Below are 56,667 nucleotides of genomic sequence, written 5' to 3'. Positions count from 1 at the left end.
TCGGCCGTACCGGGCCCGGACCGGCGCGAACGGCCGAGGGCCGCTACGCCACCAGGGGTGTTTCCGGGGCGGCGTCGGATAAAGACGTCATGGGCTGAGCCATATTCACTCCGAGTAGTTGATCGACACCGACGACCACGAGGAGTCACGAGATGCGCCTGCGCACCTCCGTCGCCGCCGCCTTCGGAGCGGCCGTACTCGCCCTGACCACCCCCACCTCCGCCTACGGCGCCGACGGCGTCTTCTCCTACGGCTTCAACACCGGCGACAAGCTCGACCAGCGCGCGGCCATCTTCAACCCGCCGGGCAAGGAGTGCATCACCCTCAAGCTGCCGGACGAGGCCGACTTCGGCTACGCCGCGCGCAACCGGACCAACGCGACCGTGACGCTCTTCGCCGACGACGACTGCAGCAGCGACGTCTACTTCGTCGTACCGCCCGGCAAGGCCGCCCCCAAGCGGGTCCTGGTCCGCTCGGTGATGTTCTCCCGCTGAGCCCGGCTCCCACCGCGCACAACCGCGCCCGCACACCCCGGCCGGCCTTCCTCGCACGTTGCTTCCGGCCGCGCCGGTCCCCCTTCGTACGCTGAGACGCGCCACGGCCGCCGCCCGGCACCCCGCAAGGGCACCGGACGGCGGCCGTGGGCGCGGGCCGTCCGGGGACGGCCACCGCTCAGCGCACGAACACCCCCGCCTGGCCCGCCAGGTCCAGGAAGTACTGCGGCGCCAGACCCAGGACGAGGGTGACCGCGACACCGACCCCGATGGCCGTCATCGTCAGCGGGCTGGGCACCGCCACCGTCGGCCCGTCCGCCTTCGGCTCGTTGAAGAACATCAGCACGATGACGCGGATGTAGAAGAACGCGGCGATCGCGGAGGAGATCACACCGATCACCACCAGCCAGCCCGCGCCGCTCTGTGCCGCCGCCTTGAACACCGCGAACTTCCCGGCGAACCCCGAGGTCAGCGGGATGCCCGCGAAGGCCAGGAGGAAGACCGCGAAGACCGCCGCGGTCAGCGGCGAGCGCCGGCCCAGCCCCGCCCACTTCGACAGCTGGGTGGCCTCGCCGCCCGCGTCCCGGACGAGCGTGACCACCGCGAACGCGCCGAGCGTCACGAAGGAGTACGCCGCCAGGTAGAACAGGACGGAGGAGATGCCGTCCTTGCTGGTGGCGATGACACCGGCGAGGATGAACCCGGCGTGCGCGATGGAGCTGTACGCCAGCAGGCGCTTGATGTCGGTCTGGGTGATCGCGACGACCGCGCCGCCCAGCATCGTGACGATCGCGACCCCCCACATGACCGGCCGCCAGTCCCAGCGCAGGCCCGGCAGGACCACGTACAGCAGGCGCAGCAGCGCGCCGAACGCGGCGACCTTGGTGGCCGCCGCCATGAACCCGGTGACCGGGGTCGGCGCTCCCTGGTAGACGTCCGGTGTCCACATGTGGAACGGCACCGCGCCGACCTTGAAGAGCAGACCCATCAGCACCAGCGCCGCGCCGATCAGCAGCAGCGCGTCATTGCCCATGGTGTCGGCCAGCGCCGGGGTGATCTGCTTGGTGCCGTCGCTGACGACCTCCGCGATACCGGCGTACGTGACCGTGCCCGCGTAGCCGTACAGCAGCGCGATGCCGAACAGCAGGAACGCCGAGGAGAACGCGCCGAGCAGGAAGTACTTCACCGCCGCTTCCTGGGAGAGCAGCCGCTGGCGGCGGGCCAGGGCACACAGGATGTACAGCGGGAGGGAGAAGACCTCCAGCGCGACGAAGAGCGTCAGCAGGTCGTTGGCCGCGGGGAAGACCAGCATCCCGCCGACCGCGAACAGCGCCAGCGGGAACACCTCGGTCGTGGTGAATCCGGCCTTGACCGCGGCCCGCTCGGCGTCGCCGCCGGGCACCGCGGCGGCCTGCGCCGCGAAGGAGTCCACCCGCTTGCCGTGCGCCGCCGGATCGAGTCGGCGCTCGGCGAAGGTGAACGTGGCGACCAGCGCCACCAGCAGGATCGTGCCCTGGAGGAAGAGCGCCGGGCCGTCCACGGCGATGGCCCCCATGGCCGCGATTTTGGCCTTGGTGGTGCCGAAGCCGCCCGCCGCCAGCCCCACGACGGCCGCGAACCCGGCGGCCAGCGCGAGCACGGACAGCAGCAGCTGCGCGTGGTAGCGGCCGCGGCGCGGCACGAACCCTTCCAGTACGACACCGACGACCGCGGCGCCCAGCACGATCAGGGCCGGTGCCAGCTGGGCATACTCGATCTTCGGCGCCGGGATCTTGGCCGGTGCCTCGGCCGCCATGGTCCACAGGCTGTGGACGCTCGCCACGGAACTCACTTCGCGGCCTCCGCATCTGCCTTCACGGGTACGTCGGGGCGGGGATCGTGCTGGTCGACGACGGACAGGGTGTGGTCCACCGCCGGGTTGACGAGGTCCGTCAGCGGCTTCGGGTAGACACCGAGGAACAGCAGCAGCGCGATCAGCGGGGCGACGACGGCCAGCTCCCGCGCCTTGAGGTCGGGCATCGCCCGCACCTCCGCCTTCACCGGGCCGGTCATCGTCCGCTGGTAGAGGACGAGGACGTACAGCGCGGCGAGCACGATGCCGGCGGTGGCCACGATGCCCACCACCGGATAGCGGCTGAACGTGCCGACCAGCACCAGGAACTCGCTGACGAACGGTGCCAGGCCGGGCAGCGACAGTGTCGCCAGACCGCCGACCAGGAACGTCCCGGCCAGCACCGGCGCGGCCTTCTGCACCCCGCCGTAGTCGGCGATCAGCCGGGAGCCGCGCCGCGAGATCAGGAACCCGGCGACCAGCATCAGCGCCGCCGTCGAGATGCCGTGGTTGACCATGTAGAGCGTCGCGCCGCCCTGGCCCTGGCTCGTCATGGCGAAGATGCCCATGATGATGAAGCCGAAGTGCGAGATGGAGGCGTACGCGATCAGGCGCTTGATGTCGCGCTGGCCGACCGCCAGCAGCGCGCCGTACAGGATGCTGATCAGCGCGAGGACGAGGATGACCGGGGTGGCCCAGCTGCTGGCCTCCGGGAAGAGCTGGAGGCAGAAGCGCAGCATCGCGAACGTGCCGACCTTGTCGACCACCGCGGTGATCAGTACGGCGACCGGCGCGGTGGACTCGCCCATCGCGCCCGGCAGCCAGGTGTGCAGCGGCCACAGCGGCGCCTTCACCGCGAAGGCGAAGAAGAAGCCGAGGAACAGCAGCCGTTCGGTGCCGGTGCCCAGCGCCAGCTTGCCGTCGGCCCGCGCCTGGACGATCTCCGTCAGGGAGAAGGTGCCGCTGCCGAGCTGGTCGGCGGTGGCCGCGTACAGCCCGATCACCGCGGCGAGCATGATCAGGCCGCCGGCCAGGTTGTAGAGCAGGAACTTCACGGCGGCCTGCGAGCGCAGCGCCGCGCTGTGCTCCTCGCCGCCGGACCCCGCGCGGTCCCCGAAGCCGCCGATGAGGAAGTACATCGGGATGAGCATGGCTTCGAAGAAGATGTAGAAGAGGAAGACGTCGGTGGCCTCGAAGGAGATGACCACCATCGCCTCGACGGCGAGGATCAGCGCGAAGAAGCCCTGCGTGGGGCGCCAGCGCCGGTTGGGCTCCCGGTCCTCCATGGGGTCGGCGTCGCGCCAGCCCGCCAGGATGACGAACGGGACCAGCAGCGCGGTCAGCGCGATCAGCGCCACCGCGATGCCGTCCACACCCAGCTCGTAGCGGACGCCGAAGTCCTTGATCCAGGCGTGCGATTCGGTGAGCTGGAACGGGCCCTCGGCACCCGGTGTGAAGCGCACCGCGACCACCGCGGCGAGCACCAGGGTGGCCAGCGAGAACAGCAGCGCCAGCCACTTGGCGGCGGTGCGCTTGGCCGCGGGCACCGCGGCGGTGGCGATCGCGCCGAGCGCCGGGACCGCCGCGGTGGCCGTCAGAAGGGGAAACGACATGGCTCAGACACCCCTCATCAGCAGGGTCGCGGCGATCAGCACGGCCGCACCGCCCAACATCTGTACGGCGTAGGAGCGGGCGAAGCCGTTCTGCACCTGGCGCAGCCGGCCGGAGAGGCCGCCCATCGACGCCGCCGTGCCGCGGACCGCGCCGTCCACCACGGAGTGGTCCAGCCGGACCAGGGCGCGGGTCAGTTCGCCGCCGCCGCGCACCAGGACGACGTGGTTGAAGTCGTCCTGGAGGAGGTCGCGGCGGGCCGCCCGGGTGAGCAGCGAGCCGCGCGGGGCGACGGCCGGGACCGGCTTGCGCCCGTACTGGAGGTAGGCGAGCGCGACACCGAGGACCATCACCACGATCGTGGCGGTGGTGATCGCCGAGGCGCCGATCGGCGGGTGCCCGTGGTCGAAGGAGGTGACCGGCTCCAGCCACTTCACGAACGCCTCGTTGATGCTGAACAGACCGCCCGCCGCCACCGATCCGACGGCCAGCAGGATCATCGGGATCGTCATGGACTTCGGCGACTCGTGCGGGTGCGGCGGGGTGTACTCGCCCCGGGTCTCGGCCGCGGGCTCCACGGACGGCTCGGCGGGCGACGGGGTCGGTGCCTTGCGCCAGCGCTCCTCGCCGAAGAACGTCATCAGCATCACCCGCGTCATGTAGAACGCGGTGATCGCGGCGCCCAGGAGGGCCGCGCCGCCGAGGATCCAGCCCTCCGTGCCGCCCTTGGCGAACGCCGCCTCGATGATCTTGTCCTTGGAGAAGAAGCCGGACAGTCCGGGGAAGCCGATGATGGCCAGATAGCCGAGGCCGAAGGTGATGAACGTGACGGGCATGTACTTGCGCAGGCCGCCGTAGCGGCGCATGTCCACCTCGTCGTTCATCCCGTGCATCACCGAACCGGCACCGAGGAAGAGACCGGCCTTGAAGAAGCCGTGGGTGACCAGGTGCATGATCGCGAAGGCGTAGCCGACCGGGCCGAGGCCGGCGGCCAGGATCATGTAGCCGATCTGCGACATCGTCGAGCCCGCCAGGGCCTTCTTGATGTCGTCCTTCGCGCAACCGACGATCGCACCGAACAGCAGGGTCACCGCGCCGACCACCACGACGGCGGTCTGCGCGTCCGGCGCGCCGTTGAAGATCGCGCCGGAGCGGGTGATCAGGTAGACGCCGGCGGTCACCATCGTCGCCGCGTGGATCAGGGCCGAGACCGGGGTCGGGCCCTCCATCGCGTCACCGAGCCAGGACTGGAGCGGGACCTGCGCCGACTTGCCGCAGGCGGCGAGCAGCAGCATCAGGCCGACGGCGGTGAGCTTGCCCTCGGAGGTCTCCCCCACCGCGCCCAGCACCGGCCCGAACGCGAAGGTCCCGAACGTCGTGAACATCAGCATGATCGCGATGGACAGGCCCAGGTCGCCGACGCGGTTGACCAGGAACGCCTTCTTCGCGGCCGTGGCCGCGCTGGGCTTGTGCTGCCAGAAGCCGATGAGGAGGTACGAGGCCAGGCCGACGCCCTCCCAGCCGACGTACAGCAGCAGGTAGTTGTCGGCGAGGACGAGCAGCAGCATGGCCGCGAGGAACAGGTTGAGGTAGCCGAAGAAGCGGCGGCGCCGCTCGTCGTGCTCCATGTAGCCGACCGAGTAGATGTGGATCAGCGATCCGACACCGGTGATCAGCAGGACGAACGTCATGGACAGCTGGTCGAGCTGGAAGGCCACGTCGGCCCGGAAGCCGCCCACCGGGATCCAGCTGAACAGGTGCTGGTGCAGCGTGCGCTGCTCGGGGTCGCGGCCCAGCAGCTCCGTGAACAGCGGGACGGCCAGGGCGAAGGACGCCAGCGCGAGCAGCGTGCCGATCCAGTGGCCCGCCCGGTCCAGTCTCCGGCCGCCGCACAGCAGCAGGGCCGCGCCGGCCAGGGGGGCCGCGACGAGCAGGGCGATCAGGTTCTCCACGTTTACGACCCCTTACAGCTTCATCAGGCTGGCGTCGTCGACCGAGGCCGTGTGGCGGGTGCGGAAGATGGACACGATGATCGCCAGGCCCACCACGACCTCGGCCGCGGCGACGACCATCGTGAAGAACGCAATGATCTGTCCGTCCAGGTTTCCGTGCATCCGCGAGAAGGCCACGAAGGCGAGGTTGCAGGCGTTCAGCATCAGCTCGATGCACATGAACACCACGATGGCGTTCCGCCTGATCAGCACCCCGGCCGCGCCGATGGTGAACAACAGGGCGGCGAGGTAGAGGTAGTTGACCGGGTTCATCGCTTCGCCTCCTCGCTGCGGCCCAGCCACTCTTCGGACCGCTGCTCCAGCGCCTTCAGCTCGGCCAGCGACTCACCGGAGACGTCCCTGATCTGGCCGCGCCCGCGCAGCGTCGGGTTGACGGTCAGCTCGGACGGGGTGCCGTCGGGGAGCAGGCCGGGGACGTCCACGGCGTTGTGGCGGGCGTAGACACCCGGGGCGGGAGCCGGAGTGGGAAGGGGCCAGGCGGAGCCTGCCGCTGAGGGGTGGTGGTCGGGCGACGGGTGGGCCTGCTCGCCGTCCTTGATGCGCTGTTCGGACAGCTCGCGCTGCGTCCTGGCGCGCTCCGTGCGCTCCCGGTGCGTCAGGACCATCGCGCCGACCGCCGCCGTGATCAGCAGCGCGCCGGTGACCTCGAAGGCGAAGACGTACTTGGTGAAGATCAGCGCCGCCAGGCCCTGGACGTTGCCTCCGGCGTTGGCCTCGCCGAGGCCGTTGAAGTGCCGCAGCGAGGCGTGGCCGATGCCGGCGATGAGCAGGATGCCGAAGCCGAGGCCGCAGGCGGCGGCCAGCCAGCGCTGGCCCTTGAGCGTCTCCTTGAGGGAGTCCGCCGCGGTGACGCCGACCAGCATGACGACGAAGAGGAACAGCATCATGATCGCGCCCGTGTAGACGACGATCTGCACGATGCCCAGGAAGTAGGCGCCGTTGGCGAGGTAGAACACCGCCAGGATGATCATGGTGCCGGCCAGTGCCAGGGCACTGTGCACGGCGCGCTTCAGCAGGATCGTGCTCAGCGCGCCGAGCACGGCGACCGTGCCGAGGATCCAGAACTGCACCGCCTCGCCGGTGGACGCGTCGGCGGCCAGGGAGGTCGTCGTCACTGGGTCACCTCCCGCGCGGCGGGCTCGTCGGGCCCGAAGGTGGCCGCGGCCTCCTGCGGCGCCGCGGTGTCCGCGCCGCCCTCGCCCTCGGCCGTCTCGCCCTTGGACACGGCCACCTGCCGCACCGTCCCGGGCGCGGCCTCGGTCACCAGGCCGCGGTAGTAGTCCTTCTCCGTCATCCCCGGATAGATCGCGTGCGGGGTGTCGACCATGGTGTCCTCCAGCCCCGCGAGCAGCTCCTCCTTGGTGTAGATGAGCGATTCGCGGGACCGGTCGGCGAGTTCGTACTCGTTGGTCATGGTCAGCGCGCGGGTGGGGCAGGCCTCGACGCACAGGCCGCACAGGATGCAGCGCAGGTAGTTGATCTGGTAGACGCGGCCGTAGCGCTCGCCGGGGCTGTAGCGCTCCTCGTCGGTGTTGTCGGCGCCCTCGACGTAGATCGCGTCGGCCGGGCAGGCCCAGGCGCACAGCTCGCAGCCGACGCACTTCTCCAGCCCGTCCGGATGCCGGTTGAGCTGGTGGCGGCCGTGGAAGCGCGGCGCCGTCGGTTTCTTCTCCTCCGGATACTGCTCGGTCAGCCGCTTCTTGAACATGGCCTTGAAGGTCACGCCGAAGCCGGCCACCGGGTTCTGGAAGTCAGGCACCGTCGCCCCCCTTTCCGTCCGTATCAGTTCGGTCACCGACAGTGTCCACCCCGCCACTGACAATCAGCTCGCGCTCCCGGCGCGGCCGCCGCCGTGGCACCGGTGGCAGGGTCTGTCCGGGCAGCGGTGGTACGGGGAAGCCGCCCGCCATCGGGTCGAAGGCCGGCTCCTCGGCCGGCTCCTCCTTCTCGCCCCGCCGGAAGAAGTCCGCGACGAGCGAGATCAGCAGCACGGCGATGGCCGCGCCGGCCACGTACATCACGATCCGCTGGAAGTCGTAGCCCTCGTTCCGCAGGGCCCGTACGGTCGCGACCAGCATCAGCCACACCAGTGAGACCGGGATGAGGACCTTCCAGCCCAGCTTCATGAACTGGTCGTAGCGCACGCGCGGCAGCGTGCCGCGCAGCCAGATGAAGAAGAACAGCAGCAGCTGCACCTTGATGACGAACCACAGCAGCGGCCACCAGCCGTGGTTGGCGCCTTCCCAGAAGCTGCTGACCGGGTACGGAGCCTTCCAGCCGCCCAGGAAGAGCGTCACCGCGACCGACGAGACGGTCACCATGTTGATGTACTCGGCGAGCATGAACATCGCGAACTTGATGGACGAGTACTCGGTGTTGAAGCCGCCGACCAGGTCGCCCTCGGACTCCGGCATGTCGAACGGCGCGCGGTTGGTCTCGCCCACCATGGCGACGATGTAGATGATGAAGGAGACCGGGAGCAGCAGGACGTACCACTTGTCCTGCTGGGACTCCACGATCGTGGACGTCGACATCGACCCGGAGTACAGGAAGACCGACGCGAAGGACAGGCCCATCGCGATCTCGTAGGAGACCATCTGCGCGCACGAGCGCAGGCCGCCGAGCAGCGGGTACGTCGAGCCGGAGGACCAGCCCGCCAGCACGATGCCGTAGATGCCGACGGAGGCGGTGGCGAGGATGTACAGCACGCCGATCGGCAGGTCGGTCAGCTGCATCGCCGTACGGTGCCCGAAGACCGAGATCTCGTTGCCGGCCGGGCCGAAGGGGATCACCGCGACGGCCATGAAGGCCGGTACGGCCGCCACGACCGGCGCGAGCACGTACACCGCCTTGTCGGCCCGCTTGACGACCAGGTCCTCCTTGAGCATCAGCTTGATGCCGTCCGCGAGGGACTGGAGCATGCCCCAGGGGCCGTGCCGGTTGGGCCCGATGCGCAGCTGCATCCAGGCGACGACCTTGCGCTCCCAGACGATGGAGAACAGCACGGTCAGCATCAGGAACGCGAAGCAGAAGACCGCCTTGATCACGATCAGCCACCACGGGTCGCGGCCGAACATCGACAGGTCTTCCTGGGCCAGCGGCAGGCCGGTCAGGGCCAGTTCCCGCGTCATGCGTCCACCTCCTCGACCGGGCCGGACGTGCCGGAAGCCGCCCCGGCCACGGCCGCGACCTTGACCAACTCCCCGGGCCGTGCGCCCGTGTCGGCGACGGCCCCGCCGCCCACCGAGTTCAGCGGTAGCCACACCACCCGGTCGGGCATCTGCGTGACCGCCAGCGGCAGCCGTACGGACCCGCGGGGCCCGGTGACCGCCAGCAGGTCACCGTCCTTGACGCCGGTCTCCTCGGCGGTGGCCTGCGACATCCGGGCCACGGCCGCGTGCCGCGTGCCGGCCAGCGCCTCGTCGCCCTCCTGCATCCGCCCCTTGTCGAGGAGCAGTTTGTGGCCGGCCAGCACGGCCTCGCCGGGCTCCGGGCGGGGCAGCGCACGCCCTGGCTCCAGGGGATCGGACGCGTACGTGCCGTCCCATGTCCCCAGCGCGGTCAGCTCCCTGCGCACGGCCCGTACGTCGGGCAGCGCCAGGTGGACGTCCATGGCGTCGGCGAGCATGTGCAGCACCCGGGCGTCCGGCAGCAGGTGCCGGCGCGTCATCTGGTCGGGCTTGAGAGCGGCCTCGAACGGCCGGGCGCGGCCCTCCCAGTTGAGGAACGTGCCGGACTTCTCCACGACCGCCGCGACCGGAAGGACCACGTCCGCCCGCTCCGTGACGGCCGAGGACCGCTGCTCCAGACTCACCAGGAAGCCCACCGAGTCCAGCGCCTCCAGGGCCCGCGCCGGGTCCGGCAGGTCCGCCGGATCGACGCCCGCCACCAGCAGGGCGCTCAGCTCCCCGGCGGCCGCCGCCGCGACGATCTGGCCGGTGTCCCGGCCGTGCCGCTGCGGCAGGTCGGCGACGCCCCAGGCGGCGGCGACCTCCTCGCGGGCCCGCGGGTCGGTGGCCGGGCGCCCGCCCGGCAGCAGCCCCGGCAGCGCGCCCGCCTCCAGGGCGCCCCGCTCACCGGCCCGCCGCGGAATCCATACGAGCCGGGCGCCGGTGGCGGTGGCGGCCCGGATCGCCGCCGTCAGCGCGCCCGGCACCACCGCCAGCCGCTCGCCCACCACGATCACCGAGCCGTCGGCGCGCAGCGCCTCGGCGGCAGTCCGCCCCGCGCCCTCCAGTCCGACGCCACCGGCCAGCGCGTCCAGCCACTCCGTCTCCGTGCCGGGCGCGGCGGGCAGCAGCGTGCCGCCCGCCTTGACCAGCCCGCGCGTCGCGTGGGAGGCGAGCCCGAAGGTGCGCTGCCCGTGCTTGCGGTACGCCTTGCGCAGCCGCAGGAAGACGCCGGGCGCCTCCTCCTCCGCCTCGATCCCGGCGAGCAGGACGGCCGGTGCCTTCTCCAGGTCCGCGTACGTGAGGGACGCGCCGCCCAGGTCCCGCCCCCGCCCGGCGACCCGCGCCGCCAGGAAGTCGGCCTCCTCCGCGCTGTGCGCGCGCGCCCGGAAGTCGATGTCGTTCGTGTCCAGGGCGACCCGCGCGAACTTGGCGTAGGCGTACGCGTCCTCGACGGTCAGCCGGCCGCCGGTCAGCACGCCCGTACGGCCCTTGGCGGCGCCCAGCCCGCGCGCCGCCGCCTCCAGGGCCTCCGGCCAGCTCGCCCTGATCAGTTCGCCGGTCTCGGCGTCCCGCACCAACGGGTGCTCCAGCCGGTCGCGCTGCTGCGCGTACCGGAAGGCGAAGCGCCCCTTGTCGCAGATCCACTCCTCGTTGACCTCGGGGTCCTCCGCGGCCAGCCGCCGCATGACCTTGCCGCGCCGGTGGTCCGTACGGATCGCGCAGCCGCCCGCGCAGTGCTCGCAGGTGCCCGGCGAGGAGACCAGGTCGAAGGGGCGCGACCGGAAGCGGTAGGCGGCCGAGGTGAGCGCGCCGACCGGGCAGATCTGGATGGTGTTGCCGGAGAAGTACGACTCGAACGGGTCGCCCTCGCCCGTACCGACCTGCTGGAGCGCGCCCCGCTCGATCAGTTCGATCATCGGGTCGCCGGCGATCTGGTGGGAGAAGCGGGTGCAGCGGGCGCACAGCACGCACCGCTCGCGGTCCAGCAGCACCTGCTTCGAGATCGGCACCGGCTTGGCGAAGGTGCGCTTCTTCCCCTCGAAGCGGGTGTCGGCCTGCCCGGCGGACATGGCCTGGTTCTGCAGCGGGCACTCGCCGCCCTTGTCGCAGACCGGGCAGTCCAGCGGGTGGTTGATCAGCAGCAGCTCCATCACGCCGCGCTGCGCCTTCTCCGCGACCGGGGAGGTGAGCTGCGACTTGACCACCATGCCGTCGGTGCAGGTGATGGTGCAGGAGGCCATCGGCTTGCGCTGGCCCTCCACCTCCACGATGCACTGGCGGCAGGCGCCGGCCGGGTCCAGCAGCGGGTGGTCGCAAAAGCGCGGGATCTCGATGCCGAGGAGTTCGGCGGCCCGGATGACCAGCGTCCCCTTGGGGACGGAGATCTCGATGCCGTCGATCGTCAGCGTGACCAGGTCTTCGGGCGGGATGGCCGCCTCGCCGCCCCCGGCGGGGGCGTCGCTGGTGACCGTCATGCGTTCACCCCCAGGTGAGCGTCGGTGTCGGCCCAGGCGGTCGACTTGGCGGGGTCGAAGGGGCAGCCCTTGCCGGTGATGTGCTGCTCGTACTCCGCGCGGAAGTACTTCAGCGAGGAGAAGATCGGGGACGCGGCGCCGTCACCGAGCGCGCAGAAGGACTTGCCGTTGATGTTGTCGGCGATGTCGCCCAGCTTGTCCAGGTCGCTCATGCGGCCCTGGCCGGCCTCGATGTCGCGCAGCAACTGGACGAGCCAGTAGGTGCCCTCACGGCAGGGCGTGCACTTGCCGCAGGACTCGTGCGCGTAGAACTCGGTCCAGCGGGTCACGGCCCGTACGACGCAGGTGGTCTCGTCGAAGCACTGGAGCGCCTTGGTGCCGAGCATCGAGCCCGCGGCGCCGACGTTCTCGTAGTCCAGCGGCACGTCCAGGTGCTCGTCGGTGAACATCGGCGTGGAGGAGCCGCCGGGCGTCCAGAACTTCAGCCGGTGGCCGGGGCGCATACCGCCGCTCATGTCGAGCAGCTGGCGCAGCGTGATGCCCAGCGGGCCCTCGTACTGGCCGGGGTTGGCGACGTGGCCGCTGAGCGAGTACAGCGTGAAGCCCGGGGACTTCTCGCTGCCCATCGAGCGGAACCACTCCTTGCCCTTGTTCATGATGGCGGGAACCGAGGCGATGGACTCGACGTTGTTCACGACGGTGGGGCAGGCGTACAGGCCCGCCACCGCCGGGAAGGGAGGACGCAGCCGGGGCTGTCCGCGACGGCCCTCCAGGGAGTCCAGCAGCGCGGTCTCCTCGCCGCAGATGTACGCGCCCGCGCCCGCGTGCACGACGACGTCCAGGTCCAGGCCCGAGCCGAGGATGTCGCGGCCGAGGTAGCCCGCGTCGTATGCCTCCCGGACGGCCTCGTGCAACCGCCGCAGGACGGGCACGACTTCACCGCGCAGGTAGATGAAGGCCTGGTTCGACCGGATCGCGTGACACGCGATGACGATGCCCTCGATCAGGGAGTGCGGATTGGCGAAGAGCAGCGGGATGTCCTTGCAGGTGCCCGGCTCGGACTCGTCGGCGTTGACGACGAGGTAGTGCGGCTTGCCGTCGCCCTGCGGGATGAACTGCCACTTCATCCCGGTGGGGAAGCCGGCCCCGCCGCGCCCGCGCAGGCCCGCGTCCTTGACGTAGGCGATCACGTCGTCCGGCGGCATCGCGAGGGCCTTGCGCATGCCCTCGTAGCCCTCGTGCCGCAGATAGGTCTCCAGCGTCCAGGACCCGGGCTGGTCCCAGAAGGCGGACAGCACGGGCGCCAGCAGCTTCTCCGGGTTGGCCTTGCTGACCTCGGCGGCCACGGTCATCACTCCCCCTCCTCGGCGGTCGGGCCTGATGCACTGTCACCGCGGGGCGAAGCCCCTCCGTCCGGGGCGGCGGGAGACGGGTGGGCAGGATCGCTGGCCGAGGTCTCGCGGGGCGCGTCGTGCGAGCTGGGGTGGGTGGCCGGTGCCTCGCCCGGCGCCCGCCCGGCGGCCTCGCCCTCGCCCTCGGCCGGCACCGCGCCCCGCTGCGGTACGACATGGTCGGCGGACCCCGCGCCCGGTACGGCCTCGCCCTTGGCCAGCCGCAGCCCCACCAGCGACGCGGGCCCGGCCCCGCCGGTGGCCTCGACCGCGCCGGGGCGCGGATCAGGGAACCCGGCGAGGATGCGGGCCGTTTCCTTGTACGTGCACAGCGGCGCGCCCCGGGTCGGCTCGACGGTCCGCCCCGCCCGCAGGTCGTCCACCAGCCGCTTCGCGCTCTCCGGCGTCTGGTTGTCGAAGAACTCCCAGTTGACCATCACGACCGGCGCGAAGTCGCAGGCCGCGTTGCACTCGATGTGCTCCAGCGTGACCTTGCCGTCCTCGGTGGTCCCGCCGTTGCCCACGCCCAGGTGCTTCTGGAGCGTCTCGAAGATCGCGTCGCCGCCCATGACCGCGCACAGGGTGTTGGTGCACACCCCCACCTGGTAGTCCCCGCTCGGCCCGCGCCGGTACATGGAGTAGAAGGTGGCGACCGCGGTGACCTCGGCCGTGGTCAGGTCCAGCAGCTCCGCGCAGAAGCGGATGCCCGTACGGGTGACGTGCCCCTCCTCGGCCTGGACGAGGTGCAGCAGCGGCAGCAGCGCGGACCGCGAGCCGGGGTAGCGGGCGATCACCTCCTTGGCGTCCGCTTCGAGCCGGGCCCTGACCTCGGCCGGATAGTCGGGGGCGGGGAGCTGCGGCATCCCCAAGCTGACGTCTGTCACCGGTCGACGCCTCCCATCACGGGGTCGATGGACGCGACGGCGACGATGACGTCGGCCACCTGGCCGCCCTCGCACATCGCCGCCATGGCCTGGAGGTTGGTGAAGGACGGGTCGCGGAAGTGCACCCGGTACGGGCGGGTCCCGCCGTCGCTGACGGCGTGCACGCCCAGCTCGCCCTTGGCGGACTCCACGGCCGCGTACGCCTGGCCCGGCGGCACCCGGAAACCCTCCGTCACCAGCTTGAAGTGGTGGATCAGGGCCTCCATCGAGGTTCCCATGATCTTCTTGATGTGGTCGAGCGAGTTGCCCAGCCCGTCGGGACCGAGCGCCAGCTGGGCGGGCCAGGCGATCTTCTTGTCGGCGACCATCACCGGCCCCGGCGCGAGCCGGTCCAGGCACTGTTCGACGATGCGCAGCGACTGGCGCATCTCCTCCAGGCGGATCAGGAAGCGCCCGTAGGCGTCGCAGGTGTCGGCGGTCGGCACCTCGAAGTCGTAGTGCTCGTATCCGCAGTACGGCTGGGTCTTGCGCAGGTCGTGCGGGAGCCCGGCGGAGCGCAGCACCGGTCCGGTGGCGCCGGTGGCCAGACAGCCGGCCAGGTCCAGGTAGCCGATGTCCTGCATCCGGCCCTTGAAGACCGGGTTGCCGGTGGCGAGCTTGTCGTATTCGGGCAGGTTCTTGCGCATCTTCTTCACGAATTCGCGCACCTGGTCGACCGCTCCCGGCGGCAGGTCCTGGGCGAGCCCGCCGGGCCGGATGTACGCGTGGTTCATCCGCAGCCCGGTGATCAGCTCGTAGATGTCCAGGATCAGCTCCCGGTCCCGGAACCCGTAGATCATGATCGTGGTGGCGCCCAGCTCCATGCCGCCGGTGGCGATGGCCACCAGGTGGGAGGAGAGCCGGTTCAGCTCCATCAGCATCACGCGGATGACGGACGCCCGGTCCGGCACCTCGTCGGTGATGCCGAGCAGCTTCTCCACGGCCAGGCAGTACGCCGTCTCGTTGAAGAACGGCGTCAGGTAATCCATCCGGGTGACGAAGGTGGTGCCCTGCGTCCACGTGCGGAATTCGAGGTTCTTCTCGATGCCCGTGTGCAGGTAGCCGATGCCGCAGCGGGCCTCGGTGACGGTCTCCCCGTCGATCTCCAGGATCAGCCGCAGCACGCCGTGGGTGGAGGGGTGCTGGGGGCCCATGTTGACGACGATCCGCTCGTCGTCCGTACGGGCCGCGGCGGCCGCGATCTCGTCCCAGTCGCCGCCGGTGACCGTGTAGACGGTGCCCTCGGTGGTCTCCCGAGGGGTCGCATGGCTGGTGGACATCAGGTGTACGACCTCCGCTGGTCGGGAGCCGGGATCTGGGCGCCCTTGTACTCGACGGGAATGCCGCCGAGCGGGTAGTCCTTGCGCTGCGGGAAGCCCTGCCAGTCGTCCGGCATCATGATCCGGGTGAGCGCCGGGTGGCCGTCGAAGACCAGGCCGAAGAAGTCGTACGCCTCGCGCTCGTGCCAGTCGTTGGTCGGGTAGACCGCGACGATGGACGGCACGTGCGGGTCGGCGTCCGGGGCCGACACCTCCAGGCGGATCAGCCGGTTGTGGGTGATCGAGCGCAGGTGGTAGACGGCGTGCAGCTCGCGGCCCTTGTCGCCGGGGAAGTGCACGCCGCTGACGCCGGTGCACAGCTCGAAGCGCAGCGCCGGGTCGTCGCGCAGGGTCCTGGCGACCACCGGCAGGTACTCCCGCTCGATGTGGAAGGTCAGCTCGCCGCGGTCCACGACCGTCTTCTCGATGACGTTCTCGGGGACCAGTCCCTGTTCCTCCAGCGCGCCTTCGAGTTCGTCCGCGACCTCGTCGAACCAGCCGCCGTACGGGCGGGACGTGGCGCCCGGCATCCGTACGGACCGTACGAGCCCGCCGTAGCCGGAGGTGTCGCCGCCGTCGCCGGCGCCGAACATGCCGCGGCGGGTGTCGATGACCTCGCCGTGGTCGCCGCGCTGGCCGGGGAGGTTCTGCGCGTTCAGGTCCTGGTCCGGGTTGACCCCGTTGGGCCCCTTGGTTCCGCCGGGCGCGTTGACACCGCCAGTGCCGTTGGTGCCACCGCTGCCGCCGGTTCCCTCGGGGCCGCCGGTGCCCTTGGTGCCGTCGCTCACCGCAGCAGCCCCTTCATCTCGATCGTCGGGAGCGCCTTGAGCGCCGCTTCCTCCGCCTCGCGGGCCGCCTGCCGCTGGTTGACGCCGAGCTTGGAGCTCTGGATCTTCTGGTGCAGCTTGAGGATGGCGTCCATCAGCATTTCGGGACGCGGCGGGCAGCCGGGCAGGTAGATGTCCACCGGGACGATGTGGTCGACGCCCTGGACGATCGCGTAGTTGTTGAACATGCCGCCCGACGAGGCGCACACGCCCATCGAGATGACCCATTTCGGGTTCGGCATCTGGTCGTAGACCTGCCGCAGCACGGGCGCCATCTTCTGGCTCACCCGGCCGGCCACGATCATCAGGTCCGCCTGGCGCGGCGAGCCGCGGAAGACCTCCATGCCGAAGCGGGCGAGGTCGTAGCGGCCGGCACCGGTCGTCATCATCTCGATGGCGCAGCAGGCGAGGCCGAAGGTGGCGGGGAAGACCGACGACTTGCGCACCCATCCCGCGGCCTGCTCGACGGTGGAGAGCAGAAAGCCGCTGGGCAGTTTCTCTTCAAGTCCCATTGATGGCTCCTAATCCCATTCCAGGCCGCCCCGACGCCATACGTAGGCGTAGGCGACGAAGACGGTGAGCGCGAAGAGGAGCATCTCCACGAGCCCGAAAAGCCCGAGCGCGTCAAAGGTGACGGCCCAGGGGTAAAGGAAGACGATCTCGATGTCGAAAATGATGAAGAGCATGGCCGTCAGGTAGTACTTGATCGGAAATCGACCGCCGCCGGCCGGCTGCGGCGTCGGCTCGATTCCGCATTCGTACGCCTCTAGCTTCGCCCGGTTGTAGCGCTTGGGCCCGACGAGCGTGGCCATCACGACAGAGAAGATCGCAAAGCCTGCCCCGAGGGCTCCCAGTACGAGGATGGGCGCGTAAGCGTTCACCGTCCTCGCTCCCTTCAGTCGACGATGACTGGATGGCGGTCCGCCCGGCCTCGCGCACCGCCCCACGAAGATCGCGCCTATGTGAGGCAGTTCACAAGCCCGAACCGCCTGCATCTTATGCCCGCTGGTCTGTGATCTGCGACACGGGGTGCGACAACGCCTTTGTGATCTCCACCACCTGACGGCCGGTCATCCTGTCCGATGAGCGTCGATCTTCGTACGGGAAGCGCGCGGATGATCACTGGAGGTGATTTTTCGCGGCGTAATCCCTGGTCAGCGAGGGGTGGCCTCTATCAAGAGGTACGGGATGCAAGCAAATTGGCGCTGGACGCCGCCAACTGCTAGCGCGCCGCCGGGTGCTGGGCCGGACGGCTCCGCCCGCCTCACCGTGACCACCCTGAGACCGTCGTGACCGTCCCGTGATCATCGGTACGTGCCCGCGTTCACGAGCACACCCGCCCCAGGGGCATCACGGGAACATAACGGGCACTCACGAGTGAGCTATCCCACGCGGCTCGCAGTCTTGAACGCTTGACCTTCGGGAAGCCTTGGCGCGGCGGATCAGTTGGTGGTAAGTGCGCCCAGGGCCCGCTTCGGCCCGTAAATGCCGTGCACAGGAACATGATCACGAAATCCGGACAGGCCACCGCCCGCCGCGCGACCGGCGATTAGTCCCTTTTATTCACCGTGTACGCGTCAAGTGTGGTGCACACCACCTTTGTTGGCAGCAACCTGTGGCTCCTGATAGCCGTGGTGCCATGTCCCCGAACGCAGCCATACCCAGCCACCGGAAGCCCCGCCGTTCCGCGTCCTCGCGGGCACTGCGCGCAGGGGTCACCGGTGGCATCATCACCCTGGCGGTGACCGGCGCGAGCATGCCGGCCGGCGCCGCGGAGAAGCCCGTCTCCGAGACCCAGGAAATGCCGACCATCACCTCGGCACTCAGCACCAGCCTGGCCAAGAGCGCGGACACCGCCCAGCAGATGGCACTCGACTACGAGCTGCAGGCCGCGCAGGACACCGCCACCACCCAGGCCACCGAGGCCGCCGCCAAGGCGAAGGCGGAGGCCGACCGGAAGGCCGAGGCCGAGAAGAAGGCCGAGGAGGCCCGTAAGGCCAAGGAGGAGAAGGCCGCCCAGGAGCGCGCCTCCCGCTCCTCCGAACGCACGTCGCTGCGCGCCCTGTCCGCCCCGGCCGACGACTCCCCCGTCACCGGCGCGACCGGCAGCACCGCCTCCCTGGTCAGCTTCCTGCGCGCGCAGATCGGCAAGTCCTACGTGCTGGGCGCCTCCGGCCCGTCCGCGTACGACTGCTCCAGCCTGGTCCAGGCCGCGTACCGGACCATCGGCATCGACCTGCCGCGCACCTCGCAGCCGCAGTCCACGGCCGGCACCCAGGTCAGCATGAGCAACCTCCAGGTCGGGGACATCCTCTACTGGGGCAGCGCGGGCAGCGCGTACCACGTGGCCGTCTACGTCGGTAACGGCAACTTCATCGGTGCCCAGAACTCCAGCACCGGCATCGTGGAGAAGCCGCTCAGCTACAGCCAGCCGACCGGCGCGGTCCGCGTTCTGTAGGACGCCCCACGCACACGGCCGAGGGCCGTCGTTCCCGCCGCTCGGGAACGACGGCCCTCGTGCATTGCGCCAGCAAATGGCTGAAACGTCCTTTTTGATGACGGGCGATCGGTTGCGGCCGCATCGTCCATTCGAGTAAGCGACGCCCGTTCGGCACAACTACCGTAACGGCTCTGTACCAGTTGTACCTCTCGCCGTACTCATCCCTTCCGCCCCGTAATGCCGACACCCTTTTTCCGCGGCATCTACGGCGGCTGAACGAGAGGAAGCGTTTGCTTACATGAGAATCCACCGTGCTCATACTTTTCGGGCCGTCACCTGGTCGGTGACGGCGACCGCTCTTGCCTCCGCCCTCAGTCTTGGGCCGGTGCACGCCACCGAGCTCCCCTGTTCCCAGACCAAGGGCAGACAGAAGTCCGCCGATAGCTGCCCCACACCGTCCGCCGACAGGCCGGCAAAGAAAAAGCCCGCGGCGAAGAAGCCCGCCGCGAAGGAGCCCGCCGCGAAGAAGCAGACCCCGAGAAAGCCGCGGCCCAAGAAGCAGACCGTGCGGAAGCCCCGCCCCAAGAAGCAGACGGCCAGGAAGCCGGCAGGCTGTCCGCCGTGCCACTCCACGCCCAAAGATCCCGGTACGAGGAAGCCCGCCGCCAAGAAGCAGACCCCGAGAAAGCCGCGGCCCAAGAAGCAGACCGTGCGGAAGCCCCGCCCCAAGAAGCAGACGGCCAGGAAGCCGGCAGGCTGCCCCCCGTGCCACTCCACGCCCAAAGATCCCGCCGCCAAGAAGCCGTCTTTGCCGAAGCCGTCCGCTCAGCGGCCCCCCGCCAAGAAGCCCCCGGTGCAGAAGCCGCCCGCCCAAAAGCCGCCCGCCCCGAAGCCGCCGGCCAAGAAGAAGCAGCTCAAGAAGGACCACGGCTGGAGCTGGCAAGGGCTCTCCATCGACGCGGCCGACCTCCGCAAGGTCAATGTCTTCCTCGCCCGCGCCAAGAAGGCCGAACACACCATCACCCCCCAGGTCCGCAGCATCGCCCGTAAGACCAAGGCCACCGTGGTCGGTTTCGACGAGCGCAAGCGGTCCCCGGAATCCGTCAAGCGCTCGGTCGCCCGCGATATGCAGAACAACCCCACCGAGACGGTGGACGAGGCCCTGGACAAGATTTACAACTCGGTGCGCTACATCCTCCAGTGGCCGGACGCCTCGTACGTCAAAGGCGTCAAGGACACCACCGGTCTGCTGGCCAAGTGGAAGAACGCGAATCTCCGCTGGTCCAACACGTGGGCCCGCCCGCGGGGATACAAGGGAATCAACACCGCCTGGCGGGCGAACGATTCGGGCCACCCGTACGAGCTCCAGTTCCACACACCGGAGAGCCAGGCCGCCCAGAAACGGAGCTCGAAGCTGTACGAAGAGGCGCACCACCCGAAAACGAGCGGCAGCCGCCGGGCCCAGCTCCAGACCCAGATGAACCGCAATTACGCCTCGGTGCCGTGCCCCGCCGGGGCCCAATTGCTCAACGCGCCGCGGCGGCGGGCGATGGAACGGCCGGGCGTGACCACGCGGTAAGCACAGCCGCCCTGAATCCCTGCCCAAAGAGACGGCCATTTCGCCGCCGTTGCTCACCGGGTCGCGGTATTCGCGACCCGGTGAGCAACGGCGTGACGCCACCTCAGGCCCGGAGCAGCCGCTTCTGTACGGTCTCAAGCGGTCCATGCTCGAAGTGCCGCAGCCATAGCCGGGCCCCGGTGAACAGCACCACGCACACCACCGCCCACAGACCCATCACCCACCACGGCCCGTGGTCCGCCCAGCGCGCGGCCAGACCGAGGCCGATGCCGTAACAGGCCAGCATGCACAGCACGTTCTGGAACACGTAGCAGGACAGCGCCGTGCGGCCGACCGCGCTGAGCCCCGCGGTGAGCGGGCCGGGCCGGCGTACACGGTCGACGATCAGGCCGATGAGGCCCATGTAGCCGATCGCGACGACGGGGGCCGCACCGTACCGGCCCAGCATGTAGAAGTCCGAACCACCCGCCGCTGTAAGGGCGTTGAGCGGTAGGCCGAGGCCCAGACCCCAGACGCACATCCGCCGTCGGATGCGCCGTCCGTTCGCGTCCGGGGCGAAGGCGCCCGCGCGGAACAGCCGTACGCCGAGGTGGAAGAGGAAGACCAGCAGGGCGAACGAGATGACGGGCTCGATACGCAGGCCGATCGCGTTGTGCAGGCGGAACGCGATCTGCTCCGGATAGCTGCCCTCGGCATACAGTGCGACGGCCTCGGCCCCCGCCCCGCCACCGCTGCTTCCCTGCCCGGAGGCGCTGCCGAGCGCGGCGGCCGTCAGCAGCGCCAGCACCGCCACGTGCACGGCCGCCGCCGCCCCCATCAGCACCCGCTGCGTACGTGCCGTACGCGTCAGCTGCCAGGCGACCAGGAGCGCGACGACCGCATACCCCATCAGCACGTCCCACGCGAAGACGAAGACGAAGTGGACGGTGCCCTCGACGAAGAGGAACAGCGCCCGCCACTTGTAGCGGCCGGGCCACGTGCGGCCGCGCTTGGCGGCGGATTGGAACTGGATGGCGAGGCCGACGCCGAACAGAATCGTCAGCATCGACAGGAACTTGCCGTCCGCGAGGAACCGGAAGGTCCCCTCCGCCACCCCCGACCACGACGCATCGAACGTCCACATGGCGGCGCTGCCCTTCAGCACGCCCGCTTCCGCGCCGGGCGCCGCGAAGAGCCAGACGTTGGTCATCAGCGTCCCGAGAATCGCGACACCCCGCAGCACGTCCAGCAAGGGCAACCGCGCCGCCCGGCCCCCATCACCCGCGGGAGCCACCCGAGCCCCCGCCGCGCCCCTCACCGTCTCCGTCTCCGCCACGCCGTCTCCCACCACCGGTGCCAGCTTCCCCACCATCGTCGGGGCACGCGCAGCCCACTTCTTCGTCCGCGGCGACGAGAAGCGGGGACGACCGGCTACATCCTTCGATGCAGCGACGGCAAGGGCGCTCCTGCCAGGCGGTCACCTGGAGGATGTAGACACAGGGGTGTTCCGGGAGCACCGTCCGAGGGCGGGTACGCGTACCCGCCCCCACCACGAGCGGAGCCCTACGCCTTCGGTGCCACCTTGCTCAGCCCGTTGATGATGCGGTCCATCGCGTCGCCGCCCGTGGGGTCGGTGAGGTTGGCGAGCATCTTGAGGGTGAAGCGCATCAGCATGGGGTGGGTCAGGCCGCGCTGGGTGGCGATCTTCATGATCTTGGGGTTGCCGATGAGCTTCACGAAGGCGCGGCCGAGGGAGTAGTAGCCGCCGTAGGTGTCCTTGAGGATCTTCGGGTAGCGCTGGAGGGCCAGCTCGCGCTGCGCGTACGTGGCGCGGGCGTGCGCCTGGACGATGACCTCGGCGGCGATCGCGCCGGACTCCATGGCGTAGGCGATGCCCTCGCCGTTGAACGGGTTGACCAGGCCGCCCGCGTCACCGACGAGCAGCAGCCCCTTCGTGTAGTGCGGCTGGCGGTTGAAGGCCATGGGGAGGGCGGCACCGCGGATCGGGCCGGTCATGTTCTCCGGGGTGTAGCCCCAGTCGGCGGGCATGGAGGCGCACCACGCCTTGAGGATCTCGCGCCAGTCCAGCTCCTTGAAGGAGGCGGACGTGTTCAGGACGCCGAGGCCGACGTTGCTCGTACCGTCGCCCATGCCGAAGATCCAGCCGTAGCCGGGCAGCAGCCGGTCCTGCGCGCCGCGGCGGTCCCACAGCTCCAGCCAGGACTCCAGGTAGTCGTCGTCGTGCCGGGGCGAGGTGAAGTACGTACGGACCGCGACGCCCATCGGGCGGTCCTCGCGGCGGTGCAGGCCCATCGCCAGCGAGAGGCGGGTGGAGTTGCCGTCCGCGGCGACCACGAGCGGGGCGTGGAAGGTGACCGGCGTCTTCTCCTCGCCCAGCTTGGCGTGCACACCCTCTATGCGCCCCGTCAGGTCGTTGACGACCGGCGCACCGACATTGCAGCGCTCGTACAGGCGCGCGCCGGCCTTCTGCGCCTGGCGCGCGAGCTGCTCGTCGAAGTCGTCGCGCTTGCGGACCAGCCCGTAGTCCGGGTACGAGGCCAGGTCGGGCCAGTCGAGCTGGAGGCGGTTGCCGCCGCCGATGATGCGCAGGCCCTTGTTGCGCAGCCAGCCCGCCTCCTCGGAGATGTCGATCCCCATGGCGATCAGCTGCTTGGTGGCGCGGGGCGTGAGGCCGTCGCCGCAGACCTTCTCGCGCGGGAAAGCGGTCTTCTCCAGGAGCAGGACGTCCAGGCCGGACTTGGCGAGGTGGTACGCGGTTGCCGAGCCGGCCGGACCCGCGCCGACGACGATGACATCCGCGCGGTACTCGGAGCGGGGGGTGGTCACGGACTCGCTCACGGACTCGGTCGCGGACTCGGTCACGGCGGGATCTCCCGGAAGTCGATATCTGGGTGCCGACCGGCACTGGGCCCCGTCAGTCTATGGGGACACCGGTGATCAGGATCTGAAGGGTTGGTCGGTCCATGCACGAGCCGCAGGCACAGCCGTTTCCGGCACCTCGACCGCTGCCGCAGCCGCCGTCCGGGGCGGGCTTCACGCTCCGCGTGCCGTCCGAGGAGGACGCGCTGCACTGGCACCGGGTGTTCGCGCACCCGGATGTGATGGAGTTCCACGGCGGCGCCCCCGCCGAGCTGTCCGTCTACCAGGAACTGACCGCACGGCAGCGGCGGCACCAGGCGGAGCACGGGTTCTGCCTGTATTCGATGGTCGGTACGGAGGAGGGCGCGGAGGGGCCGGGCGCCGTCCTGGGCTTCACCGGCGCGCAGCCGTGGCCGCGCGACTGGGGCCCGGTGGGCGAGATCGAGATCGGCTGGCGGCTGGGGCGGGCGTACTGGGGCAAGGGGTACGCGACGCAGGCGGCCCGGGCCGCGCTGGAGGCGGTACGGGCCGCGGGCGTACGGAGCGTGGTGGCGATGGTGGCGTCCGGGAACGAACGGTCCATCGCCGTGACGCGGCGGCTCGGCATGCGGCACGCGGAGACGTTCCGTACGCCGGCCGGGCAGGAAGGATTCTGCTTCCGGCTGGAGTGGTGAGGGCGGGCCGGGGGCCGCAGCTCGGCCCCCGGCGTCACGCCTCCGGCTTCGTCCCCCGGTGCATCGCCACCACACCACCGGTCAGGTTGCGCCAGGCCACCGCCGACCAGCCCGCCCGCTGGAGGCGCGCGGCCAGCGCCGGCTGGTTGGGCCAGGAGCGGATGGACTCGGCGAGGTAGACGTACGCGTCCGGGTTGCTGCTCACCGCGCGCGCCACCGACGGCAGCGCCCGCATCAGGTACTCCGTGTAGACCGTACGGAACGGCCCCCACGTCGGCTCGCTGAACTCGCAGATGACGACCCGGCCGCCGGGCTTGGTGACCCGGTACAGCTCGGCCAGCGCGGCGTCCGTGTCCTGCACGTTGCGCAGCCCGAAGGAGATCGTGACGGCGTCGAACACACCGTCCGCGAAGGGCAGCCGCATGCCGTCCCCGGCCACGAACGGCATCCACGGGTGGCGCTTCTTGCCCTCGCGCAGCATGCCGACGGAGAAGTCGCAGGGAACGACGTACGCGCCGGCGCGCGTGAAGGGCAGCGACGAGGTGCCCGTACCGGCGGCGAGGTCGAGCACACGCTCGGCGGGCCGCGCCGCCACGGCCCGGTCCACCTCCTTGCGCCACAGCCGCGTCTGCCCGAGGGACAGCACATCGTTGGTCAGGTCGTAGCGCGCCGCCACGTCGTCGAACATCGCGGCGACATCCTGCGGCTGCTTGTCCAGAGAGGCTCGGGTCACCGGGCCATTGTCCCTCACGCCCCGGAAGGACTTTGGACGGGGACGGCCCGATGCCCCCCTCAGAACATCCGGGCGGTCCAGCGGTGCTGCGTCAGGTGCGAAGCATCGTGAGCGGCCGAATCGGCCGTCCCCGCGAGAAAGATCCTGCCGGGCGGTAGCCGGGATTCCGGTTGCGTTGACGGGGTCCTGACGGAAGAGACGGGCGCCTTTACGCGTCGCTGACGAGTCAGCGGCGGACGAGACCCGCCAGGTCGATGCTGTTGGGGAAAGGGTGCGGGGTTTCCAGCTTTTCGCGGTGTACAGGGTGCTCCGGGGCCGGGATGTAGGTGCCCATCTCCCGATGAAGCCAGAACTCGTGCACCACAGGGACTCTGTCCGCACCCTGCTCGACTCGCCAGAAGTAGGGCACCCCCGCTGCCGCGAACAGCGCCGGCTTGCGGACCCGGTCGTCCTGTTGCGACCCGGCCGACACCACTTCGACCACGAGAACGACCCACTGGATGGGCACGCACTCCAGCTCCCAGAGATCTTGCCCGTGAGCATCGAAGACGACCACGTCGGGCTTGGGGGTGTTGCGCTCGTTGAGCCGGACGCTCTGCTCGGCCAGAACCTCGTACGGCTCGCACTGCGCGTCCTCCAGCGACCGCAGAAGCCGGTCGCGCACCCGGTTGTGCCAAGGAACCGTCTGCCCCCGCGCCACGATCACTCCATCCACGAGTTCCCAGTCGAAGGGGAGGTCCAGTTCCTTGACCTGCTCGTGCGTCCAGCCGTCGGCAGGCGGGAACATCCAGGTCTCCGGAGTCGCCTTCTCCAGCCGCCGGTCAGTGCTCATCACTGCTCCCATGGACGCGAGTGTGGACGCGAGTGTGGATCACGGTCCTGAATACGACAGTACCGTCACACGAAGTGACGGGGGCGCTTCTCGGCGTTGACGGTGTGGACGGTCAGCGTCCCCGGTGGACCAGTCGTCCGCCCAGGACCGTCACCAGGCAGGCGCCACTCTCCCCGAACACCGCGAAGTCCGCCGGAGCGCCTGTCGCCAGGCTCCCCGGCCGCTCGCGCAGCCCCGAGCGAGCCACCGCCGTGCGGACCGCGGGGTGGGTGAAGGGGCCGGTGAGCGAGGTGGTGCCGGTGGCGAGAAGGCGTTGGATGCCGCGGCGGGCGCTTTGGCCCCAGCGGGTCCCGGTCATGCCGAGGGCGGTCAGCGCGTCGCCCGTCAGCGGGGCCGTGCCCAGGTCGTCGGCTTCCTGGGGGTCGGGGTAGTAGGCGGCCTCCAAGAGCGCCGCGCCGTTCGGTTCGTGGCGGCCGGGGGTCAGGACGCCGTCCCACTCCCGGCCCCGGGCGCGCTCGCCGTACCGCTCGTACAGCTCCTCGTACGGGCCGATCGCCTCGATGCGGTCCCCGGAGACGACGACCGCGTGCCCGGGGTCCACGGCGCCGTCAGGGGCGCGGCGGACACCGTGCACGCGGTGGATCGTCAGCATGAGGGGCTCACAGGGCGGGCCGGAGGGCCGTGCTCAGTTGGCCTCGACGAGCTTCAGCTCGGGGTGCGCCGTGCCGCCCTCGATCGCCGTGGACGAGATGTGCGAGGCCACCCGCTCGTCGACCGGGTCGTTCGCCGGGTCGTCGTGCACGACCAGGTGCTCGTACGTGGTGGCGCGCTGCGCCGGGACGCGGCCCGCCTTGCGGATCAGCTCGATGATCTCCTGGCGGTTGGAGCGGTGCTTGGCGCCGGCCGAGGAGACCACGTTCTCCTCCAGCATGATCGAGCCGAGGTCGTCCGCGCCGTAGTGCAGCGACAGCTGGCCGATCTCCTTGCCGGTGGTGAGCCAGGAGCCCTGGATGTGGGCGACGTTGTCCAGGAAGATCCGGGCGATCGCGATCATCCGCAGGTACTCGAAGATCGTCGCCTGGGTGCGGCCCTTGAGGTGGTTGTTCTCGGGCTGGTACGTGTACGGGATGAAGGCGCGGAAGCCGCCCGTACGGTCCTGCACGTCACGGATCATGCGCAGGTGCTCGATGCGCTCGGCGTTGGTCTCGCCCGTACCCATGAGCATCGTGGAGGTGGACTCGACGCCGAGCCGGTGCGCCGTCTCCATGATCTCCAGCCAGCGCTCGCCGGACTCCTTCAGCGGGGCGATGGCCTTGCGCGGGCGCTCCGGCAGCAGCTCGGCGCCGGCGCCCGCGAAGGAGTCCAGGCCCGCGGCGTGGATCCGGCGGATGGCGTCCTCGACGGTGGTCTTGGAGATGCGGGCCATGTGCTCGACCTCGGAGGCGCCGAGGGAGTGGATGACCAGCTGGGGGAACGCCTTCTTGATCGCGGAGAAGTGCTCTTCGTAGTACTCGACGCCGTAGTCCGGGTGGTGGCCGCCCTGGAACATGATCTGGGTGCCGCCCAGCTCGACGGTCTCCGCGCAGCGGCGCAGGATGTCGTCGAGGTCGCGGGTCCAGCCCTTGGCGGTGTCCTTGGGCGCGGCGTAGAACGCGCAGAACTTGCAGGCCGTCACGCACACGTTGGTGTAGTTGATGTTGCGCTCGATGATGTACGTCGCGATGTGCTCCGTACCCGCGTAGCGGCGGCGGCGCACGGCGTCCGCGGCGGCGCCCAGCGCGTGCAGCGGCGCGGAGCGGTACAGGTCGAGCGCCTCCTCGGGCGTGATCCGCCCGCCCTCCGCGGCACGGTCGAGTACGGACTGAAGGTCGGCGTTCTCGGTCACCGGGCGTCCCTTCGGAGGCGGGCATAACGACCGAACCAGCGTACGCCAGCGGTCCGACAGCCCCCGCGGCGGGCGGCGCGGACCGGTCGGGCGCGGGTGTCAGCCCCCGGCCTTCTTCAGGGACGCGTGGGGGCGGCCGCCCGCCTCGTCGTCGGAGGCGAAGGCGAGCGTGCCGTCCTTGCCGAGCGTGTACGTGACGGCCGCCTCGGCCCCCGTACAGCCGGGTCCAGGCTTGCCGTCCGTGCGCTCCTTGAGGGTCAGCGTGGTGGCGGTGGCGGATACCAGCTTCGCCTTGGCCTCGCACCGGGCGATCAGGAAGTCGTACGTGGTGTGGACGACGTAGTCGCCCTTGGTGCCGGGGGTGATGGTGCTGGTGATGGTGCCGTTGGGGAGGTTGTGACGGGTGATGACCGTGCCGGTCCAGGTGCCGAGGAACGGCCTGGCGACGGCCGACGCGTCGGGCCGGGCGTCCCCGGGCGCCGTGGACTGCCCACTGCCGGGCGGCTTCGCGGCCGCGTCCTTGCCGCCCGCGTCACCGCCCTGCCACGGCAGCAGCTGGAAGACGAACGCGGCGGTCGTCGCCGCGGCCAGCGCACCGGCCACGGAGAGCACGAGTGTGCAGCTCAGCCTGCGACGGCCGGGCCTGCCGGCACCGTCGCCGAGGGAGCCGGTGAAGGTGAGGCGGCGCTCCTTGGGGGCGGAGGGCGGCGGCGGTGGTGACGGTGGCACCGGCGGCTGCGTGGGGGCACCGGCCGTCGGCCAGGAGGGGTGGGGGTGGGGCTGGGACTGGGAGTGGCGTTGGGAGTGGGGCTGGGAGTGGGGCTGGGGCGCCGAGGTGGTGGTCGGAGTGGGGGCCGGGGCGTCGGCCGCGGCATCGAAGGGGACGAGGCCGGAGGGCGCGCCGTGGGAGGGCGCCTCGGGCGCGCTCTGTGCGGGGGCAACGGAGTCGCCGTACGCGCGGTCCGATGACCCGTACGCGCGGTCCGGCGCCCCGTACGACGGGACCGACGCGCCGTACGAGGGGGCAGACTCCCCGTACGAGGGGTCCGGCGGCCCGAAGCCCCCCGCCGCCTCACCGGCGCCCGCATCCAGATCCAGCAGCTCCACCACCTGCCGCCCCACCCGTTCAACCACCGGCGCCGGCAGCCAGCCGCCGCGCCCCGGGGCGCCGCCCTCCTCTGACGCCGGGCCCAGCCGTCGCGCGATCTCCCCCGGCTCGGGCCGGTCCTCGGCGCGCTTCGCCAGGCAGGCCGCGGTCACCTCGCGCAGTTCACCGGTGAGGGCGGGGCCGAGGTCGGGGTCCTCGTGGACGACCTTGTAGAGCAGGGCCGCCGAGCTGTCCGCGGTGAACGGGCCGGCGCCGGTGGCCGCGTAGGCCAGTACCGCGCCGAGCGAGAACACGTCGCAGGCGCCGGTGACGTCGCGGCCGAGGATCTGCTCGGGCGCCATGTAGCCGGGCGAGCCGACCGAGACGCCGGTGGCGGTGAGCGCGCCGCCGCCGTCCATGGCGCGGGCGATACCGAAGTCGATCAGCAGCGGGCCGTCGAGGGTGAGCATGACGTTGGACGGCTTGACGTCGCGGTGCACCAGGCCGTGGGTGTGTACGGCGGTCAGCGCCGCGGCCAGTCCGGCGCCCAGCGTCCGTACCGCGGGTTCGTCCAGCGGGCCGAAGTCCTCGACGGCCCGGGTGAGCGAGGGCCCGGCGACGTAACCGGTGGCCACCCAGGGGACGGGGGCGTCCGGGTCGGCGTCCAGTACGGGCGCGGTCCAGGCGCCGCCGACCCGGCGCGCGGCCTCCACCTCGCGCCGGAAGCGGGCCCGGAACTGCTCGTCGGCGGCGAGCCGCGCGTGCACGGACTTCACCGCGACGGTCCGGCCGCCCGCGCTGCGGCCCAGGTAGACCCGGCCCATGCCGCCGGCGCCGAGCCGGCCCAGCAGCCGGTACGCGCCGATGACGCGCGGATCGTCCGCCCCCAGCGGCTCCATCGCCCCGCCTCCCCCTGCCGGCCCGGATCGCCCACCAGCCTATGAGCCTATGACCCAGGTCATGCCGGGTCCGGTGAACCTGCACAGCGCCTTTCGCCTCCAAAGAGGTGGAACGCCAGCAACAGTCCGACTTGTCCTGCGGGGCAGCGCACCGACCGGAGTACCTCCGTGCCGCACCATTCCGGGCAGCAGCCCCCGTACGGTCCCGGGCAGCAGCCCCCGTACGGCTCCGCCGAGCCGCCCTCGTACGGTTCCTACGGTTCCGGGCAGCAGCCCTCGTACGGTCCCCAGTACGGCTCCGGGCAGCAGCCCCCGTACGGTTCCGCCCAGCACGGGCCGGGGCCCGAAGGCCCTGACCGTTCCGACCGCCGCGACCACCGCGACCACCGCGACCGCCCCGGTCACTCCGACCGCCGTACCCGGCCGCGGCTGCGGACCCGCGCCGGGCGGCGCAAGCGGTTCCTGTGGATCGGCGCGGCCGTCGTCGTCCTCGGCCTGGCCGCCGTCCCCGTACTGAACGCCTTCGACGTCTTCTCCGACAACGGCGACCCGATGTCCTTCGACCGGCCCGGCCCGGACGGCGGCACCTCGGGCGGCGCCGGAAAGGGCGGGCCCTCCGGTACGGCCGATCCCCGGGTGCGGATGCCCTCCGGCCCGCGCGCGGAGTTCACGACGGCGAACACGCTGGACGACGGCACCAAGATCGGCGTGACCACGCTGCACGGCAAGAAGTCCGGCTTCACGGGCAAGGTCTGGGTCTGGGCCCCCAAGGAGTACTACGAGGAGAAGTACGCCAAGAGCGCCTTCCCGGTCCTCATCGCGCTGCCCGGCGGCCCCGGCTACCCGGTCAACTACTGGATGGGAACCGACCTGAAGCTACAGAGCAGCATCAGCGAATGGTCGAAGTCGGGCAAGAGCAAGCCGTTCATCGTCGTCATGCCGGTCCTGAACGCGGACAACAAGAACTATTACGACGGCAGCGACATCCCGGGGCAGCCGAAGATGGGCACCTGGATGTCCGACGACGTCCCCGACCTGGTCAAGGCCAACTTCCGCACCTTCACCTCGCGGGACGGCTGGGCCTTCATGGGCTCGTCGTCCGGCGCCTTCGTCGGCCTCAAGCAGGTGCTCCAGCACCCCGACCGCTTCAAGGCCGTGATCGCCAGCGGCCCCGACCTCCGGCCGGACTCGCCGCTGTGGCGCGGCCACGAGCAGGAGATGCGGGCCAACGACCCCGAGCAGCTGGCCAAGAGCCTGATCGCACGCCCCGGTGCGCCGGACGTGCACCTCGCCTTCCAGATCGGCACCAAGGAGGGCGGCCGGGCCAAGCTGGAAGCGTTCATGAAGAAATACGGCAAGGGGCCGATCAAGACCCGCCTCCAGGTGATCGAAGGCGGCGGCCACAACGCCAGGGGGTACGTCCGGGGGATGGACGACGGAACCATGGAATGGATCAGCAAGGTGATACCGGGCCCGACGCCCGCACCCTGAGGTGACGCGACGTGGCGTGGCGCGACACACTGGCGCGCGCCGCGGAACGTGCCGCGGAACGTGCCGTACGGCCTATCGGTTCGCATGGTCGGCCGATTGACGCGACCCACCGATTCGTACGCTTTACCGACTTTCCCGGCGGGCCTTCTACGGCCCAGGAGATGCCCGTACGGGATCGTCGGCCCTTTCCCGGGACCCTGCCCGAGGGCCCCTCGGGACTCCCCGGGATTCCGGGGCTCCCAGTGTTTCCGCGCGGACCTTTCCGGCCCTTTCGACGGCCCCGGTGAATTCCGCACGGCTTCCCGGCGACTTCCCGGTGACCGCCCGGCGACTTCATGATGGCCACCCGGGCCACTTCCCACCGTCCCGTCGCACGACTTCTTAGCGGCTTCCATGCGGATTCCATGCGGATTCCGTACGCCCCCCGTACGACTTCCACGCGCCTCCGGTATGCCGCCTCTATGGGGTCGATATGTCGTCGCGTCGATATGCCGACCGCATACCCATACCCGACGCACCTGACGCACCCGTATCTGGCGCACTCACGGAATTCGCCGCCGGAATGGGCCCTCAGGCCCTCGGGTGCTCCAGGAGGTCCACCCGCACGTCCGCCGGATAGCCCGTCGTTTCTCCGGTCCGGCGGGCGAATTCCGTCACGCCGCGTAGCTGGTCCGGTCCGAAGCGGAAGTCCAGCGTCGTGAAGTAGCGTTCCAGCACCTGTTCGTCGAAGGCCTCCCAGCGCGCGGCCTGCTCGGCCACCTTGCCGACCTCCTCCAGCGACAGGTCGCGGGAGGCCAGGAAGGCCTCGTGCACCTTGCGTACGACGACCGGCTCACGCTCCAGGTAGTCGCGCCGGGTCGCCCAGACGGCGAAAACGAACGGCAGGCCCGTCCAGTCCTTCCACATCTGTCCCAGATCGTGCACCTGGAGGCCGAGCCGGGGCGCGTCGTGCAGGTTCGCGCGCAGCGCCGCGTCCCCGATCAGGACCGCGGCCTCCGCCTCCTGCATCATCAGGCCGAGGTCGGGCGGGCAGGTGTAGTAGTCAGGAGTGACGCCGATCTTCTCGGCCAGCAGCAGTTGGGCCAGGCGTACGGATGTACGGGAGGTCGAGCCGAGCGCGACCCGAGCCCCGTCCAGCTCCTCCAGGGGCTTCTGCGACACGATCACGCAGGACATGACCGGGCCGTCGCAGCCGACCGCCAGATCGGGGAAGGCGACCAGGTCGTCGGCGGCCCGCAGGAACTCCACGAGGGTGACCGGGGCGATGTCGAGATCGCCGCGCACCAGCTGTTCGCTGAGCCTTTCCGGGGTGTCCTTCGTGAGCTCCAGGTCGAGCAGCGTGCCCGTACGAGCGAGGCCCCAGTACAGGGGCATGCAGTTCAGGAACTGGATGTGGCCCACCCGCGGCCGGCTGCGACGGTGGTCGGCTGCGGCTCCTGCGGATGCGTCTCCAACGGTTGAATTGTCCACATGCGGAGGCTAGACCCGGTACGGGTCGAACGATGCGGCGGGGCCTCCTGTGGCCCCTCTCGGACCGCTCCTCCGCGCGGGTAAACGTGATCTTTGGCTCTTCCGCCCTACAACCGCCCCGTGCTACGCTCAGCGCAAGTTGCAGTTTGGTTTCCCTTGCAGTACAGAGCCTGCGGAGCATGTGACGCCGCAGGCTTTTGTAGTTTTCAGACTTCTTGCAGGTTCTGGAGCAGGGCAACCCTTTGGCCCAAGGAGGGCTTATGGCTACCGGAACCGTGAAGTGGTTCAACGCTGAAAAGGGCTTCGGCTTCATCGCCCAGGACGGCGGCGGCCCGGATGTCTTCGTTCACTACTCTGCGATCAACGCCTCTGGTTTCCGCTCCCTGGAGGAGAACCAGCAGGTGACCTTCGACGTCACGCAGGGCCCGAAGGGCCCGCAGGCGGAGAACGTCACGCCGGCCTAAGTTGCCCGGACCGACCGATCGCGGTTCGACTTAGCAGTACCCAAGGAGCCCCGCCTCTTCCTTTCGGAAGGGGACGGGGCTCCTGCCTTTTCGCTCGCCGCCGGGTTTGGCCGATTCACGGTGTGCGCCCGCGCGGAATCGGCGGGACCGGCCGCGGCCTCCGGCCCGCTTGTCCTCAAACGCCGGACGGGCTGGATTCTTCCGGTTCGGACCTCCTGACCTCTCCGCCCCCTGCGGCTACCGTGCTGTGCCATGACCGGGCCGACCATCGCGGTGCACCATGTGCGGGCCGTCCTCGGCGGGGCGCGGCGGGCGGGGCTGGACACCGTGCCGCTGTTGCAGGCCGCGGGGATATCGCCGTTGCTGCTCGGGGACGAGCGGGCGCGGGTGGCGGCGGAACGGTTCGCCCGGCTGGTCAACGAGTTGCAGCGGGCCACGGACGACGAGTTCCTGGGCCTCGGGCCACGGCCCAGCCGCCGGGGCACGTTCGCGATGATGGGCCTCGCCTGCGTGGGCTGCCCGGATCTCGGTACGGCGCTGGAGCGGGCCGTACGGTTCTACGGGCTGTTTCCCGGCGGGCCCGAGATGGCGGTGACGGTGTCCCGGGACGGCGACGCGTCCGACACCGACCGGGGCCGCGGGAACGACCAGAGCGCCTGGGACACCCCAGGTACCAGAGGCACCCGAGCCACCCGAGGCATCGGAGGCACTGGAGGCACTGGAGGCAACCGAGGCACCCGAGACAACCCCCACCCCGCCGAATTCTCCCTCCGCAGCGACCTGCGCCCGTACCCCGAGGGCACCTTCCTCGCCGAGTCCGTGATGATCATCTGGCACCGGCTGTCCAGCTGGCTCATCGGCCGCCGCATTCCGCTGTCCGACGTGCACTTCACCCACCCGGCCCCCGCGCACGCCCACGAGTACGAGCTGCTTTTCGACTGCGCGGTCCGCTTCGGCGCACCGCGCACCGCGGCGGTCTTCGACGCCCGCTGGCTGGCCGCGCCGGTCGTACAGGACGAGGCCGCGCTGGCGGCGATGCTGCGGCGGGCACCCGCCGACCTGCTGAGCCGGCGGGAGTACGGCACGACCTTCACCGAGCGGGTGCGCCGCGCGCTCGCGCCGGCCCTGCGCAGCCCCGGCCCGGCGCGGCTGCCGGAGGCGGCCGAGGTCGCGGCGCGGCTGGCGGTGAGCCCGGCGACGCTGCGCCGCCGGCTCCAGGCGGAGGGAACCTCGTACCAGCGCCTGAAGGACGCGGTGCGCCGGGACGCGGCGATCAGCGCGCTGGCGGCGGGCCGGGAGCCGATCGCCGCGCTGGCGGCGCGGCTGGGCTTCTCCGAGGACACCGCGTTCCACCGGGCGTTCCGGCGCTGGACGGGGACCACCCCCGGCGCGTACCGGCTGCACCCACGCCCCCAAGCCCTCCCGCACACCCCTGCCAACCCCCACACCCCTGCCCTCCCACACGCCCCTGCCCTCCCACACACCCAAGCCGGCCCGGCACCCCTGCCCTCCCGGGTCAGCAAAGCTGAGCGTCCTGGTCAGCGCCGTACTTACCCGTGAGTCACTACGGTCACCCCAACTATCCCGTCCTCCGGACCGTTGGGAGAGCCGCATGGTGCACCACACCCCCCATGACCGGCGTGCGTCCCGCGCGCTGCGCACCACCGCCGTCACCGCCGCCACGGCGCTCACCCTCACGCTCGGCCTCACGAACGCCGCCGCCGCTCCGCAGTCCGCTCCGAAGTCCGCCCTCCAGCCCACCTCCCAGTCGGCCCCGGCGGCCACACAAGCGGCCACACGCCCCGGCGACATCGTGAAGTACTCCCCCACCTCCTTCCACCCCCTCCCCGGCCAGCCGACCCGCACCCGCGCCTGGCACATGGAGTACCGGTCGACCACCGCCAAGGGCACCCCGAACGTCGTCTCCGGCACGGTCATCGTCCCGGACGACGGGCGCACCGGGCCGCGCCCCCTGGTCACGTACGCCGTCGGCACGGTCGGCCTCGCCGACGCGTGCGCGCCCTCGGCCGGCTTCCCCAAGGGCACCACCGTCGAGGCCAACCTCATCCAGCAGCTCACGGCGCGCGGCTGGGCGGTGGCCGTGACCGACTACGAGGGCCTGGGCACGCCCGGCGACCACACGTACACCGTCGGCCGGGCCGAGGGTCAGGCCGTACTGGACGCGGCCCGCGCCGCGCAGCGGCTGCCCGGTGCCGTGCGGGCGGGCGTCACCGCGGACTCCCCGGTCGGGATCATGGGCTATTCGCAGGGCGGCCAGGCGTCGGGCTGGGCGGCCGAGCTGCACGGTACGTACGCGCCCGAGCTGAAGGTCAAGGGCACCGCGACCGGCGGGGTCCCGGCGGACCTGCTCAAGGTCGCCGACTTCAACAACGGCAACGTGGGCGCGGGCCTGATCCTGATGGCCGCGGTCGGCCAGGACACCGCCTTCCCCGAACTGGACCTGGCGAAGTACCTCAACGCCAAGGGACGGCACTACGTCGACTTCATGAAGCGGAACTGCGTGGCGATCAACACCGTCGCGGGCCTCTTCAAGAAGATCTCCGACGTGACCGTCAAGAACCCGCTGGACGAGGCCGACTGGCAGCGGCGGCTGCACGAGTCGGACCTCGGTACGCGCAGGCCGGACGCGCCGGTGTTCCTCTATCACGGCACGCTCGACGAGCTGATCCCGTACGGCGTCGGCAAGCAGTTGCGCGCGGACTGGTGCGCCAAGGGCGCCGACGTGCGGTGGACCACGATCCCGTTGGGTGAGCATGTCATCGGCGCGATAGCGGGCGCGGTACCGGCCGCCAACTGGCTGGCGGAACGCTTCGCCGGAAAGGCGGCGGACGGCAACTGCGGCTGATCCGCGCCCGGTTCGTACATACGCGACAAGGAACCCCGCGCCACTTCCCCCACAGAGGTGACACGGGGTTCCCGCTTGCCGGGCCCGGCCCCCACCACGTTACCGGTGGGTCAGTTAACGTGACATCAGGACCCGGGCTCCTCACTCCCTCCCCGTACGTACAACTCCTCGATCTCCTTGGCGAAGTCGCGCGCGATGGCGGCCCGCCGCAGCTTCAGGGACGGTGTGAGGTGACCGGCCTCCTCGGTGAAGTCCACCGGCAGCACGGTGAAGCGGCGTATCGATTCGGCCCGTGACACCAGCTTGTTGGCGTCGTCCACGGCGTCCTGGACGTCGCCCAGCAGCACCTCGTCCGAGACCAGTTCCGCCACCGGCACCCGCTGCTTCTTCTTCATCATCCGCCAGTGCGCCAGGCCGTCGGCCTCCAGCGTGATCAGCGCGGTGATGTACGGACGGCCGTCGCCGACGACCATGCACTGGCCGACGAGCGGGTGTGCCCGCAGCCGGTCCTCCAGCGGGGCCGGGGCGACGTTCTTGCCGCCGGAGGTGACGATCAGCTCCTTCTTGCGGCCGGTGATGGTCAGATAGCCGTCGGCGTCGAGCGCCCCGATGTCGCCGGTCGCCAGCCAGCCGCCGTCACTCTGCCCGTAACCGTGCTCTTCGTACGCGGGGAGTTCGTGACCGTGGCCGTGGTTGTGGCCGTGGTTGTAGCCGTGGCCGGAACCGTGGCCGTGACCGGTCCCGAACGCGGAACCTGCCACGTTCCCGCTCCCGTTCTCCTTCCCGTTCCCGCTCCCACTCCTCGACGGCACCGGCCCGCCGGTCGCGGCGTCCCAGTAGCCGGTGAAGACCTGGGCGCCGCGCAGCAGCACCTCGCCGTCGTCCGCTATCCGTACGGCGGTGCCGGGCAGCGGCCAGCCCACCGTGCCGATACGGGGTCTGAGCGGCGGGGTGAGGGTGGCCGCCGCGGTGGTCTCGGTCAGCCCGTAGCCCTCGAAGATCTCGATGCCCGCGCCGGCGTAGAAGGCCGCGAGCCGGTGCCCGAGCGGGGAACCGCCGCAGATCGCGTAGCGGACCCTGCCGCCGAGCGCGGCGCGGATACGGCGGTAGACCAGCGGGTCGTACAGCCGGCGGGCGGCCTTCAGCGCCGCGCCCGGGCCGCTGCCGGTGCCGTGTTCCTTCGCCTCGACGGCTTCCCCGTAGCGCCGGGCGATGCGGGCCGCGCGGTCGAAGGAGGCGGCCCGGCCCATCTTCTCGGCGGTGGCGCGGCCGGTGTTGTAGACCTTCTCCAGGACGTAGGGGATCGCGAGCAGGAACGTCGGCCGGAAGGTCGCCAGGTCGGCGAGCAGGTCCTCGGTACGGATGCTGGGCGCGTGGCCGAGACGTACCCGCGCGCGCAGGCAGCCGACCGCGACCATCCGCCCGAAGACGTGCGACAGCGGCAGGAAGAGCAGCGTCGAGGCGGGCTCGCTGCTGACCGACTTGAAGACCGGGTGCAGCAGTTCGGTCGCGTTGTCCACCTCGGCGAAGAAGTTGCCGTGGGTGAGCACGCAGCCCTTGGGGCGGCCGGTGGTGCCGGAGGTGTAGACGAGGGTGGCGATGTCGCCGGGGCCGGTGGCCGCCCGCCGCTCGGTCGCCAGCACGTTCGGCAGCCGGCGGCCCGCCGCGACGATCTGCCCGATCGCGCCGGTGTCGAACTGCCACAGGTGCGCGAGGTCCGGCAGCCCGGAGCGGACCGAGCTGATCAGCCGGGTCTGCTCGACACTCTCCACCACACAGGCCGCGGCGCCCGAGTCGCGCAGGATCCAGTGCGCCTGGTGGGCGGAGGAGGTCGGGTAGACCGGTACGGTGACCAGCCCGGCCGCCCAGGCGGCGAAGTCCACGAGCGTCCACTCGTAGGTCGTACGGGCCATGACGGCCAGCCGGTCGCCGGGCCGCAGCCCGTGCGCGATCAGGCCCTTGGCCACGGCGAGCACTTCCCCGGCGAACTCGGCGGCGCTCACGTCCCGCCACGCGCCCCCGGCCCCCTGGCCCGCCTTCTTGCGCGCCAGAACCACCTCGTCCGGCGCTTGCGCGGCGTTGTCGAAGGGGATGTCTCCCAGTGAACCGGTCCGCACCGGCGGCGCCAGCGGCGGTACGGACACCTCCCGTACGACCCCGCCCCGCACCCGTGTGTGCGGCTCCACCAGAGCGGGCGCCGAGGGCCCGCGTTGCAGTTCCCGACCGGACTTCTCCCAGCCGGACATTTCCCGACCGGACTTCTCCCGGCCGGACCGTTTCTGACCGGACCTTCCCCGACCGGACATTTCCTGGCCGGGCCGTTCCCGACCGGACCTTCCCCGACCGGACATTTCCTGGCCGGGCCGTTCCCGACCGGACATTCCCCGACTGGACACGAGCGGCTCCTCGTCCCGCGGTGAGCGCGGCGGCCGGCGCACGGAGGCGGCCGGCGGCGGCGGACCCCGACGGGCCACAGGAGCAGGCCCGTTCAGGGCCATGGACAGCGCGGCGCCTTGCGTCCGCACTCTCGACCATCACCTGACCCGACAGTAACCTTACTTCGAAGTAAATTTACGCGAGGACCAGGAGTTGGCCAATGCCCGAGCACCGCCTTCCGTCCCCCGATCCGGCCCCGCGGCGCCCCCTCGCCCGCCGCGCACCGCACCGGCCGGGTGCCTGATGCCGGGCGAGGTGCCGGGAGGCAATCCGGGCAGCGTTCCGAACGGCACTCCGAGCAGCACTCCCTCCGGCACTCCCACCGGCGCCCCCGCGAGCGCTCCCGCCGACACCGCGACCGCCCGGTCCCGCCCGCCGCGGCTGCTGCCCGCGCTGGCCAAGGGCGTCCTGACCGGGATCGGCAAGCACCCGCGCCCGGACGCCGCGCTGCCGCGCACCCGCCTCGTACTGCCCGCCGTACGGATCGGCCTCGGCCGCGCAGCCTCGTACGCGCGGGTCTGCGGCTACGACGCGACCGAGCCGCTGCCCGTCACCTACCCGCACATCCTCGGATTCCCGCTGGCCGCACGGCTGATGAGCGCCCGGGACTTCCCGCTGCCGATGCTCGGGCTGGTGCACACCGGCATCGAGATCACCCAGTACACGCCGCTGCACCCGACCGACACGCTCGAACTCACCGTGTTCGCGGGCACGTTGCGGGCGCACCGGCGCGGCACCGAAGTCGTCATGACGACCGAGGCGCGCCGCGGGGGCGCGCTGGTGTGGCACGACCGCAGCACATACCTGGCGCGGCACCGGACGGACGGGGGCGAGGAACCGCGAGGTACCGGTTCCGGAGCGCCCCTCTCCGGCGCCCGCCGCTCCCCCGTCCCCCGCGAACTGCCCGTCCGGGCCCAGTGGCGGCTGCCCGCGGACCTCGGCCGACGCCATGCCGCCGTCTCCGGCGACTACAACCCGATCCACCTCCACGCCCTCACGGCCCGCCCGCTCGGCTTCCCGCGCGCCATCGCGCACGGCATGTGGACCTTCGCGCGCTGCGCCGCCGAGGCGGTGCTGCCGGGCACGCCGACACTGCGCATCTCGGCGGAGTTCCGCGCCCCGGTGCTGCTGCCCGCCACCGTCACGTACGCCTACGAGACCACGCGTACGGGCGGCAGCTTCCAACTGCGCGGCGGCCCGGACGGGCGGTCCCGTGTCCACCTGGAGGGGAGGGTGGAGACGGACGTGTGAGGGCGGCGGCCCCGGCTTCCTGACAAGCCCCCCCCCGCCGGCCTCACCTCCCCGGCGACCACCGCTCCCCGGCCATCAGCCGCCCCAGCCCGGCCCACGCGAAGTTCATCAGCGTCGCCGCGGTGTCCTTGGCCGACGGGCGCTCCCCCGCGCCCGGGCTCGCGGAGTTGGCCCAGTCGGCCAGCGATTCGGCGGCGCCCACCAGGGCGTGCGCCAGGCCGGACACTTCGCGGGCGGCCGGTTCGCGGGCGCAGCCCGCCTCCTGGGCCGCCGCCCCGATCATCGCGGTGACGAACTCGATGATCTCGGCGCGCAGCGCGGCGACTTCGACCGCGAACGGCTCGCCCTGCGTACGGGCCTGCTGGTGGAGCACCGTCCAGCCGTCCGGATGCTCGGCCGTGTGCGCGAAGAATCCTTTCAGCCCACTCCACAGCTGCCGGTCGGCGGACGCCCCCGGTTCCACCGCCGCCCGTACGGCCTCCGCGAGGGCTGTCGCCTCCCGCCGGATGACGGCGCTGAACAGCTCCTCCTTGGAGTTCAGGTACAGATAGACCAGCGGTTTGGACACCCCGGCCACCTCGGCGATCTCGTCCATCGAGGCCGCCCGGTACCCGCGCCGCGCGAAGGTCAGCACGGCCGCGTCGAGCATCTGCTGCTCCCGTACGGCCCGTGGCATCCGTTTGCTCTTCACAGCTCCCACACCAATTGCCCTTCTGTCCCGCCCCTTTACCCCCAAGTAAGTTTACGTTTTCCCACCTTGCCCGACCGCTCTTGACGAGATCACCTCCATCACGAGACGATACGACTCGTCTCGTTCGATTCGACGGAAGGACCCCGCCATGCAGCAGGCGCACCAGCAGTTCGTGGACGCGGCCCCGGGCGTGCGCCTGTGGACCGAGCAGCGCGGCCCGGCCGACGCGCCCCCACTGCTGCTCGTCATGGGCGCACAGGCCTCCGGCCTCGGCTGGCCGGAGCCGTTCGTGGACGCGCTCGCCGTCCAGCACCGTGTCATCCGTTACGACCACCGCGACACCGGCCGCTCCACCTGGTCCTTCGACGAACGGCCGTACCGCATCACGGATATGGCCGAGGACATCGTCCGCGTCCTCGACGGCCTCGGCATCCAGCGGGCGCACCTGGTGGGGCTGTCACTCGGCGGAATGCTGACCCAGCTCGTCCTCGCCGACCACCCCGACCGGGTGCTCAGCGCCACCCTGATGGGCACCTCGGCGATGAGCACCGCCCCGTACACCCGCCCGGACGGCACCGAGGTCCCCGTCGACGAACTGCCCGGCATCGCGCCGGAGGTACTGGAGATGTGGGCCCGCCCGGTCGAGGACCACGGCCTGGAGGCCGAACTCGACCGGCGCGTGGAGCACTGGCGGGTACTGAGCGGCGGGCAGCTGCCGTTCGACGCCGGGTACTACCGCGACCTGGAGCGCCGCGTCATCGAGCACACCGGCCGCTACGACGTCTCCACCGCCCCCTCCCGCGCCGACCACTCCGGAATGCTGCGCACCGAGGCCCTGGCCGCCAACGAGGTGCCCGTCCTCGTCATCTCCGCCCCGGCCGAGCCGGTCTTCCCACCACCGCACCCCCAGCACCTCGCCCAGGTCATCCGGGGCGCGGCCCTCGTGGAGATCCCGGGCATGGGCCACGCGCTCCCGCCGGAGGTACAGGGGCCGCTGGCGAAGGCGATCCTGGCGCATACGGGGGAGGTTGGCTGAAGGCGTACGGGTACGTACGGGCCGCACCCGAACCCATATCCGCGCCCGTACCCGTTCGCGCCCCGCACCCGACCCGCCCCTGCCCTGTCCCCTTCCCGTCCCCGTACGCAAAACGCCGGACGGGCCAGGGAAATCCCCGGTCCGTCCGGCGTTCGCATCACCGGGTGGAGCGCGGTCGGCGTCCGGCTCAGCCCGCGGCAGCCGCCGCCGGGACCGGCGTCTTCTGCTCGGACTCGCTCACCGCGCCGTCCTCCAGGTCCACACCGGCGGCACGGTCGTACGCGTCGCGGTCGAGGATCTTCTCCTTGGCCGAGACCAGGATCGGCACGACGACTTGGCCCGCCACATTCGTGGCCGTCCTCATCATGTCCAGGATCGGGTCGATGGCCATCAGCAGGCCGACGCCCTCCAGGGGGAGGCCGAGGGTGGACAGGGTGAGGGTCAGCATGACGGTGGCGCCGGTGAGGCCGGCGGTGGCCGCGGAGCCGATGACCGAGACGAAGGCGATCAGGACGTAGTCACCGATGCCCAGGTGCACGTCGAAGATCTGGGCGATGAAGATCGCGGCGAGCGCCGGGTAGATCGACGCGCAGCCGTCCATCTTGGTCGTGGAGCCGAAGGGCACCGCGAAGGACGCGTACTCCTTCGGCACGCCCAGGCGCTCGGTGACCTTCTGGGTCAGCGGCATGGTGCCGACCGAGGAGCGGGAGACGAACGCCAGCTGGATGGCGGGCCAGGCGCCCTTGAAGAAGTGCAGCGGGTTGGCCTTGGCGAAGACCGACAGCAGCAGCGGGTAGACGCCGAACAGCACGATCGCGCAGCCGACGTAGATGTCGACGGTGAAGGTCGCGTACTTGCTGATCAGGTCCCAGCCGTAGTCCGCGATGGCGTAGCCGATCAGGCCGAGGGAGCCGATCGGGGCGAGCCGGATGACCCACCACAGGGCCTTCTGCAGCAGCTCCAGCGCGGAGCGGCTCAGGCGCAGCACCGGTTCGGCGCGGTCGCCCAGCTTCAGGGCCGCGATGCCGGCCACCGTCGCCAGGAAGACGATCTGCATGACCTTCAGCTCGGTGAAGGGCGTGATGACGTCCTTGGGGACGATGCCGGTCAGGAAGTCGATCCAGGAGCCGGCGTGCTCGGGGAGCTTGCCGTCCTTGGGGGTCAGGCCGGTGCCCGCGCCGGGGTTGCTGATCAGGCCGATCGCCATGCCGATGGCGACCGCGATCAGCGAGGTGACCATGAACCACAGCAGGGTGCGGGTGGCCAGCCGGGCGGCGTTGTTGACCTGCCGCAGGTTGGTGATCGAGACCAGGATGGCGAAGAAGACCAGCGGCGCCACGGCCAGCTTGAGCAGTTGGACGAAGAGATGGCCGATGGTGTCGAGGGTGGTCTTCAGCCAGGAGACGTCGCCGCTCTTGGCGATCCAGCCGAGCAGCACACCGAGGACGAGGCCGAGCAGGATCTGGGCCCAGAACGGGACCTTGGGTATGCGGAAGGTTCTGGCGGTCTCGGGCGACCGCCCGGTCTCGGAAGACGTGGTGGACAACGGACACACTCCGGGGACAGACAGGCGTCGAAAGGTTGGGAGAACGGCGCACAGCGCCAGGAGACGGGAGGTCCGTATCGATCCGTACGGGATCTCCGGCCGCTGCGTGCTGGGATCAGCGGCGGCGACAGGCCGCGGACATACAGCGGCACAGATCGACGTGCAGGCGCGCCACGAGCGGGACGCCCGTGGTGTGGTGGTGCGCTACTGCTGTCTTCATGTCGAACACGTTAACACTTGAACTTTGGGGAACCCAAAGAGATTCTTTGGGAGCGGGGTGTGCGAGACGCCCGGATCGTCCTGCGGGACGCGTGATGCCCCGCCGTGGAGGGGTTTTCTCCACGACGGGGCATCCGTCGGCTGTGCGGCGCGTTACGGCGCCGGGGGTGCGGGGAGTCCGTTCCGCGCTGGGTGGATACGGGAGAGCCCGTCCCGCACCCGGTGGTGCGGGAGCCCGAGCCCGTTCCGCACCAGGTGGTACGGGAGTCCGTCCCGCGCCGGGTTACAGGAGGCCGTCCTCCTGGCGGGCGTTGGCCGCGATGCGGGCCTTCTGCTGGTCCACCTTGGCCACGATCTGCTCGGACATCGCGTCCCGCTGCTTGCGCAGCAGCACGAAGCTCAGCGGCGCGGAGATCACGATCGCGAGCAGCAGCAGCCAGATGGCGTTGGAACTGCCCACGCCGAGCGGGATGATGTGGAAGTACGCCAGTACCCAGACCAGCGCGAAGCACACGACGAAGATCCCCAGGCGCAGGGCGGTGTAGCGGAGCGTGGCGAACTTCTGGCTACTCACGGGCGGACCTTCTTCACGACGACAACCGAAAGGGTCTGCGTCCAGTCAAGCACAGCCCGATTTGTGATCTTCCGGGCCCCTGCCCCGAAAGCGGAAGGCGGCGCGCCGCGGCGCCGCACGCCCCGGTCACGTCAGCTCCCGCCACATCGTGATGTCGTCCCGGTAGTCGTCGTCGGCCACCTTGATCGCCGACGGCACGCGGCCCACTTCCTTGTATCCGCAGGCCTGGTAGAAGTCCTCCAGGCCGTTGCCGCCCCGGCAGGTGAGCCGGACGGCCTCGATGCCGTCGATCGAGCGGGCGGCCTCCTCCACGGCCGTCAGCAGCGCACGGCCCGCGCCCTGCCCCTGGAGGCCGGGGTGCACCATCACCGTGGAGGCCCACAGCCAGTGCCGGTGGATGCGGTGGGTGTTCAGGTGGAGGAACGCGGTGGCCCGCACCCGGCCCCGCCCGTCGCGGCCCACGATCAGCCGGGCGTGCCCCTCGGACATCGCCGCCAGGTGGGCGAGCAGGTCGCCGCGTACGTCCTCGGGCGTCACCGGGGGTACGTAGCCGACGGCGCCGCCCGCGTTGGACACCTCGGCCCACAGCGTACGGATGCCGTCGGCCAGTTCCGGGGTGACGGCGGGGTCCAAGTCGAAGCGGAGGTCCATGCCGCTGCTCCTGACCGCCCTGTCCGGGCTCACACCCGCATCGGCTGCGGGGCCTCGCGGCGGTTCGCGTCCGGGCCCGGGTACTCCTGGATGATCTCGTAGCGGGTGTTGCGCTCGACCGGCCGGAAGCCCGCGTCGCGGATCAGGTCCAGCAGGTCGTCGCGGGTGAGCTTGTTCGGCGTGCCGTAGTTGTCCGCGTCGTGCGTGATCTTGTACTCGACGACCGAGCCGTCCATGTCGTCGGCGCCGTGCTGGAGCGCGAGCTGCGCGGTCTGCAGGCCGTGCATGACCCAGAAGACCTTCACGTGCGGGACGTTGTCGAACAGCAGCCGGGAGACGGCGAAGGTCTTCAGCGCCTCGGCGCCGGTCGCCATCGTGGTGCGCGCCTGGAGGCGGTTGCGGATCTTGCCGTCCTTCATGTCCACGAAGTCGTGTTGGTAGCGCAGCGGGATGAAGACCTGGAAGCCGCCGGTCTCGTCCTGGAGCTCGCGCAGGCGCAGCACGTGGTCGACGCGGTGGCGGGGCTCCTCGATGTGGCCGTACAGCATGGTGCACGGGCCCTTGAGGCCCTTCTCGTGCGCCAGGCGGTGGATGCGCGACCAGTCCTCCCAGTGGGTGTCGTGGTCGACGATGTGCTGCCGGACCTCCCAGTCGAAGATCTCGGCGCCGCCGCCGGTCAGCGACTCCAGGCCGGCGTCGATCAGCTCGTCGAGGATCTCGGAGGCGGACAGCCCGGAGATCTTCTCGAAGTGGTGGATCTCGGTGGCGGTGAACGCCTTCAGGGAGACGGTGTCGGGCAGCGCCTCCTTGAGGGCGCTGAGGGAGCGCGGGTAGTAGCGCCACGGCAGGGTGGGGTGGAGGCCGTTGACGATGTGCAGCTCGGTGAGCTTGTCGCCCTCCATCGCCTTGGCGAGGCGGACGGCCTCCTCGATGCGCATCGTGTACGCGTCCTTCTCGCCGGGCTTGCGCTGGAAGGAGCAGTACGCGCACGAGGCGGTGCACACGTTGGTCATGTTGAGGTGACGGTTGACGTTGAAGTGCACGACGTCGCCGTTCTTGCGGGTGCGCACCTCGTGGGCGAGGCCGCCCAGCCAGGCCAGGTCGTCGCACTCGTAGAGGGCGATGCCGTCCTCACGGGTCAGCCGCTCCCCGGACCGGACCTTGTCCTCCAGCTCGCGCTTGAGACCCACATCCATGGATGCAGTCATCGTCCGGTCGCCTCCCATATCTCTGCCAAAATCGGGCTTCACCGAGCGTACTCCCCCGTTTTCCGGCCCCGGCGGGCCCCCATGCCTGTACGGCCCGGGAGCCCGCCGTTCCGGCGCGGGTCCGGCTTTTCGTACGCGGGGTCCTACGCGTCCTCGGGCAGCTCGCCGACGCGGTTCTCCCACTTGGTGGAGAGCACGATGGTGGTCCGCGTACGGGAGACGCCCTTGGTGCCGGACAGCCTGCGGATGGTGCGCTCCAGCCCGTCCACGTCGCTGACCCGGACCTTGAGCATGTACGAGTCGTCGCCCGCGATGAACCAGGCGTCCTCGATCTCCGCGAGGTCGCGCAGCCGCATGGCCACGTCCTCGTGGTCGGCGGCGTCCGAGAGGGAGATGCCGACCAGGGCCGTGACGCCCAGTCCCAGCGAGGCCGCGTCGACGGTCGCCCGGTAGCCGGTGATCACGCCGGCCGCCTCCAGGCGGTTGATCCGGTCGGTGACGCTGGGCCCGGACAGGCCCACGAGCCGGCCCAGCTCCGCGTACGAGGCCCTGCCGTTCTCCCGCAGTGCCTGGATGAGCTGCCTATCTACGGCATCCATACGCCCCTGACCTTCCATTCGCTCTGCAATCCCGGCTTTTACATGTAGAATCTAAGGCATACAGGGGCTGCGACCCTGTAAACCGTCAATCTCAGTTGATCAAAGACGATCTTTCACAGGAGAAGTCACCGTGTACTCGATCGAGATGGCCTACGCCCGCATGCGCGAGCTGCAGGACCTGGCCAATCGTTCTCGTGCCCACCGTCCTGCCGCCGCCGCTGAAGGCAAGCGCCGCTTCGGCCGCAACGGCTCCGCCAAGAAGCGCTAGTCCGCCTCCTTGGAGCCCGAGCCCAGCTCACCCACCCACCGCCGGTAGAGCCGGTGCGGCACATCCGCCGCGTCCAGCACCCGGCCGGCGACGAAATCCACCAGATCCTGGATGTGCGTCGCTCCCGCGTAGAACGCCGGAGAGGCGGGCAGCACCACGGCGCCCGCCTCGTCCAGCGTCACCAGATGCTTGAGGGTCTGCCCGTTCAGCGGGGTCTCCCGCACCGCGACCACCAGCCTCCTGCGCTCCTTGAGCGTCACGCTCGCCACCCGCTGGAGCAGGTCCTTCGACAGCCCCAGCGCCACCCCGGCCACACACGCCGTGCTCGCCGGCACGATGAGCATTCCCTTGACGGGGTACGAACCCGACGACGGACCCGCCGCGAGGTCACCGGCCGGCCAGTACCGCACCAGGTCCAGGTCCGCGTCCGTGATCGCGAACGTCCCCGGCTTGCCGTCCGCGCCGAGCGCCAGCCACTCCCGCAGGTCCGCGCGCCAGTGCGCGTCCCGGAAGGAGATGCCCGTCTCGTCCAGCAGCGTCAGCCGCGAGGCCCGGCTGACCACGAGGTCCACCGCCTCCCCGGCCGCGAGCAGGCCGCGCACCACGGACGCCGCGTACGGCGTGCCGGACGCGCCCGAGACCCCCACCACCCAAGGACGGCGGGGAACGTCGGCGGACCCGGCGGCCGGCCGGGCGGAGCGCCCGCCGGGCCTTGTGACACCGGGCTGACTGGGGTTGTTGTCCTGCGGTTCCACGGGATCGAGCCTATCCGGCGGAACCATCGGACCGGTCACGGCCGTTTGTCGGAGTGAACGGGGAAAGGAAGGTGCCGCGGATGATGACGCGAGCGCTGGAGCGTGCGAAGCCCGCCGCCGCGCTGATGCTGGGCTGGGTCGCGCTGCTGTGGGTCCTGGAGATGGCCGACGCCGCTTCCGGGAACGCGCTGGACACCTTCGGCGTACAGCCGCGCGAGATGAGCGAGCTGGCCGATGTGCTGCCCGCCGCCTTCATCCACTTCGGCTTCGACCACCTGGCCGCGAACACGCTGCCGCTGCTGCTCCTGGGCTTCCTCGCCGCGCTGCGCAGCGGTCTCGCCCGGTTCGCCGGTGTCGCCCTGCTCATCGCGCTGACCAGCGGTCTGGGCGTCTGGCTGACCGCCCCCGCCGGCAGCAACACCGCCGGGGCCTCCGGCGTCGTCTTCGGTCTCTTCGGCTACCTGCTGATACGCGGCTTCATCGACCGCAAGCCACTGGACATCGCCCTCGGCGCGCTCGTCGCCGTGGTCTACGGCTCGATCCTGTGGGGCGCGCTGCCGACCGACAACGGCATCAGCTGGCAGGGCCATCTGTTCGGGCTGGTGGGCGGCGTGCTGGCGGCGTTCGTCTTCCGGCAGCGGACGGCCGTGGCGCCGCTGCCGGGGGAGATACGGCGGATACCGTAAGCCGGCCAGGCACCGGCCAGGCATACGCGGGGCACTCGTTGGGGCGCTCATCCGGGCGCTTATCAGGGCGCTCATCGGGGCGCTCGGGAAGCCTTCGTCCCGCAGCGCCCCACGCCCGGAGCCTCAGGCCGGCGTCAGGCCCCGTATGAACAGGTCCAGCAGCGCGCAGACGAACAGCGCGATCCCGATGAAGCCGTTGACCTGGAAGAACGCCCGGTTCAGCCGGGAGAGGTCGTGCGGGCGGACGATGGTGTGCTCGTAGAGGAACGCGCCGACGACGATCACCAGGCCGAGCCAGAAGAACACCCCGGCGTGGGTGGCGAGCGCGTACCAGACCAGCAGCGCCGTGGTGACGGCGTGGCTGGCGCGGGCGCCGTGCAGGGCCGCCGGGATGCCGAAGCGGGCCGGTACGGACTTCACGCCGTGCGCCCGGTCCGCCTGCACGTCCTGGCAGGCGAAGATCAGGTCGAAGCCTCCGATCCAGACGCCCACGGCCAGGCCGAGGATCACCGCGTCCCAGGACCAGGACCCCGTGACGGCTATCCACGCGCCGACCGGGCCCATCGCCTGGGCCAGTCCCAGGATCGCGTGGGGGAAGTTCGTGAAGCGCTTGCCGTACGGATACACCACCATCGGGATGACGGCGATCGGCGCCAGCGCCAGGCACAGCGGGTTGAGCAGGGCCGCGGCGCCCAGGAAGAAGACCACCGCGATCAGCGCGCCGGTCCAGGCGGAGCGTACCGACACCGCGCCGGTGACCAGCTCGCGGCCCGCGGTGCGCGGGTTACGGGCGTCGATCTCCCGGTCGATGATGCGGTTGGCGGCCATCGCGAAGGTGCGCAGCCCCACCATCGCGACCGTGACCAGCAGCAGTTCGACCCAGTGGATGCTCTTGTCCACCTGGTGCATGGCGGTCAGCGAGGCGATGTAGGCGAAGGGCAGCGCGAAGACCGAGTGTTCGATCATCACCAGCCGCAGGAAGGCCTTGACCTTGCCGGGCGGTGCGGGTTCGGGGGCGAAGAGATCCGGTGTCGCTGAATCGGCGCTCATGTCTAGAACCCGTACTCCTTCCAGCGGCGGTCGACCTTCGCCGCCGTCGCGGTGTCCGACTCGACCATCTCCGGCCAGCCGCCGTCCCTGGTGTACCCCTCCTCGGGCAGCTTCCGCGTCGCGTCGATGCCCGCCTTGCCGCCCCAGAACTGCTGGTACGAGGCGTGGTCGAGGTGGTCGACCGGCCCCTCGACGACGGTCAGGTCCCGCGCGTAGTCCGTGTTGCCGAGGGCCCGCCAGGACACCTCGTGCAGGTTGTGCACATCGCAGTCGGCGTCGACCACGACGATCAGCTTGGTCAGCGACATCATGTGGGCGCCCCAGATGGCGTGCATGACCTTCTGGGCGTGCTTGGGGTACTTCTTGTCGATCGAGACGATCGCGCAGTTGTGGAAGCCGCCCGACTCGGGCAGGTGGTAGTCCACGATGTCCGGCACGATGACCTTGAGCAGCGGCAGGAAGAACCGCTCGGTGGCCCGGCCCAGCGGGCCGTCCTCGGTCGGCGGCCGGCCCACCACGATCGACTGGAGCAGCGGCCGCCGGCGCATCGTCACACAGTCGATGGTCAGCGCCGGGAACGGCTCCTGCGGCGTGTAGAAGCCGGTGTGGTCGCCGAAGGGGCCCTCCGGCAGCATCTCGCCCGGCTCCAGCCAGCCCTCCAGTACGACCTCGGCGTTGGCCGGGACCTGGAGCGGCACGGTCTTGCAGTCCACCATCTCGATGCGCTTGCCCTGCACGAACCCGGCGAGCATGTACTCGTCCATGTCGCCGGGCAGCGGCGCGGTGGCGGCGTAGGTGACGGCCGGCGGGCAGCCGAAGGCGATGGCGACCGGCAGTTTCTCGCCGCGCTTGGCGGCCACCTGGTAGTGGTTGCGGCTGTCCTTGTGGATCTGCCAGTGCATGCCGATGGTGCGCTTGTCGTGGCGCTGGAGGCGGTACAGGCCCAGGTTCCGCACGCCGGTCTCCGGGTGCTTGGTGTGGGTCAGGCCCAGGTTGAAGAACGATCCGCCGTCCTGCGGCCAGGTGAACAGCGCGGGCAGCCGCTCCAGGTCCACCTCGTCGCCCTGGAGCACGACCTCCTGGACCGGGGCGCTGTCGCCCTTGACCTTCTTCGGCGGGACGTGCGCCATGTTCGCGAGCTTGCCGAAGGCCTCGCGCACGCCGACGAAGCCGTGCGGCAGCTCCGGCTTGAGCAGCCCGCCGATCTTCTCGCTGATCTCGTCGTACGACGTCAGGCCCAGCGCCTTGAGCAGCCGGCGGTCGGTGCCGTACACGTTCATGGCCAGCGGCATCGACGAGCCCTTGACGTTCTCGAAGAGCAGCGCCGGGCCGCCGGCCTTCTGCACCCGGTCGACGATCTCGCCGACTTCCAGATGCGGATCGACCTCGGCCTTGATGCGCTTGAGGTCACCCTCCCGGTCGAGCGCGCGCAGGAACGAGCGAAGATCGTCATAAGCCATGCTGTCCAGTATCCGGTACGCACTACCCTGGACGGGTCACCGGGCCCCGCGAGGCCCGCCCGTCAGCACAGGGGGGCTGCTTCCGCAATGCTCAGGTATCTGCCGTTCCTTCTGATCCTGGCGCTGTGGATCTACGCGTTCATCGACTGCCTGAACACGCCGGAGAACCAGGTCCGCGGCCTGCCGAAGATCGCCTGGGTCTTCATCATCCTGCTGTTCGGCGAGGTCCTCATCGGTCCGGTCGCCTGGCTGGTGGCCGGCCGCCCGCGGCGCGAACCCGCCGGCGGCGGCGCGCCGTGGCCCCGCGGCGGGCGCGGCCCGGCGCAGAAGTGGGTCGCGCCGGACGACAACCCCGAGTTCCTGCGCTCGCTCAAGGACGAGAACAAGAAGGACGAGGCGCTCCTGAAGGACTGGGAGGCGGACCTGCGGCGCCGCGAGGAGGAGCTGCGGCGCAAGGAAAACGGTTCGTCGGACGGCGAGGGGAACACCCCGCCGTCGAAGGGCTGACGGCGCACCGCCGAGGGGCGGACGCCCCCGCCCCACCGTCAAAGAGCTGACGACCTACCCACCGGAGCACACGGCCGCCCCGCCCACCGGAGCGCACCGCCGCCCCGCCCACCGGAGCGCACGGCCGTACGCAGCGCGCCGTAGGCCCGAGGCGTACGGCCCTCCCACGCGCCCCCTCGCTCCTCACTCACCGGCCGGATCGCGGCGCGTACGTTGCCGGACCGCTCCCGGGCGAGGAGAGTGGCCGTCGTGAAGGACCTGGAGCGCGCGATGCTGGCGACGGCGGTCGCCGAGGCACGGGCCGGGCTGGCCGAGGGCGGCATCCCCATCGGCGCCGCGCTGTACGGCCCCGACGGCGCCCTCCTCGGACGCGGCCGCAACCGTCGCGTCCAGGACGGCGACCCCACCGCGCACGCGGAGACCACCGCCTTCCGCGCCGCCGGCCGGCAGCGCCACTACCGGGACACCACGATGGTCACCACCCTCTCCCCGTGCTGGTTCTGCAGCGGCCTGATCCGCCAGTTCCGCATCTCGCGCGTCCTGATCGGCGAAGCCCGTACGTACCACGGCGGGCACGGCTGGCTGGCGCAGAGCGGCGTACGGATCGTGCTGCTGGACGACGCGGAGTGCGCGGCCATGATGCGGGAGTTCATCGCGGCCCGACCCAAGCTGTGGCACGAGGACATCGGCGATGAGTGAGCCCCCTGCGTCCGCGCCCGACCCCGCCCGCGCGCCCGCGCCCGACGACGGCCCCATCCCCGTCATCGACCTCGCCCGCTGGCGGTCGGACGGCCCGGACGCGCGCCGCGCGACCGCCGCGGCCGTCGATACGGCCCTGCGCGCCACCGGCTTCCTCCTCGTCACCGGCCACGGCCTCGACCCGGACCTGCGCACCCGCATCCGCCGCACCGCCCGTACGTTCTTCGCGCTGCCCGCCGCGGAGAAGCAGCCGTACGCCACCGAGGTCGGCGGGCGCGGCTGGCTGGGCCCCGGAGCCGAGGCCAACGGCGCCGCCGAGGGCACCGCGACCCCGCCGGACCTGAAGGAGTCGCTGTCCTTCGCCTCCGAGGAGCCGACCGGCGACCCGGCCGTCGACGCCGAGTGGTTCCTGCCCAACATCTGGCCCCACCAGGTCCCGGCCCTCCGCCTCGACGTCCAGGATCTCCTGACCGCCCTGCGCGCCCTCTCCGACCGGCTCCTCGAACTCCTCGCCACCGTGCTCGGCTCCGCCCCCGACCGCTTCACCCGCCACACCACCCACCCCACCTGGGGCTTCAACATCAACTGGTACCCGGGCACGGAGACGGTGGGCGAGGCGCTGCCCGGCCAGTACCGCATCGGCCCGCACACCGACTTCGGCACGGTCACGGTCCTGGACCGGCAGCACGGCAAGGGCGGCCTCCAGGTCTGGACCGACCCGGCGCACGGCGGCACCGGCTGGCAGGACGCCCCGTACGTCCCCGGCTCCCTCACCGTCAACATCGGCGACCTGATGGCCCGCTGGACCGACGGCCGCTGGCGCGCCGGCCGCCACCGCGTCCTGCCGCCCCCGCCCGACGCCCCCACCGAGGAGCTGATGTCCCTCGTCTACTTCTACGAGTGCGACCCCGGCACCCGCATCGGCACCCTGGCCGACTCCCACACGTATCTGCGCGCCCAGCTCGACGCCATCACCGCGGACGGCACCTGACCGGGAAAATCGATGGCCCTTCCGCCTCCGGCCGCCACACACTGACGGCTCATGAGTCATCACCGAAACCCCCGGCACCCCGAACCCACGCGCCACATCCGCGCCGCCCACACCGCCACCACGGTCACCGTCTACCAGGCGTACGCCCCGTCCCTCGGCCTCCCCGCCGCCCGCGACGGCCGCTTCCCGCCCGCCTGGAAGCGGGAGCGCATGACGTGGGTCAAACCGTCGTTCCTGTGGATGATGTACCGCTGCGGCTGGGCCACCAAGCCCGACCAGGAACGGGTCCTCGCCATCGAGATCGACCGCGCGGGCTTCGACTGGGCCCTGCGCCACGCCTGCCTGTCCCACTACGACCCCGCCGTCCACCCCGACCGGGCCGCCTGGAAAGCGCAGCTCCTCACCTCCCCCGCCCGCATCCAATGGGACCCCGAACGCGACCTGCACCTGGCTCCGCTCCCCCACCGCTCCCTCCAGCTGGGCCTGGCGGGCGACGCCTCCCGCCGCTACGCCGACGAGTGGACGGTGGCGATCCGCGACATCACACCACTGGCCCATGAGATCCACGCCCTGGTGCGCGCGGGCGACACGGCGGCCGCGACCGCCCTCCTCCCCGAAGAGCGCCCCTACCCTGCGCCGGCGGAAACCCCGGGCCTGTCTCCCGTACCGGCCTGACCGCTCCCGCCGCTACTGCCCGGCGGCCGCGTAGTCGGCCCGCAGCTCCCGCCACCGGTCCAGGTTCCACGTGGACCAGTCCTTGGGCCGTCCGTCGAGCGCGTCGGTGAGGAACTCGAAATGGTGGTGCCAGCCGGCGAGACAGTCCAGGCGGTACGCGGCGGAACCGGTGAACTCGTTCGCGAAGCGCAGACGGGTGGCGTCGGTCCCGTCGTCCCGGAGCTCGAACCGCATACGGCCGTGGACATCGACGGTGTACTCGGCCAGCCGCAACGGCCCCCAGCCGGTCACCCGGCCGGGTGCCACCGTCGCATTCCCGTTCTCATCGGTGTTCTGCCACCGAAGCGTGATCAGCCCACCCTCACGCCGCACAAACGGCTCCGCCACAGCAAGCCACCCCGGCAGCCCCTCCTGAGTGGCCACCGCCTCCCAGACCCGCTCCACACCCTGGGGAAAACGCAGCTCGTACCGGAGGGTGTGGCTGTCACCTGTGGAAACAGCGGTGCCGTACGGGACGGGGCTCTCCAAACGCTCCATGAGGCCACCATCGCGCACGGCACCGGGTCCGGCAGGTCGGGGTGGGGCAGGCGGGTCAGGTTCCCGAGCAGGCTGCGGGGACCTTCCTCGATCACATGCCAGAACGTGACGGGGTGGCCGTCCGCCACCACGGGCTGTTCCAGGTTCCACCACAGAGTGTGCCGCCGGCTCAGATCCCGGAGTAGGAGTGCAGCCCCGAGAAGAAGTAATTCACCACGTAGTAGTTGAAGATGTACGTCAGGAACGCGAACAGGCCCAGGTAGGCGGCCTTGCGGCCCTTCCAGCCGACGGTGGCGCGGGCGTGGAGGTAGGCGGCGTAGGCGACCCAGGTGACGAAGGACCAGATTTCCTTGGAGTCCCAGCCCCAGTAGCGGCCCCAGGCCTCGCCGGCCCAGATGGCGCCGGCGATGATCGTGAAGGTCCACAGGGGGAAGATCGTGGCGTTCACGCGGTAGGAGAACTTGTCCAGGCTGGCGGCGGCGGGCAGGCGCTCCATCACGGAGGTGGCGAAGGCGCCGGGCTTCTTGCCGTTCGGGTCGGCCAGCTTGCTCTCGTAGCGGTCGCGGAAGAGGTAGAGCAGCGTGGAGACGGCGCCGAGGTAGAGGAAGGCGCCGGAGATGATCGCGCAGCTGACGTGGATCCACAGCCAGTACGAGTGGAGGGCCGGGACCAGCTGGGAGCTTTCGGTGTAGAGCCAGGTGACGGCCACGCCGAGGTCCAGCAGGACGGTGGCGGTCAGCAGCAGGCCGATCCAGCGGACGTTCTTCCGCAGGGCGAGGAGGACGAGGTACGCGGCGACCGCGACCATGCCGAAGGTCGTGGAGAACTCGTACATGTTGCCCCAGGGGGCACGCTGCACGGACAGGCCGCGGGTGAGGACGCCGCCGAAGTGGATCAGGAACGCGAGGGTGGTCAGCGAGATGGCGATGCGGCCGTAGAGGTCGCCCTTCTCGGTGCCGCCCGCGGCGCCCGGGCCGTCCGGGACGTCCCGGTTGCCGTTGGTGGCGCGGGTGACGACCTTGGGGCGCTCCAGTACGGCGGTGCCGCCGCCCTGCTCGGCCGTGCGGGCCGCCGCGGCCTTGGCGGGGGCGGGCACGGTGGCGGTCAGGGCCGCCGCCGTGCGGCCGACCTTGCTGCGGCTGCCGAAGGCCCACTCGGCGAGGTGCGCGAGGAAGGCGAGGGTGTAGACGGCCATGGCCGAGTAGATCAGCATGTTGCTGATACTGGCCAGGTTCTCGTTGGTGGCTGCGGCAGCGATGTTCACGCGCGCGCTCCTTCGGAGGGATCGGCAGGATCATCGGCGGAGTCCGTGGAACCGGTTGCACCGATGGAGTCGGTGGGGCCGGTGGACTTCGCCGCGTTCTCGGGGCCGGTGGGGGTGGGTTTCTTCTCATCGGCGGCCGGGGACGGGGCGGGGACGGGCTTCGCGCTCGCCTCCGTGGCCGTACCGGTATCCGTAGCCGAATCGGTATCCGTAGCCGTACCGGCTTGGGTGGCCGTACCGGTGTCCGCAGCCGTATCCGCCGCTGCGTCCGGGCCCGCCTCCGCCGCCAGCGGCGCGTCCGGCTCCAGGGCGGCGGCCAGGTCGGCCAGTTCCTCCGGGAGGCGGGCGGACTCGCTGCGGCCCAGGCCCGCCATCTCGACGACGGTCACGCCGTCGGCGCCGCGTACGGCCCGTACCCACACCCGGCGGCGCTGGATGAACAGCGAGCCGGCCAGGCCGATCAGGATGGCGATCGCGCCGATCAGGGCGAGGCCGTTGCCGGGCTGGTGGGAGACCTGGAAGGTGGCCCACTGCTTGACGCCGACGAACTTGATGCTGCCGTCGCCGCCGGGGAGCTTCATGGTCTCGCCGGGCTTCATCATCTGGGCGACGGCGCGGCCGTCCTGCTGGTACTGCTTGAGGTTCTTCTTCTCCAGCTGGTACACGCTCTGCGGCAGCCCGGAGTCCACACCGAGGTCACCGTGGTACGCGGTCAGCGTCAGCCGCGGATTGTCCAGCGCGGGGAACGTGGAGAACATCGAGCCGGAGCCCTTGCCGCCGTACGTCGGCACGAAGAAGCCCGAGAAGCCGAGCTGGTTGCGCTTGCCGTCGGCGGTCTGCGCGTTGGGCACCTTGACCACGCCGGTGGAGGTGTAGTTCTGCATGTCCTGCGGCAGGAACGGCACCGCGCCGCTGTAGACCTGCTTGCCGCGGCCGTCGGTGACCTCGACGACCGGCGCGTAGCCGTGCGAGAGCAGGAAGATCTTGGAGTCGGCGATCTCCAGCGGGTGGTTGACCTCGATCTTGCCCTGGTGTTCCGTGCCGTCCGCGCCCTGGAAGTACGAGATGTTGGCGCGGAACTCGCGCGGGGTGCCCTTCTGGGGGCCGCTGCGCTCGTAGGACGCGTCGAAGCTCTTGAGGGAGAAACCGAACGGTTCGAGGTCGTCGGTGTCGTAGAAGGCACCGGACTTGAAGTTGTCGTACTGGGTGAGGCTGTTGGCGAAGCCGTCGCCCTCGACGACCAGCTTGCCGCCCTCGGACTTCCACAGGCTGCCGACGGCGACCGCCACCAGGATCACGATCAGCGAGACGTGGAAGACCAGGTTGCCCGCCTCGCGCAGGTAGCCCTTCTCGGCGGCGACGGCGTCATCGATGGTGTGGGCGCGGAAGCGGCGCTTCTTCAGCAGGCGCTGGGCCGCGCCGAGCACCTCCCCGGGCTCCCGGTCCGTACGCCACGTCGTGTACGCGGGCAGCCGGGTCAGCCGGCGCGGGGCGCGCGGCGGGCGGCCGCGCAGCTGGCCGACGAACTGCCACGAGCGCGGCACGATGCAGCCGATCAGCGAGATGAACAGCAGCAGGTAGATCGCGGAGAACCACACCGAGCTGTAGACGTGGAACAGGCCCAGCTTGTCGTACAGCGGTGCCAGCGTCGGGTGGTCGGTGCGGAACTGCTCGACCTTGGTCGGGTCGATGCTGGTCTGCGGGACCAGCGAGCCGGGGATGGCGCCGAGCGAGAGCAGGAACAGCAGGATCAGCGCGACCCGCATCGAGGTCAGCTGCCGCCAGAACCACCGGGCCCAGCCGACCGGCCCCAGGGACGGGAGGGAGACCCCCTCGGCGCCCCCGTCGGAGGCCTCTTCCTCGGGCGCGGTGGACAGCTGCGAGCCCGCGGCGCCGACCTCGGCGTCGTCGGCGTCGCGGGGGGTGTCGGTCTTGGAGGCCATCAATCAGATCCCTGGGGTGAAGCTGCTGGTCCAGCTCTGCAGGCCGGACATCATGTCGGCCCATGCGCCGGTGAGGAGCAGGACGCCCAGCGCGACCATCATGCCGCCGCCGAGCCGCATCACCCACACGTAGTGGCGCTTGACCCAGCCGAAGGCGCCGAGCACCTTGCGGAAGGCGAGGGCGACGGCGATGAAGGGCAGGCCCAGTCCCAGACAGTAGGCCACCGTCAGCAGGGCGCCGCGCCCGGCACTGGCCTGGTCGAGGGCGAGCGAGCTGACCGCGGTGA

Annotated in this window: 53 protein-coding genes (1 of these 53 cut by a window edge); 16 read left to right on the top strand and 37 right to left on the bottom strand. The window is 70.8% G+C overall.

Annotated elements, in window-relative coordinates; translation table 11 throughout:
* The first annotated feature begins 152 nt into the window (after positions 1-152).
* Positions 153-494: a hypothetical protein gene (locus tag CP973_RS03125; RefSeq protein WP_150237361.1), complete on the top strand. Its 342-nt coding sequence runs from the start codon at positions 153-155 to the stop codon at positions 492-494.
* 178 nt (positions 495-672) lie between these two features.
* On the opposite strand, the gene nuoN is transcribed toward CP973_RS03125, so the two are convergent.
* The 14 genes from nuoN to CP973_RS03055 all read right to left on the bottom strand — a co-directional run bounded on the left by nuoN (position 673) and on the right by CP973_RS03055 (position 16,936).
* Positions 673-2,289, bottom strand: a complete 1,617-nt coding sequence (nuoN, locus tag CP973_RS03120; RefSeq protein WP_425281985.1) for an NADH-quinone oxidoreductase subunit NuoN — start codon at positions 2,287-2,289, stop codon at positions 673-675.
* 32 nt (positions 2,290-2,321) lie between these two features.
* Entirely contained in the window at positions 2,322-3,938 is a 1,617-nt protein-coding gene (locus tag CP973_RS03115; protein WP_150237357.1) for an NADH-quinone oxidoreductase subunit M, read from the bottom strand.
* Positions 3,939-3,941: 3 nt separating this feature from the next.
* Entirely contained in the window at positions 3,942-5,888 is a 1,947-nt protein-coding gene (gene nuoL, locus CP973_RS03110; RefSeq protein WP_150237355.1) for an NADH-quinone oxidoreductase subunit L, read from the bottom strand.
* 12 nt (positions 5,889-5,900) lie between these two features.
* Positions 5,901-6,200, bottom strand: coding sequence for an NADH-quinone oxidoreductase subunit NuoK (nuoK, locus tag CP973_RS03105; RefSeq protein ID WP_003983361.1), 300 nt, complete (start codon positions 6,198-6,200; stop codon positions 5,901-5,903).
* A complete protein-coding gene (locus CP973_RS03100; protein ID WP_150237353.1) occupies positions 6,197-7,063 on the bottom strand; it encodes an NADH-quinone oxidoreductase subunit J in 867 nt (288 codons plus the stop codon). Before CP973_RS03100 ends, nuoK begins: the two co-directional genes overlap by 4 nt.
* The gene (gene nuoI, locus CP973_RS03095) at positions 7,060-7,707 is read right to left on the bottom strand and encodes an NADH-quinone oxidoreductase subunit NuoI (protein ID WP_150237351.1); all 648 of its coding nucleotides are present in this window, start codon (positions 7,705-7,707) and stop codon (positions 7,060-7,062) included. The genes CP973_RS03100 and nuoI overlap by 4 nt, the downstream gene beginning before the upstream one ends.
* A complete protein-coding gene (gene nuoH / locus CP973_RS03090) occupies positions 7,700-9,079 on the bottom strand; it encodes an NADH-quinone oxidoreductase subunit NuoH (RefSeq protein ID WP_150237349.1) in 1,380 nt (459 codons plus the stop codon). Before nuoH ends, nuoI begins: the two co-directional genes overlap by 8 nt.
* Positions 9,076-11,595 carry an NADH-quinone oxidoreductase subunit G gene (locus CP973_RS03085; RefSeq protein WP_150237347.1) on the bottom strand — a complete coding sequence of 840 codons (2,520 nt, stop codon included), beginning with the start codon at positions 11,593-11,595 and terminating at the stop codon, positions 9,076-9,078. The genes nuoH and CP973_RS03085 overlap by 4 nt, the downstream gene beginning before the upstream one ends.
* Entirely contained in the window at positions 11,592-12,947 is a 1,356-nt protein-coding gene (gene nuoF / locus CP973_RS03080) for an NADH-quinone oxidoreductase subunit NuoF (RefSeq protein WP_150237345.1), read from the bottom strand. The genes CP973_RS03085 and nuoF overlap by 4 nt, the downstream gene beginning before the upstream one ends.
* Positions 12,947-13,849, bottom strand: coding sequence for an NADH-quinone oxidoreductase subunit NuoE (nuoE, locus tag CP973_RS03075; protein ID WP_208853228.1), 903 nt, complete (start codon positions 13,847-13,849; stop codon positions 12,947-12,949). The genes nuoF and nuoE overlap by 1 nt, the downstream gene beginning before the upstream one ends.
* A gap of 17 nt (positions 13,850-13,866) precedes the next feature.
* A complete protein-coding gene (locus CP973_RS03070) occupies positions 13,867-15,189 on the bottom strand; it encodes an NADH-quinone oxidoreductase subunit D (protein ID WP_150237341.1) in 1,323 nt (440 codons plus the stop codon).
* Complete coding sequence (locus CP973_RS03065; RefSeq protein WP_150243066.1) at positions 15,189-15,887, bottom strand: NADH-quinone oxidoreductase subunit C; 699 nt, start codon at positions 15,885-15,887, stop codon at positions 15,189-15,191. The genes CP973_RS03070 and CP973_RS03065 overlap by 1 nt, the downstream gene beginning before the upstream one ends.
* Positions 15,888-16,012: 125 nt before the next feature.
* Entirely contained in the window at positions 16,013-16,567 is a 555-nt protein-coding gene (locus CP973_RS03060; RefSeq protein WP_003984245.1) for a NuoB/complex I 20 kDa subunit family protein, read from the bottom strand.
* A 9-nt stretch (positions 16,568-16,576) separates the two neighbouring features.
* Positions 16,577-16,936: an NADH-quinone oxidoreductase subunit A gene (locus CP973_RS03055; protein WP_030022241.1), complete on the bottom strand. Its 360-nt coding sequence runs from the start codon at positions 16,934-16,936 to the stop codon at positions 16,577-16,579.
* 758 nt (positions 16,937-17,694) lie between these two features.
* On the opposite strand from CP973_RS03055, the gene CP973_RS03050 reads away from it, so the two are divergent.
* The gene (locus CP973_RS03050; RefSeq protein WP_150237339.1) at positions 17,695-18,513 is read left to right on the top strand and encodes a C40 family peptidase; all 819 of its coding nucleotides are present in this window, start codon (positions 17,695-17,697) and stop codon (positions 18,511-18,513) included.
* A 297-nt stretch (positions 18,514-18,810) separates the two neighbouring features.
* On the opposite strand, the gene CP973_RS39825 is transcribed toward CP973_RS03050, so the two are convergent.
* Entirely contained in the window at positions 18,811-19,272 is a 462-nt protein-coding gene (locus CP973_RS39825; RefSeq protein WP_167538258.1) for a hypothetical protein, read from the bottom strand.
* Positions 19,273-19,348: 76 nt separating this feature from the next.
* Here CP973_RS39825 and CP973_RS03045 point away from each other — a divergent pair, with 76 nt between their 5' ends.
* On the top strand, positions 19,349-20,074 hold the full coding sequence (locus tag CP973_RS03045; RefSeq protein WP_244409254.1) for an ATP nucleotide 3'-pyrophosphokinase: 726 nt from the start codon (positions 19,349-19,351) through the stop codon (positions 20,072-20,074).
* Between the two features lie 103 nt (positions 20,075-20,177).
* Here CP973_RS03045 and CP973_RS03040 read toward each other — a convergent pair whose 3' ends face one another.
* Both CP973_RS03040 and CP973_RS03030 read right to left on the bottom strand, forming a co-directional pair.
* On the bottom strand, positions 20,178-21,311 hold the full coding sequence (locus CP973_RS03040; RefSeq protein WP_150237337.1) for a DUF418 domain-containing protein: 1,134 nt from the start codon (positions 21,309-21,311) through the stop codon (positions 20,178-20,180).
* A gap of 305 nt (positions 21,312-21,616) precedes the next feature.
* Positions 21,617-22,936: a geranylgeranyl reductase family protein gene (locus CP973_RS03030; protein WP_425281929.1), complete on the bottom strand. Its 1,320-nt coding sequence runs from the start codon at positions 22,934-22,936 to the stop codon at positions 21,617-21,619.
* Between the two features lie 101 nt (positions 22,937-23,037).
* Between CP973_RS03030 and CP973_RS03025 the strand changes: the two genes are divergently transcribed.
* Entirely contained in the window at positions 23,038-23,607 is a 570-nt protein-coding gene (locus tag CP973_RS03025; protein WP_244409252.1) for a GNAT family N-acetyltransferase, read from the top strand.
* Between the two features lie 34 nt (positions 23,608-23,641).
* On the opposite strand, the gene CP973_RS03020 is transcribed toward CP973_RS03025, so the two are convergent.
* The 5 genes from CP973_RS03020 to CP973_RS03000 all read right to left on the bottom strand — a co-directional run bounded on the left by CP973_RS03020 (position 23,642) and on the right by CP973_RS03000 (position 29,043).
* The gene (locus CP973_RS03020) at positions 23,642-24,340 is read right to left on the bottom strand and encodes a demethylmenaquinone methyltransferase (RefSeq protein WP_150237333.1); all 699 of its coding nucleotides are present in this window, start codon (positions 24,338-24,340) and stop codon (positions 23,642-23,644) included.
* A gap of 226 nt (positions 24,341-24,566) precedes the next feature.
* Positions 24,567-25,172, bottom strand: a complete 606-nt coding sequence (locus CP973_RS03015) for a Uma2 family endonuclease (RefSeq protein WP_053696317.1) — start codon at positions 25,170-25,172, stop codon at positions 24,567-24,569.
* Positions 25,173-25,284: 112 nt separating this feature from the next.
* Positions 25,285-25,824 (bottom strand): amidohydrolase family protein, encoded by a 540-nt coding sequence (locus tag CP973_RS03010; RefSeq protein ID WP_150237331.1) that lies wholly within the window; start codon positions 25,822-25,824, stop codon positions 25,285-25,287.
* Positions 25,825-25,857: 33 nt separating this feature from the next.
* Positions 25,858-27,057 carry a cyclic dehypoxanthinyl futalosine synthase gene (gene mqnC / locus CP973_RS03005; RefSeq protein WP_150237330.1) on the bottom strand — a complete coding sequence of 400 codons (1,200 nt, stop codon included), beginning with the start codon at positions 27,055-27,057 and terminating at the stop codon, positions 25,858-25,860.
* A 99-nt stretch (positions 27,058-27,156) separates the two neighbouring features.
* On the bottom strand, positions 27,157-29,043 hold the full coding sequence (locus CP973_RS03000) for a serine/threonine-protein kinase (RefSeq protein ID WP_150237328.1): 1,887 nt from the start codon (positions 29,041-29,043) through the stop codon (positions 27,157-27,159).
* A gap of 168 nt (positions 29,044-29,211) precedes the next feature.
* Here CP973_RS03000 and CP973_RS02995 point away from each other — a divergent pair, with 168 nt between their 5' ends.
* Entirely contained in the window at positions 29,212-30,534 is a 1,323-nt protein-coding gene (locus CP973_RS02995; RefSeq protein ID WP_150237326.1) for an alpha/beta hydrolase, read from the top strand.
* Positions 30,535-31,104: 570 nt separating this feature from the next.
* Here the strand turns inward: CP973_RS02995 and CP973_RS02990 are convergent.
* Positions 31,105-32,004 (bottom strand): menaquinone biosynthetic enzyme MqnA/MqnD family protein, encoded by a 900-nt coding sequence (locus CP973_RS02990; protein WP_150237324.1) that lies wholly within the window; start codon positions 32,002-32,004, stop codon positions 31,105-31,107.
* Positions 32,005-32,264: 260 nt separating this feature from the next.
* Here CP973_RS02990 and CP973_RS02985 point away from each other — a divergent pair, with 260 nt between their 5' ends.
* The 3 genes from CP973_RS02985 to CP973_RS02975 all read left to right on the top strand — a co-directional run bounded on the left by CP973_RS02985 (position 32,265) and on the right by CP973_RS02975 (position 35,334).
* On the top strand, positions 32,265-32,468 hold the full coding sequence (locus CP973_RS02985; RefSeq protein ID WP_030667277.1) for a cold-shock protein: 204 nt from the start codon (positions 32,265-32,267) through the stop codon (positions 32,466-32,468).
* A gap of 252 nt (positions 32,469-32,720) precedes the next feature.
* Complete coding sequence (locus CP973_RS02980; RefSeq protein ID WP_150237322.1) at positions 32,721-34,028, top strand: AraC family transcriptional regulator; 1,308 nt, start codon at positions 32,721-32,723, stop codon at positions 34,026-34,028.
* A 52-nt stretch (positions 34,029-34,080) separates the two neighbouring features.
* Entirely contained in the window at positions 34,081-35,334 is a 1,254-nt protein-coding gene (locus tag CP973_RS02975) for a lipase family protein (RefSeq protein ID WP_150237320.1), read from the top strand.
* 125 nt (positions 35,335-35,459) lie between these two features.
* Here the strand turns inward: CP973_RS02975 and CP973_RS02970 are convergent, their stop codons facing one another.
* Positions 35,460-37,580, bottom strand: a complete 2,121-nt coding sequence (locus tag CP973_RS02970; RefSeq protein WP_150237318.1) for an AMP-dependent synthetase/ligase — start codon at positions 37,578-37,580, stop codon at positions 35,460-35,462.
* Positions 37,581-38,013: 433 nt separating this feature from the next.
* Between CP973_RS02970 and CP973_RS02965 the strand changes: the two genes are divergently transcribed.
* On the top strand, positions 38,014-39,021 hold the full coding sequence (locus tag CP973_RS02965; protein WP_244409251.1) for a MaoC/PaaZ C-terminal domain-containing protein: 1,008 nt from the start codon (positions 38,014-38,016) through the stop codon (positions 39,019-39,021).
* 43 nt (positions 39,022-39,064) lie between these two features.
* Here the strand turns inward: CP973_RS02965 and CP973_RS02960 are convergent, their stop codons facing one another.
* Positions 39,065-39,721 (bottom strand): TetR/AcrR family transcriptional regulator, encoded by a 657-nt coding sequence (locus tag CP973_RS02960; protein ID WP_150237316.1) that lies wholly within the window; start codon positions 39,719-39,721, stop codon positions 39,065-39,067.
* A 139-nt stretch (positions 39,722-39,860) separates the two neighbouring features.
* On the opposite strand from CP973_RS02960, the gene CP973_RS02955 reads away from it, so the two are divergent.
* Positions 39,861-40,748, top strand: a complete 888-nt coding sequence (locus tag CP973_RS02955; RefSeq protein WP_150237314.1) for an alpha/beta fold hydrolase — start codon at positions 39,861-39,863, stop codon at positions 40,746-40,748.
* Between the two features lie 187 nt (positions 40,749-40,935).
* Here CP973_RS02955 and CP973_RS02950 read toward each other — a convergent pair whose 3' ends face one another.
* The 5 genes from CP973_RS02950 to CP973_RS02930 form a co-directional block, all read right to left on the bottom strand.
* A complete protein-coding gene (locus CP973_RS02950; RefSeq protein WP_150237312.1) occupies positions 40,936-42,294 on the bottom strand; it encodes a dicarboxylate/amino acid:cation symporter in 1,359 nt (452 codons plus the stop codon).
* 502 nt (positions 42,295-42,796) lie between these two features.
* On the bottom strand, positions 42,797-43,087 hold the full coding sequence (locus CP973_RS02945) for a DUF4229 domain-containing protein (RefSeq protein ID WP_150237310.1): 291 nt from the start codon (positions 43,085-43,087) through the stop codon (positions 42,797-42,799).
* A gap of 126 nt (positions 43,088-43,213) precedes the next feature.
* Positions 43,214-43,738 (bottom strand): GNAT family N-acetyltransferase, encoded by a 525-nt coding sequence (locus tag CP973_RS02940; RefSeq protein ID WP_150237308.1) that lies wholly within the window; start codon positions 43,736-43,738, stop codon positions 43,214-43,216.
* Between the two features lie 29 nt (positions 43,739-43,767).
* Positions 43,768-44,934 carry an aminofutalosine synthase MqnE gene (gene mqnE / locus CP973_RS02935; protein WP_150243055.1) on the bottom strand — a complete coding sequence of 389 codons (1,167 nt, stop codon included), beginning with the start codon at positions 44,932-44,934 and terminating at the stop codon, positions 43,768-43,770.
* A gap of 155 nt (positions 44,935-45,089) precedes the next feature.
* Positions 45,090-45,545 carry an Lrp/AsnC family transcriptional regulator gene (locus CP973_RS02930; RefSeq protein WP_003986103.1) on the bottom strand — a complete coding sequence of 152 codons (456 nt, stop codon included), beginning with the start codon at positions 45,543-45,545 and terminating at the stop codon, positions 45,090-45,092.
* Positions 45,546-45,675: 130 nt separating this feature from the next.
* Here CP973_RS02930 and CP973_RS39820 point away from each other — a divergent pair, with 130 nt between their 5' ends.
* Positions 45,676-45,813 carry a hypothetical protein gene (locus tag CP973_RS39820; protein ID WP_003986104.1) on the top strand — a complete coding sequence of 46 codons (138 nt, stop codon included), beginning with the start codon at positions 45,676-45,678 and terminating at the stop codon, positions 45,811-45,813.
* Here the strand turns inward: CP973_RS39820 and CP973_RS02925 are convergent.
* Positions 45,810-46,568 carry a UbiX family flavin prenyltransferase gene (locus tag CP973_RS02925; RefSeq protein WP_244409250.1) on the bottom strand — a complete coding sequence of 253 codons (759 nt, stop codon included), beginning with the start codon at positions 46,566-46,568 and terminating at the stop codon, positions 45,810-45,812. The genes CP973_RS39820 and CP973_RS02925 overlap by 4 nt on opposite strands.
* An 80-nt stretch (positions 46,569-46,648) precedes the next feature.
* On the opposite strand from CP973_RS02925, the gene CP973_RS02920 reads away from it, so the two are divergent.
* Positions 46,649-47,254, top strand: a complete 606-nt coding sequence (locus tag CP973_RS02920; protein WP_150237306.1) for a rhomboid family intramembrane serine protease — start codon at positions 46,649-46,651, stop codon at positions 47,252-47,254.
* A gap of 123 nt (positions 47,255-47,377) precedes the next feature.
* On the opposite strand, the gene mqnP is transcribed toward CP973_RS02920, so the two are convergent.
* The gene (gene mqnP, locus CP973_RS02915; protein ID WP_150237304.1) at positions 47,378-48,304 is read right to left on the bottom strand and encodes a menaquinone biosynthesis prenyltransferase MqnP; all 927 of its coding nucleotides are present in this window, start codon (positions 48,302-48,304) and stop codon (positions 47,378-47,380) included.
* A gap of 2 nt (positions 48,305-48,306) precedes the next feature.
* Positions 48,307-49,764 (bottom strand): menaquinone biosynthesis decarboxylase, encoded by a 1,458-nt coding sequence (locus tag CP973_RS02910; RefSeq protein WP_150237302.1) that lies wholly within the window; start codon positions 49,762-49,764, stop codon positions 48,307-48,309.
* Between the two features lie 87 nt (positions 49,765-49,851).
* On the opposite strand from CP973_RS02910, the gene CP973_RS02905 reads away from it, so the two are divergent.
* The 4 genes from CP973_RS02905 to CP973_RS02890 all read left to right on the top strand — a co-directional run bounded on the left by CP973_RS02905 (position 49,852) and on the right by CP973_RS02890 (position 52,636).
* Positions 49,852-50,271, top strand: coding sequence for a PLD nuclease N-terminal domain-containing protein (locus CP973_RS02905; RefSeq protein WP_150237300.1), 420 nt, complete (start codon positions 49,852-49,854; stop codon positions 50,269-50,271).
* A gap of 270 nt (positions 50,272-50,541) precedes the next feature.
* Positions 50,542-50,970 carry a nucleoside deaminase gene (locus CP973_RS02900; RefSeq protein ID WP_150243051.1) on the top strand — a complete coding sequence of 143 codons (429 nt, stop codon included), beginning with the start codon at positions 50,542-50,544 and terminating at the stop codon, positions 50,968-50,970.
* Positions 50,963-51,961, top strand: coding sequence for an isopenicillin N synthase family dioxygenase (locus CP973_RS02895; RefSeq protein WP_244409249.1), 999 nt, complete (start codon positions 50,963-50,965; stop codon positions 51,959-51,961). Before CP973_RS02900 ends, CP973_RS02895 begins: the two co-directional genes overlap by 8 nt.
* A gap of 51 nt (positions 51,962-52,012) precedes the next feature.
* Complete coding sequence (locus CP973_RS02890; protein WP_150237299.1) at positions 52,013-52,636, top strand: DUF4291 domain-containing protein; 624 nt, start codon at positions 52,013-52,015, stop codon at positions 52,634-52,636.
* A gap of 12 nt (positions 52,637-52,648) precedes the next feature.
* On the opposite strand, the gene CP973_RS02885 is transcribed toward CP973_RS02890, so the two are convergent.
* The 4 genes from CP973_RS02885 to CP973_RS02870 all read right to left on the bottom strand — a co-directional run.
* A complete protein-coding gene (locus CP973_RS02885; RefSeq protein ID WP_150237297.1) occupies positions 52,649-53,173 on the bottom strand; it encodes an SRPBCC domain-containing protein in 525 nt (174 codons plus the stop codon).
* A gap of 169 nt (positions 53,174-53,342) precedes the next feature.
* A complete protein-coding gene (gene ccsB, locus CP973_RS02880) occupies positions 53,343-54,437 on the bottom strand; it encodes a c-type cytochrome biogenesis protein CcsB (RefSeq protein ID WP_150237295.1) in 1,095 nt (364 codons plus the stop codon).
* Positions 54,434-56,380: a cytochrome c biogenesis protein ResB gene (gene resB, locus CP973_RS02875; protein WP_150237293.1), complete on the bottom strand. Its 1,947-nt coding sequence runs from the start codon at positions 56,378-56,380 to the stop codon at positions 54,434-54,436. Before resB ends, ccsB begins: the two co-directional genes overlap by 4 nt.
* A gap of 3 nt (positions 56,381-56,383) precedes the next feature.
* On the bottom strand, positions 56,384-56,667 hold the end of the coding sequence (locus CP973_RS02870) for a cytochrome c biogenesis CcdA family protein (RefSeq protein ID WP_150237291.1). Its footprint extends 481 nt past the window's final position; 284 of the gene's 765 nt are visible here — the last part of the coding sequence; its start codon lies off the right edge, out of view; it ends in the stop codon at positions 56,384-56,386.

This window comes from Streptomyces albofaciens JCM 4342, from assembly GCF_008634025.1.
GTDB lineage: Bacteria > Actinomycetota > Actinomycetes > Streptomycetales > Streptomycetaceae > Streptomyces > Streptomyces albofaciens.
This window is presented reverse-complemented; position numbering and strand designations above follow the sequence as displayed.

Bases quoted from the DNA above. Each gene is read 5' to 3' on its own strand.
- CP973_RS02895 (WP_244409249.1), top strand. From the start codon at position 50,963: ATGAGTGAGCCCCCTGCGTCCGCGCCCGACCCCGCCCGCGCGCCCGCG.
- CP973_RS02890 (WP_150237299.1), top strand. From the start codon at position 52,013: ATGAGTCATCACCGAAACCCCCGGCACCCCGAACCCACGCGCCACATC.
- nuoN (WP_425281985.1), bottom strand. From the start codon at position 2,289: ATGGCGGCCGAGGCACCGGCCAAGATCCCGGCGCCGAAGATCGAGTAT.
- CP973_RS03050 (WP_150237339.1), top strand. From the start codon at position 17,695: ATGTCCCCGAACGCAGCCATACCCAGCCACCGGAAGCCCCGCCGTTCC.
- CP973_RS03085 (WP_150237347.1), bottom strand. From the start codon at position 11,595: ATGACGGTCACCAGCGACGCCCCCGCCGGGGGCGGCGAGGCGGCCATC.
- CP973_RS02900 (WP_150243051.1), top strand. From the start codon at position 50,542: ATGCTGGCGACGGCGGTCGCCGAGGCACGGGCCGGGCTGGCCGAGGGC.
- CP973_RS02905 (WP_150237300.1), top strand. From the start codon at position 49,852: ATGCTCAGGTATCTGCCGTTCCTTCTGATCCTGGCGCTGTGGATCTAC.
- nuoK (WP_003983361.1), bottom strand. From the start codon at position 6,200: ATGAACCCGGTCAACTACCTCTACCTCGCCGCCCTGTTGTTCACCATC.
- CP973_RS03010 (WP_150237331.1), bottom strand. From the start codon at position 25,824: ATGCTGACGATCCACCGCGTGCACGGTGTCCGCCGCGCCCCTGACGGC.
- CP973_RS03070 (WP_150237341.1), bottom strand. From the start codon at position 15,189: ATGTCCACCAGCCATGCGACCCCTCGGGAGACCACCGAGGGCACCGTC.
- CP973_RS02885 (WP_150237297.1), bottom strand. From the start codon at position 53,173: ATGGAGCGTTTGGAGAGCCCCGTCCCGTACGGCACCGCTGTTTCCACA.
- CP973_RS02980 (WP_150237322.1), top strand. From the start codon at position 32,721: ATGACCGGGCCGACCATCGCGGTGCACCATGTGCGGGCCGTCCTCGGC.
- CP973_RS02985 (WP_030667277.1), top strand. From the start codon at position 32,265: ATGGCTACCGGAACCGTGAAGTGGTTCAACGCTGAAAAGGGCTTCGGC.
- CP973_RS03025 (WP_244409252.1), top strand. From the start codon at position 23,038: ATGCACGAGCCGCAGGCACAGCCGTTTCCGGCACCTCGACCGCTGCCG.
- nuoE (WP_208853228.1), bottom strand. From the start codon at position 13,849: ATGCCGCAGCTCCCCGCCCCCGACTATCCGGCCGAGGTCAGGGCCCGG.
- CP973_RS03060 (WP_003984245.1), bottom strand. From the start codon at position 16,567: ATGGGACTTGAAGAGAAACTGCCCAGCGGCTTTCTGCTCTCCACCGTC.
- mqnE (WP_150243055.1), bottom strand. From the start codon at position 44,934: ATGGATGTGGGTCTCAAGCGCGAGCTGGAGGACAAGGTCCGGTCCGGG.
- nuoF (WP_150237345.1), bottom strand. From the start codon at position 12,947: ATGACCGTGGCCGCCGAGGTCAGCAAGGCCAACCCGGAGAAGCTGCTG.
- CP973_RS03125 (WP_150237361.1), top strand. From the start codon at position 153: ATGCGCCTGCGCACCTCCGTCGCCGCCGCCTTCGGAGCGGCCGTACTC.
- CP973_RS02940 (WP_150237308.1), bottom strand. From the start codon at position 43,738: ATGGACCTCCGCTTCGACTTGGACCCCGCCGTCACCCCGGAACTGGCC.
- CP973_RS03000 (WP_150237328.1), bottom strand. From the start codon at position 29,043: ATGGAGCCGCTGGGGGCGGACGATCCGCGCGTCATCGGCGCGTACCGG.
- CP973_RS02920 (WP_150237306.1), top strand. From the start codon at position 46,649: ATGATGACGCGAGCGCTGGAGCGTGCGAAGCCCGCCGCCGCGCTGATG.
- CP973_RS02965 (WP_244409251.1), top strand. From the start codon at position 38,014: ATGCCGGGCGAGGTGCCGGGAGGCAATCCGGGCAGCGTTCCGAACGGC.
- CP973_RS02975 (WP_150237320.1), top strand. From the start codon at position 34,081: ATGGTGCACCACACCCCCCATGACCGGCGTGCGTCCCGCGCGCTGCGC.
- CP973_RS03115 (WP_150237357.1), bottom strand. From the start codon at position 3,938: ATGTCGTTTCCCCTTCTGACGGCCACCGCGGCGGTCCCGGCGCTCGGC.
- CP973_RS03015 (WP_053696317.1), bottom strand. From the start codon at position 25,172: ATGAGCACTGACCGGCGGCTGGAGAAGGCGACTCCGGAGACCTGGATG.
- CP973_RS02910 (WP_150237302.1), bottom strand. From the start codon at position 49,764: ATGGCTTATGACGATCTTCGCTCGTTCCTGCGCGCGCTCGACCGGGAG.
- mqnP (WP_150237304.1), bottom strand. From the start codon at position 48,304: ATGAGCGCCGATTCAGCGACACCGGATCTCTTCGCCCCCGAACCCGCA.
- CP973_RS02930 (WP_003986103.1), bottom strand. From the start codon at position 45,545: ATGGATGCCGTAGATAGGCAGCTCATCCAGGCACTGCGGGAGAACGGC.
- CP973_RS02970 (WP_150237318.1), bottom strand. From the start codon at position 37,580: ATGTCCGGCTGGGAGAAGTCCGGTCGGGAACTGCAACGCGGGCCCTCG.
- CP973_RS02955 (WP_150237314.1), top strand. From the start codon at position 39,861: ATGCAGCAGGCGCACCAGCAGTTCGTGGACGCGGCCCCGGGCGTGCGC.
- resB (WP_150237293.1), bottom strand. From the start codon at position 56,380: ATGGCCTCCAAGACCGACACCCCCCGCGACGCCGACGACGCCGAGGTC.
- nuoH (WP_150237349.1), bottom strand. From the start codon at position 9,079: ATGACGCGGGAACTGGCCCTGACCGGCCTGCCGCTGGCCCAGGAAGAC.